This is a genomic window from Brevundimonas sp. GW821-FHT12C05 (assembly GCF_058807475.1).
In genome coordinates this window covers 1167477-1222440 of record NZ_JBXAQS010000001.1, presented here as the reverse complement: position 1 = coordinate 1222440, position 54964 = coordinate 1167477, and the positions used below count along the sequence as shown (strand labels likewise).

At 69.2% G+C, this 54964-nt stretch carries 55 protein-coding genes (2 of these 55 only partly in view); 28 read left to right on the top strand and 27 right to left on the bottom strand.

The genetic code is table 11. The features are described from left to right. On the top strand, positions 1-1727 hold the 3' portion of the coding sequence (gene uvrA / locus AC1RRF_RS05690) for an excinuclease ABC subunit UvrA (protein WP_492833490.1). The gene continues 1213 nt to the left of window position 1, outside the view; 1727 of the gene's 2940 nt are visible here — the last part of the coding sequence; its start codon lies beyond the left edge, outside the window; it ends in the stop codon at positions 1725-1727. Positions 1728-1749: 22 nt separating this feature from the next. On the opposite strand, the gene AC1RRF_RS05685 is transcribed toward uvrA, so the two are convergent. Further along, positions 1750-2646: a hypothetical protein gene (locus AC1RRF_RS05685; RefSeq protein ID WP_492833489.1), complete on the bottom strand. Its 897-nt coding sequence runs from the start codon at positions 2644-2646 to the stop codon at positions 1750-1752. Positions 2647-2762: 116 nt separating this feature from the next. Here AC1RRF_RS05685 and trmFO point away from each other — a divergent pair, with 116 nt between their 5' ends. The 5 genes from trmFO (at position 2763) to AC1RRF_RS05660 (ending at position 6462) form a co-directional block, all read left to right on the top strand. Beyond that, entirely contained in the window at positions 2763-4154 is a 1392-nt protein-coding gene (gene trmFO / locus AC1RRF_RS05680) for a methylenetetrahydrofolate--tRNA-(uracil(54)-C(5))-methyltransferase (FADH(2)-oxidizing) TrmFO (RefSeq protein ID WP_492833488.1), read from the top strand. Beyond that, the gene (locus AC1RRF_RS05675) at positions 4154-4360 is read left to right on the top strand and encodes a hypothetical protein (protein ID WP_492833487.1); all 207 of its coding nucleotides are present in this window, start codon (positions 4154-4156) and stop codon (positions 4358-4360) included. The genes trmFO and AC1RRF_RS05675 overlap by 1 nt, the downstream gene beginning before the upstream one ends. Before the next feature lie 9 nt (positions 4361-4369). Further along, positions 4370-5254 (top strand): oxygenase MpaB family protein, encoded by an 885-nt coding sequence (locus AC1RRF_RS05670; protein ID WP_492833486.1) that lies wholly within the window; start codon positions 4370-4372, stop codon positions 5252-5254. Positions 5255-5360: 106 nt separating this feature from the next. Further along, a complete protein-coding gene (locus AC1RRF_RS05665) occupies positions 5361-5816 on the top strand; it encodes a carboxymuconolactone decarboxylase family protein (protein ID WP_492833485.1) in 456 nt (151 codons plus the stop codon). 52 nt (positions 5817-5868) lie between these two features. Continuing rightward, positions 5869-6462: a DUF1353 domain-containing protein gene (locus tag AC1RRF_RS05660; protein WP_492833484.1), complete on the top strand. Its 594-nt coding sequence runs from the start codon at positions 5869-5871 to the stop codon at positions 6460-6462. Here AC1RRF_RS05660 and AC1RRF_RS05655 read toward each other — a convergent pair. From AC1RRF_RS05655 to AC1RRF_RS05600, 12 genes are all read right to left on the bottom strand, one after another. Next, positions 6459-7082 (bottom strand): squalene/phytoene synthase family protein, encoded by a 624-nt coding sequence (locus AC1RRF_RS05655; protein WP_492833483.1) that lies wholly within the window; start codon positions 7080-7082, stop codon positions 6459-6461. The genes AC1RRF_RS05660 and AC1RRF_RS05655 overlap by 4 nt on opposite strands. A 70-nt stretch (positions 7083-7152) precedes the next feature. Further along, positions 7153-7773, bottom strand: a complete 621-nt coding sequence (locus tag AC1RRF_RS05650) for a hypothetical protein (protein WP_492833482.1) — start codon at positions 7771-7773, stop codon at positions 7153-7155. 108 nt (positions 7774-7881) lie between these two features. Next, a complete protein-coding gene (gene secF / locus AC1RRF_RS05645) occupies positions 7882-8871 on the bottom strand; it encodes a protein translocase subunit SecF (RefSeq protein ID WP_492833481.1) in 990 nt (329 codons plus the stop codon). After that, a complete protein-coding gene (secD, locus tag AC1RRF_RS05640) occupies positions 8871-10457 on the bottom strand; it encodes a protein translocase subunit SecD (RefSeq protein WP_492833480.1) in 1587 nt (528 codons plus the stop codon). The genes secF and secD overlap by 1 nt, the downstream gene beginning before the upstream one ends. 31 nt (positions 10458-10488) lie before the next feature. Continuing rightward, on the bottom strand, positions 10489-10794 hold the full coding sequence (yajC, locus tag AC1RRF_RS05635; protein WP_492833479.1) for a preprotein translocase subunit YajC: 306 nt from the start codon (positions 10792-10794) through the stop codon (positions 10489-10491). A gap of 119 nt (positions 10795-10913) precedes the next feature. Next, the gene (locus AC1RRF_RS05630) at positions 10914-12047 is read right to left on the bottom strand and encodes a peptidoglycan DD-metalloendopeptidase family protein (protein WP_492833478.1); all 1134 of its coding nucleotides are present in this window, start codon (positions 12045-12047) and stop codon (positions 10914-10916) included. A 101-nt stretch (positions 12048-12148) separates the two neighbouring features. Beyond that, positions 12149-12793, bottom strand: coding sequence for a protein-L-isoaspartate(D-aspartate) O-methyltransferase (locus AC1RRF_RS05625; RefSeq protein ID WP_492833477.1), 645 nt, complete (start codon positions 12791-12793; stop codon positions 12149-12151). Further along, a complete protein-coding gene (surE, locus tag AC1RRF_RS05620; protein ID WP_492833476.1) occupies positions 12790-13584 on the bottom strand; it encodes a 5'/3'-nucleotidase SurE in 795 nt (264 codons plus the stop codon). Before surE ends, AC1RRF_RS05625 begins: the two co-directional genes overlap by 4 nt. A gap of 61 nt (positions 13585-13645) precedes the next feature. Further along, the gene (locus tag AC1RRF_RS05615; protein WP_492833475.1) at positions 13646-14059 is read right to left on the bottom strand and encodes a hypothetical protein; all 414 of its coding nucleotides are present in this window, start codon (positions 14057-14059) and stop codon (positions 13646-13648) included. Positions 14060-14205: 146 nt separating this feature from the next. Then, positions 14206-15726, bottom strand: a complete 1521-nt coding sequence (gene serS / locus AC1RRF_RS05610) for a serine--tRNA ligase (RefSeq protein WP_492833474.1) — start codon at positions 15724-15726, stop codon at positions 14206-14208. Between the two features lie 65 nt (positions 15727-15791). Next, positions 15792-16595 (bottom strand): thiazole synthase, encoded by an 804-nt coding sequence (locus AC1RRF_RS05605; protein ID WP_492833473.1) that lies wholly within the window; start codon positions 16593-16595, stop codon positions 15792-15794. Positions 16596-16634: 39 nt separating this feature from the next. Next, positions 16635-19052 carry a membrane-bound PQQ-dependent dehydrogenase, glucose/quinate/shikimate family gene (locus tag AC1RRF_RS05600; protein ID WP_492833472.1) on the bottom strand — a complete coding sequence of 806 codons (2418 nt, stop codon included), beginning with the start codon at positions 19050-19052 and terminating at the stop codon, positions 16635-16637. 199 nt (positions 19053-19251) lie between these two features. Between AC1RRF_RS05600 and AC1RRF_RS05595 the strand changes: the two genes are divergently transcribed. Beyond that, positions 19252-20664, top strand: coding sequence for a vWA domain-containing protein (locus AC1RRF_RS05595; RefSeq protein ID WP_492833471.1), 1413 nt, complete (start codon positions 19252-19254; stop codon positions 20662-20664). A gap of 7 nt (positions 20665-20671) precedes the next feature. On the opposite strand, the gene thiS is transcribed toward AC1RRF_RS05595, so the two are convergent. Next, positions 20672-20869: a sulfur carrier protein ThiS gene (gene thiS / locus AC1RRF_RS05590; RefSeq protein ID WP_492833470.1), complete on the bottom strand. Its 198-nt coding sequence runs from the start codon at positions 20867-20869 to the stop codon at positions 20672-20674. Between the two features lie 99 nt (positions 20870-20968). Here thiS and AC1RRF_RS05585 point away from each other — a divergent pair, with 99 nt between their 5' ends. The 4 genes from AC1RRF_RS05585 to aat are packed head-to-tail and all read left to right on the top strand — an operon-like array spanning position 20969 to position 24022. After that, entirely contained in the window at positions 20969-21436 is a 468-nt protein-coding gene (locus AC1RRF_RS05585) for a type II 3-dehydroquinate dehydratase (RefSeq protein WP_492313195.1), read from the top strand. Positions 21437-21455: 19 nt separating this feature from the next. Beyond that, positions 21456-21965 (top strand): acetyl-CoA carboxylase biotin carboxyl carrier protein, encoded by a 510-nt coding sequence (gene accB / locus AC1RRF_RS05580; protein ID WP_492833469.1) that lies wholly within the window; start codon positions 21456-21458, stop codon positions 21963-21965. A 3-nt stretch (positions 21966-21968) separates the two neighbouring features. Continuing rightward, positions 21969-23321, top strand: a complete 1353-nt coding sequence (gene accC / locus AC1RRF_RS05575; RefSeq protein WP_492833468.1) for an acetyl-CoA carboxylase biotin carboxylase subunit — start codon at positions 21969-21971, stop codon at positions 23319-23321. 5 nt (positions 23322-23326) lie between these two features. Then, complete coding sequence (aat, locus tag AC1RRF_RS05570) at positions 23327-24022, top strand: leucyl/phenylalanyl-tRNA--protein transferase (protein WP_492833467.1); 696 nt, start codon at positions 23327-23329, stop codon at positions 24020-24022. Here aat and AC1RRF_RS05565 read toward each other — a convergent pair. Together AC1RRF_RS05565 and AC1RRF_RS05560 are read right to left on the bottom strand one after the other, a co-directional pair. Continuing rightward, positions 23989-24648 (bottom strand): DUF2155 domain-containing protein, encoded by a 660-nt coding sequence (locus AC1RRF_RS05565; RefSeq protein ID WP_492833466.1) that lies wholly within the window; start codon positions 24646-24648, stop codon positions 23989-23991. The two genes, aat and AC1RRF_RS05565, sit on opposite strands and share 34 nt — an antisense overlap. After that, positions 24645-25037, bottom strand: coding sequence for an NADH:ubiquinone oxidoreductase subunit NDUFA12 (locus tag AC1RRF_RS05560; RefSeq protein WP_492313200.1), 393 nt, complete (start codon positions 25035-25037; stop codon positions 24645-24647). The genes AC1RRF_RS05565 and AC1RRF_RS05560 overlap by 4 nt, the downstream gene beginning before the upstream one ends. A gap of 205 nt (positions 25038-25242) precedes the next feature. Here AC1RRF_RS05560 and AC1RRF_RS05555 point away from each other — a divergent pair, with 205 nt between their 5' ends. The 3 genes from AC1RRF_RS05555 (at position 25243) to AC1RRF_RS05545 (ending at position 29171) form a co-directional block, all read left to right on the top strand. Next, the gene (locus tag AC1RRF_RS05555) at positions 25243-27651 is read left to right on the top strand and encodes a TSCPD domain-containing protein (protein WP_492833465.1); all 2409 of its coding nucleotides are present in this window, start codon (positions 25243-25245) and stop codon (positions 27649-27651) included. Between the two features lie 53 nt (positions 27652-27704). Beyond that, complete coding sequence (locus AC1RRF_RS05550; protein WP_492833464.1) at positions 27705-28190, top strand: pentapeptide repeat-containing protein; 486 nt, start codon at positions 27705-27707, stop codon at positions 28188-28190. Between the two features lie 63 nt (positions 28191-28253). Then, positions 28254-29171 carry a pentapeptide repeat-containing protein gene (locus AC1RRF_RS05545; RefSeq protein ID WP_492833463.1) on the top strand — a complete coding sequence of 306 codons (918 nt, stop codon included), beginning with the start codon at positions 28254-28256 and terminating at the stop codon, positions 29169-29171. A 51-nt stretch (positions 29172-29222) separates the two neighbouring features. On the opposite strand, the gene aspS is transcribed toward AC1RRF_RS05545, so the two are convergent. Beyond that, positions 29223-31055 carry an aspartate--tRNA ligase gene (gene aspS / locus AC1RRF_RS05540; RefSeq protein WP_492833462.1) on the bottom strand — a complete coding sequence of 611 codons (1833 nt, stop codon included), beginning with the start codon at positions 31053-31055 and terminating at the stop codon, positions 29223-29225. 361 nt (positions 31056-31416) lie between these two features. Between aspS and AC1RRF_RS05535 the strand changes: the two genes are divergently transcribed. Further along, the gene (locus AC1RRF_RS05535) at positions 31417-32106 is read left to right on the top strand and encodes a P-loop NTPase family protein (protein WP_492833461.1); all 690 of its coding nucleotides are present in this window, start codon (positions 31417-31419) and stop codon (positions 32104-32106) included. Positions 32107-32144: 38 nt separating this feature from the next. Here the strand turns inward: AC1RRF_RS05535 and AC1RRF_RS05530 are convergent, their stop codons facing one another. Beyond that, positions 32145-33818 carry a response regulator gene (locus AC1RRF_RS05530; protein ID WP_492833460.1) on the bottom strand — a complete coding sequence of 558 codons (1674 nt, stop codon included), beginning with the start codon at positions 33816-33818 and terminating at the stop codon, positions 32145-32147. After that, positions 33815-35305, bottom strand: a complete 1491-nt coding sequence (locus AC1RRF_RS05525) for an ATPase domain-containing protein (protein WP_492833459.1) — start codon at positions 35303-35305, stop codon at positions 33815-33817. The genes AC1RRF_RS05530 and AC1RRF_RS05525 overlap by 4 nt, the downstream gene beginning before the upstream one ends. A gap of 284 nt (positions 35306-35589) precedes the next feature. Here AC1RRF_RS05525 and AC1RRF_RS05520 point away from each other — a divergent pair, with 284 nt between their 5' ends. Further along, a complete protein-coding gene (locus AC1RRF_RS05520; RefSeq protein WP_492833458.1) occupies positions 35590-35982 on the top strand; it encodes an RcnB family protein in 393 nt (130 codons plus the stop codon). A gap of 83 nt (positions 35983-36065) precedes the next feature. On the opposite strand, the gene gatB is transcribed toward AC1RRF_RS05520, so the two are convergent. Next, the gene (gene gatB, locus AC1RRF_RS05515; protein WP_492833457.1) at positions 36066-37568 is read right to left on the bottom strand and encodes an Asp-tRNA(Asn)/Glu-tRNA(Gln) amidotransferase subunit GatB; all 1503 of its coding nucleotides are present in this window, start codon (positions 37566-37568) and stop codon (positions 36066-36068) included. Positions 37569-37699: 131 nt separating this feature from the next. On the opposite strand from gatB, the gene AC1RRF_RS05510 reads away from it, so the two are divergent. The 4 genes from AC1RRF_RS05510 (at position 37700) to AC1RRF_RS05495 (ending at position 42058) form a co-directional block, all read left to right on the top strand. After that, positions 37700-39163, top strand: a complete 1464-nt coding sequence (locus tag AC1RRF_RS05510; protein ID WP_492833456.1) for a DUF1800 domain-containing protein — start codon at positions 37700-37702, stop codon at positions 39161-39163. Then, positions 39160-40323: a DUF1501 domain-containing protein gene (locus AC1RRF_RS05505; protein ID WP_492833455.1), complete on the top strand. Its 1164-nt coding sequence runs from the start codon at positions 39160-39162 to the stop codon at positions 40321-40323. The genes AC1RRF_RS05510 and AC1RRF_RS05505 overlap by 4 nt, the downstream gene beginning before the upstream one ends. 72 nt (positions 40324-40395) lie before the next feature. Next, positions 40396-41229 (top strand): LytR/AlgR family response regulator transcription factor, encoded by an 834-nt coding sequence (locus AC1RRF_RS05500; protein WP_492833454.1) that lies wholly within the window; start codon positions 40396-40398, stop codon positions 41227-41229. A 55-nt stretch (positions 41230-41284) separates the two neighbouring features. Then, positions 41285-42058: a hypothetical protein gene (locus tag AC1RRF_RS05495; RefSeq protein ID WP_492833453.1), complete on the top strand. Its 774-nt coding sequence runs from the start codon at positions 41285-41287 to the stop codon at positions 42056-42058. A 4-nt stretch (positions 42059-42062) separates the two neighbouring features. Here AC1RRF_RS05495 and gatA read toward each other — a convergent pair whose 3' ends face one another. From gatA to AC1RRF_RS05470, 5 genes are all read right to left on the bottom strand, one after another. Further along, the gene (gene gatA / locus AC1RRF_RS05490) at positions 42063-43541 is read right to left on the bottom strand and encodes an Asp-tRNA(Asn)/Glu-tRNA(Gln) amidotransferase subunit GatA (RefSeq protein WP_492833452.1); all 1479 of its coding nucleotides are present in this window, start codon (positions 43539-43541) and stop codon (positions 42063-42065) included. Positions 43542-43543: 2 nt separating this feature from the next. After that, positions 43544-43831 carry an Asp-tRNA(Asn)/Glu-tRNA(Gln) amidotransferase subunit GatC gene (gatC, locus tag AC1RRF_RS05485; protein ID WP_492833451.1) on the bottom strand — a complete coding sequence of 96 codons (288 nt, stop codon included), beginning with the start codon at positions 43829-43831 and terminating at the stop codon, positions 43544-43546. A gap of 79 nt (positions 43832-43910) precedes the next feature. Continuing rightward, positions 43911-44741, bottom strand: coding sequence for a flagellin (locus AC1RRF_RS05480; RefSeq protein WP_492833450.1), 831 nt, complete (start codon positions 44739-44741; stop codon positions 43911-43913). A 95-nt stretch (positions 44742-44836) separates the two neighbouring features. After that, positions 44837-45478: a class I SAM-dependent methyltransferase gene (locus tag AC1RRF_RS05475; protein ID WP_492833449.1), complete on the bottom strand. Its 642-nt coding sequence runs from the start codon at positions 45476-45478 to the stop codon at positions 44837-44839. Beyond that, positions 45475-46011: a hypothetical protein gene (locus AC1RRF_RS05470; protein ID WP_492833448.1), complete on the bottom strand. Its 537-nt coding sequence runs from the start codon at positions 46009-46011 to the stop codon at positions 45475-45477. Before AC1RRF_RS05470 ends, AC1RRF_RS05475 begins: the two co-directional genes overlap by 4 nt. Positions 46012-46084: 73 nt before the next feature. Between AC1RRF_RS05470 and ruvX the strand changes: the two genes are divergently transcribed. Genes ruvX through pyrC form a run of 4 tightly spaced genes read left to right on the top strand, consistent with a single transcriptional unit; the run spans position 46085 to position 49759 of the window. Then, complete coding sequence (gene ruvX, locus AC1RRF_RS05465; protein WP_492833447.1) at positions 46085-46549, top strand: Holliday junction resolvase RuvX; 465 nt, start codon at positions 46085-46087, stop codon at positions 46547-46549. Further along, positions 46549-47472 carry an AEC family transporter gene (locus AC1RRF_RS05460; RefSeq protein ID WP_492833446.1) on the top strand — a complete coding sequence of 308 codons (924 nt, stop codon included), beginning with the start codon at positions 46549-46551 and terminating at the stop codon, positions 47470-47472. Before ruvX ends, AC1RRF_RS05460 begins: the two co-directional genes overlap by 1 nt. 23 nt (positions 47473-47495) lie before the next feature. Continuing rightward, complete coding sequence (locus AC1RRF_RS05455) at positions 47496-48476, top strand: aspartate carbamoyltransferase catalytic subunit (RefSeq protein ID WP_492833445.1); 981 nt, start codon at positions 47496-47498, stop codon at positions 48474-48476. Next, positions 48473-49759, top strand: a complete 1287-nt coding sequence (gene pyrC, locus AC1RRF_RS05450) for a dihydroorotase (protein WP_492833444.1) — start codon at positions 48473-48475, stop codon at positions 49757-49759. Before AC1RRF_RS05455 ends, pyrC begins: the two co-directional genes overlap by 4 nt. A 4-nt stretch (positions 49760-49763) precedes the next feature. Here the strand turns inward: pyrC and AC1RRF_RS05445 are convergent, their stop codons facing one another. Both AC1RRF_RS05445 and AC1RRF_RS05440 read right to left on the bottom strand, forming a co-directional pair. After that, entirely contained in the window at positions 49764-50132 is a 369-nt protein-coding gene (locus AC1RRF_RS05445) for a c-type cytochrome (protein ID WP_492833443.1), read from the bottom strand. Continuing rightward, on the bottom strand, positions 50129-50644 hold the full coding sequence (locus AC1RRF_RS05440) for an anthrone oxygenase family protein (RefSeq protein WP_492833442.1): 516 nt from the start codon (positions 50642-50644) through the stop codon (positions 50129-50131). The genes AC1RRF_RS05445 and AC1RRF_RS05440 overlap by 4 nt, the downstream gene beginning before the upstream one ends. 94 nt (positions 50645-50738) lie before the next feature. Between AC1RRF_RS05440 and AC1RRF_RS05435 the strand changes: the two genes are divergently transcribed. The 4 genes from AC1RRF_RS05435 to topA form a co-directional block, all read left to right on the top strand. Continuing rightward, positions 50739-51059, top strand: a complete 321-nt coding sequence (locus tag AC1RRF_RS05435; protein WP_492833441.1) for a winged helix-turn-helix transcriptional regulator — start codon at positions 50739-50741, stop codon at positions 51057-51059. A gap of 94 nt (positions 51060-51153) precedes the next feature. Continuing rightward, complete coding sequence (gene plsY, locus AC1RRF_RS05430) at positions 51154-51792, top strand: glycerol-3-phosphate 1-O-acyltransferase PlsY (RefSeq protein ID WP_492833440.1); 639 nt, start codon at positions 51154-51156, stop codon at positions 51790-51792. After that, a complete protein-coding gene (dprA, locus tag AC1RRF_RS05425; protein ID WP_492833439.1) occupies positions 51789-52868 on the top strand; it encodes a DNA-processing protein DprA in 1080 nt (359 codons plus the stop codon). The genes plsY and dprA overlap by 4 nt, the downstream gene beginning before the upstream one ends. 78 nt (positions 52869-52946) lie before the next feature. After that, positions 52947-54964: the 5' portion of a type I DNA topoisomerase gene (gene topA / locus AC1RRF_RS05420; RefSeq protein WP_492833438.1), read on the top strand. The gene runs 610 nt beyond the window's last position; only the first 2018 of its 2628 coding nucleotides appear in the window; its start codon is at positions 52947-52949; the stop codon falls past the right edge of the window.

Genomic DNA, 54964 nt, shown 5'->3' with positions numbered 1-54964 from the left:
TGGGCCGCTTCCAGTCCGAGACCCTGTGCGAGAGCTGTGGCGGCAAGCGGCTGAAGCCCGAGGCCCTGGCGGTCAAGGTCGGCGGCCAGGACATCGCCGAGGTGTCGTGGCTGTCGATCAAGAGAGCCTACGACTGGGTCAGCGCCCTGCCCGACCACCTGACCGAAAAGCAGATGGAGATCGGCCGCCGCATCCTGAAGGAAATCTCGGACCGCCTGCGGTTCCTGAACAACGTCGGCCTGGACTACCTCAGCCTGTCCCGCTCCTCGGGCACCCTGTCCGGCGGCGAGAGCCAGCGCATCCGTCTGGCGTCGCAGATTGGCTCGGGCCTGACGGGCGTGCTCTACGTCCTCGATGAGCCGTCGATCGGCCTGCACCAGCGCGACAACACCCGGCTGCTGGAAAGCCTGATGGGCCTGCGCGACCTCGGCAACTCCGTGCTCGTGGTCGAGCATGACGAGGAAGCGATCCTGAGCGCCGACTATGTCATCGACATGGGCCCCGCCGCCGGCGTCCACGGCGGCCAGGTCTGCGCCGAAGGCACGCCCGCCGAGGTGATGGCCAATCCGAACTCCCTGACCGGCAAATACCTGACCGGCGAGCGCGAGATCGAACTGCCGCCCGAGGGCCGCCGCCCCGTCAACCGCAAGAAGATGCTGAAGATCAGCGGCGCGACCGGCAACAATCTGAAGAACGTCACCGGCGAGATCCCCGGCGGCCTGTTCACCTGCGTCACCGGCGTGTCCGGCGGCGGCAAGTCCACCTTCACAATCGAGACCCTGTACAAGGCCGCCGCGCGCCGTCTGCACAACGCGTCCGACGCCCCCGCCCCTTTCGACCGCATCGAGGGGCTGGAGATGTTCGACAAGGTCATCGACATCGACCAGTCGCCCATCGGCCGCACGCCGCGCTCGAACCCGGCCACCTACACCGGCGCCTTCGGGCCCATCCGCGACTGGTACGCCGGGCTGCCGGAATCCAAGGCGCGCGGTTACGGGCCCGGGCGGTTCTCGTTCAACGTCAAGGGCGGGCGCTGCGAGGCCTGTCAGGGCGACGGCCTGATCAAGATCGAGATGCACTTCCTGCCGGACGTCTACGTCACCTGCGACGTCTGCCACGGCAAACGGTACAACCGCGAGACGCTGGAGATCGTGTTCAAGGGCAAGTCCATCTCGGACGTGCTGGACATGACGGTCGAGGAAGCCGCGCGCTTCTTCACCGCCGTGCCGTCGATCCGGGACAAGATGCTGACGCTGGAGCGGGTCGGCCTGGGCTACGTCAAGGTCGGCCAGTCGGCCACCACCCTGTCGGGCGGCGAGGCCCAGCGGGTCAAGCTGTCCAAGGAGCTGTCGAAGCGGGCCACCGGCAAGACCCTCTACATCCTCGACGAGCCCACCACGGGCCTGCATTTCGAGGACACCCGCAAGCTGCTGGAAGTGCTTCAGGAACTGGTCGAGAACGGCAACACCATCGTCGTGATCGAGCACAACCTGGATGTCATCAAGGTCGCCGACTACCTGCTGGACTTCGGTCCCGAGGGCGGCGACGGCGGCGGTGAGATCGTCGCGGTCGGCACCCCGGAAGAGGTCGCGGCCAATCCCGCCAGCTGGACCGGCAAATACCTCAAGGAGGTGCTGGACCGCCATGAGCAACGCCGCAAGGCGCGCGTGGCGGGCTTGTCAGCGTCGGCAGAGAAGAAGCCGGCCCGGGTGACGGCGCGGGCCTGACGGTCCGCGCCCGCGCTCCCGGCTAGCCGCGCTTCAGGTCCTGCCAGGCCGCCGCGAAGGGGGCGTAGGTGACGCCGACGCACAGCGCGTAGACGATGGCGTTGGCCAAGGCGACGAGCAGCAGGCCGGGATTGGCCAGCGACATCTGCTCGATGACAGCAGCCGACGTGCCGCCCAGGCCCATCGGCGACATGCCCGACAGCAGGCTGAGCGGCGTCACAACGATCATCGACAGGAACCAGATCACGATCCCCATCGCGATTGCGATCACAGCCATGCCCAGCAGCGGCCAGAAATGCCCGCGGGTGGCGCGGAACGAGGCGAAGACGTCGATCTTCTTCTCCGTCAGGGTGATGGGTACGGCCAGGCACCATCTGACGGCCAGCCAGATGACAAGGGCGATGGTGGCGAGAACGCCCGCGCCGACTCCGAGCCACAAGATCGGCGCGACCGTGGCGGCGATGGCCGCCAGAACCGAAACCGCGGTGAAGGCCAGCCCCACGGCCGCCCCGCTCAGCAAGGCGATCGCCAGGGCGACGACGAAGACCCGAACCTCATCCATGCCGAGCCGAAGGTAACCGAACTTCTGCTCTTCCGGGAACAGGACGCCGCGCGCCACTCCGGCGCTCAGTACGGATCCGACCACGATCGAGAGAGGCAGGATCCAGAAGCTGTAGCGGGTCATCTGTCCATAGGCCTCGACCATCAACTCCATTTCCGCCTGGGATTGCGGCCCCCGGGCGCCCATGCCTTCAAGGGTCTTGAGGCCCTCGGCGATTTCGGAACGGTTCAACACCATGGCGACGAGTTGGCCCACCGTGACCAGCAGATAGAGCAGGGTCCACGCCAGGAGCACGCGCGGTTCACGACGGACCAGGCGGAAGCCTTCGAAGGCGGCGTCTGTGGCGGCGAGCGGCATGGTGTCCTCCGTGAATCGTGTCGTTCTAGAGGACGGCTGCTTCCGGGTCAGCGGAATTCCACCCGGCGACCGATCGGAGGCTGACGCGGGCGCCCGCTATGGCTAGAACCCCGCCCATGAGCTCCACCTCCCCTTCCCCCATCCACGTCATTGGCGGCGGCCTCGCCGGTTCCGAAGCCGCCTGGCAGATCGCCAACGCGGGCGTGCCCGTCATCCTGCATGAGATGCGCGGCGTTCCCGGCGTGAAGACCGACGCCCACCACACTGACGGCCTGGCCGAGCTGGTCTGCTCCAACTCCTTCCGCTCTGACGACTGGGAGTACAACGCGGTCGGCCTGCTGCACGCCGAGATGCGGGCGCTGGATTCGATCATCATGAGCTGCGGCGACGCCCATCAGGTGCCCGCCGGCGGCGCCCTGGCCGTCGACCGTGACGGCTTTTCTCAGGCCGTGACCGCGAAGCTGGAGGCCCATCCGCTGGTCACCATCGTGCGCGAGGAGATCGCCGGCCTGCCGCCGGAAGACTGGGACAATGTCATCGTCGCCACCGGCCCCCTGACCTCGCCCGCCTTGGCAGAGGCCATCTTGAAGGCGACGGGCGAAGAATCCTTGAGCTTCTTCGACGCCATCGCGCCGATCATCCACGCCGACAGCATCGACTTCGACATCGCCTGGCGCCAATCGCGCTATGACAAGGAAGGCCCGGGCGGCGACGCCGCCGCCTACGTCAACTGCCCGATGGACAAGGCTCAGTACGACGCCTTCATCGACGCTCTGCTGGACGGGCCCAAGGCCGAGTTCAAGGAGTGGGAGAACGTCCCCTATTTCGACGGCTGCCTGCCCATCGAGGTCATGGCCGAGCGCGGCCGCGAGACCCTGCGCCACGGTCCGATGAAACCCGTCGGCCTGACTAATCCGCGTAACCCGACGGTCAAGGCTCACGCCATCGTCCAGCTGCGCCAGGACAATGCGCTCGGCACCCTGTTCAACATGGTCGGCTTCCAGACCAAGCTGAAGCACGGCGCGCAGGCCGAGACCTTCCGCATGATTCCGGGCCTGCAGAACGCCCAGTTCGCGCGTCTGGGCGGGCTGCATCGCAACACCTATCTCAACAGCCCGCAACTGCTGGACAAGCAACTGCGCCTGAAATCCATGCCGCGCCTGCGCTTCGCCGGTCAGGTGACCGGGGTCGAGGGCTATGTCGAAAGCGCCGCCATGGGTCTGCTGACCGGCCGTCTGGCCGCCGCCCAGGCGCTGGGCCGTGACCTGTCGGCCCCGCCGCCGGAAACCGCCATGGGCGCACTGGTCGAGCACATCACCGGCGGCCATCTCGAGGGATCGAAGTTCCAGCCGATGAATATCAACTACGGCCTGCTGCCGCCGCTCGAGGCGCCCAAGGTCGACGGGGACGGCAAGCGCATCCATCCCAAGGAGCGCGGCCGGGCCAAGAAGCGGCTGATGAGCATCCGCGGACTGGAGGCGCTCAAGGCCTGGCGGGACGCGGGCTGATGGCGGACCCGACCGAGCTCGAACGCCTGACCGACCGCCGGGTGACCCTGATCTATCGCCTCGACCTGATCGCCCAGGGCGCCACGCTGAAATACGAGGACGGCACGCCCGTCGACATGGCGTCCGAACAGGCCCGGCTGGAGGACGAGGTCGCCCGCCTCGACAAGAAGATCGCCCTGCTGGGACCGGCCGCCGGTCAGGCCTGACGGTTCGCCATGCCCTCTGTCTCTCCCTTCGATTCCGCCCGGCGCGCCATCCGCCAGAAGATCACCGACGTCTTCAATGACGCCGACAAGGGCGAGCGGCCGGTGTTGCGCCGGGCCGACGCCCTGTTCCCGCCGGACTGCGTCGCCGCCCGGGTCAACGGCGACGTGGTCACCATGATGATCGGCGGGGTGTCGGGCCTGCTCCTGCAGATGCTGCATCCGGCCGTGCTGGCGGGCGTCTGGGACCATTCCGATTTCCGCGCCGACATGCACGGCCGGCTCAGGCGGACGGCCAAATTTATCGCCACCACCACCTATGACCATGCCGACAGGGGCCAGGCCGCCATCGACAAGGTCAACCGCATCCACGCCAAGCTGGCGGGCGTCCTGCCCGACGGCACGCCCTATCGCGTCTCGGATCCGGCCCTGCTGGCCTGGGTCCATGTCACCGAGACCATCAGCTTCCTGGACGCCTGGATCCGCTACGCCGAGCCGGACATGCCGATGTCGGACCAGGACGCCTATTTCGCGGAGACCGCGCGGATCGCCGAGGCCCTGCACGCCGACCCTATTCCTCGCAGCCGGGCGGAGGCGGAAAGTCTGATCCGCAGCTATCGACCCCAGCTACGCGCCGACGCTCGCACCCGGGAGGTGGCCCGGATGGTGATGCGCCAGCGGGTCGGCTCCCTGGCCGTCGACGCCGCCGCGGGCGTGATCATGCAGGCGGGCCTGGACCTGCTGCCCGACTGGGCCCAGGCCATGCACGAGCGGCCGTTCGGCCCGCCCCGGATCCTGACCCGTGCAAGCGCCCTGTCCACCGCCCGCTTCATCCGCTGGGCCTTCCGCGGCTCGCCCAACACCCGGGTTCACCCGGCCGAAGTGACCGCCTACTGAAATTCGCGGGGCCGATGTCACATACGGCCGACCTGTCTCGTCCTCTCCATGACGGACGGATCTGACGCCATGAGGGCGCCGGGCGGCCGTCCTCATGGAGCCTGACATGCGCCTTTCCCGTACCCTGCTCGCCATGCTGCCCGACACCCAGAAGGCCGTGCAGACCCTCTACGCCTCGGCCCACCAGTCGGGCGCACCGGTTACCGTCCTGCACCTGGTCCATCTGCGCGCCAGCCAGATCAATGGTTGCTCGGCCTGCGTCGCCTCCGGGGCGAAGGAGATGCGCAAGGCCGGCGAGACCGACGAGCGGCTCGATACCGTCTCGGCCTGGCGCGAAACCCCCTATTTCACCGACGCCGAGCGCGCGGCCCTGGCCCTGGCCGAAGCCGCCACCCGTCTGGCCGACGATTCCGTCGGCGTGCCGGACGACATCTGGGACGCGGCGAAGGCCCATTTCGACGAGCCGGCGCTGGCGGGCATCGTCCTGTGGATCGCCACGACCAACTTCTTCAACCGCCTGAACGCCACCCTGCATCACCCGGCGGGCGCGCCCTGGTTCTGATCCCGGCCCGGGCGCGGAACCCGGGCGACGGCTCCCGCGTAGAAGCGTAGCCATGGCCTTCTGTTCCGCGCCCACCGAATCCGACGCCGCATCCCAGGTCCTCTCCGCCAACGGCGTCCAGGGCGCCGAGCGACCGCTGGTCTGCGCCATCAACCACGGCAAGGATCGCGAGCGCGACGGCCGCACCACGGTCGTCGTCATCCAGCCGTTCGGCTATCGCCGGCCGGGATCGGAACGGGTCATCTGGGTGCCGGCCACCTACGTCACCGACTTCGCATCCATTCCGCTGGTCGGTCGCTGGCTGATCCCGCCGTTCGGCCGGCACGCCATCGCAGCGGTCGTCCACGACTGGCTCTATTCGATCGGCGAGCCGGGCCGCCGGGGCGAGGCGGACGACGTCTTCCGCGAGGCGCTGGACGAGCTGGGAGTGGATGTGGTCCGGCGCAATGTCATGCACCGGGCGGTCAGTTCCTTCGGCGCCGGCGGCTACGATCGCGCCGCCTCGACCTGGCCGACGCAGTTCATGGACTGGCGGACCGGCGATGTCCTGCCACCGCCGGCGCCGCGCGAGGCCTTCTTCGGCGAGGGAGACCCCGAGGTGATCGCCCGGATCCGGGGGCAGGCCCCCGCCAACTGCGCGCCCTAGATCCTGCCTCTCAGGGCGGCCCAGACCAGCCGCAGCCGCTTCACCGCCTCGGGCACCTCGGGGTCGGCCAGGGCGGCGGAAGCGACCGCCGGAAAGGCGGCCACAGGCAGGCCCTTCAGCGCCCGATTGGCGGCTCCCGTCAGCGCCCGGGCCTCATCGCGGCGCCCGGTCTGGTTCAGGCCGCGCACGCGGCCGGCGTCCGCCACGGCGTCGTCCAGACCCGGCCCCGCCAGGATCCGCGCCGCCAGCTGCATCGGGCCGAGGTAGAAGGCGTCCAGATCGTGGGGTTCGCCGTGCACCCGGCCGATGTGCGCCTCGATCAGACCGTCGAACGGCGCGCGGGGCAGGTCGTGGCGGGCGACGATCTCGGTCAGGGCCTCCAGCACCGGATGGCCCTTGCGGGCGGTCCCGGCGAAGACCCCGTCCATCTGCTCGCGCCACCAGGCGTAGCGCATCTCGGCCAGCAGGGGCTGGGTGACCCGGGTGGGGATGGCCATCAGCTCCGCTTCGAAGGCGTACAGCGCGATCAGGTCCGCGCGGGCCTGCGCATCGGCCACGAACCGGCTGGACAGCCAGCGGTCGGTGTCGGCGTCGCGGACCTGGGTTTCGAGGACAGTCATCGGCTCCCCATAACGCGGAAGGCCGGGAAGGTCGCCCTCCCCGGCCCCGCATCGCGATCGGTTCGGCGGATCAGCCGAACAGGGTCTGGTACATGGCCATCGCCGTCAGCATCGGCAGCGACAGAAGCAGGTTGGTGCGGCTGCCCAGCATGGCGATGCGGGCGGCCTTGGCCTTGGCGGCGTCGTCGACCACGACGATGCCCAGGGCGCGCTTCTGGTTCGGCCAGATCACGCCCCAGACGTTCAGGAACATCACGATCGCCAGCCACACGCCGACCCCCATCAGGGTGAAGCCCTTCTGGTCTTCCGTCAGGCCGCCGGCGAAGCCGAAGCTCAGCACTTCCATGGCGTAGGCGTGGCCGCGGGTGAACATCACCGCCAGGCCGAAGACGACCGTCGACAGCGCCGCCCAGCGGAACCAGAACAGGGCTTCGGGCGCGATATGCTTGCCGATGGCCGGCTTCAGTTCGGCCGGGATCGACGGCATGACCCGGATCTGGACGAAGTTGAAATAGTACAGCAGGCCGATCCACAGGATGCCCGAGGCCAGGTGCGCCCAGCGGAACGTGGCCTGCCAGAAGCCCAGATCGAAACCGCCCGGCGCGGTGCGGCCGAAGGCGAAGATCATGACCGCCGCGAGCGCGAGGCTCAGCAGGATGGTGGTGCGGAAGTTGGAAAGCAGCTTGCCCATGTCGTCGCCCCTCCCCGGGCGAGAATCGTTGAAGCGCGACCATACAGCCGCGCCTCTCCGACACGAAACAAAGACGTTCGGCCTGGAGGGGCAAGCCCCTCCATCCGCCTACGGACGCGAGGCCATGCCCAACTTGATCGGCTTGGCGTCGTCGGCCGCGCCGCCGCGCTTCACGCCCCAGAGCAGGATGATCGGCGCGCCGACGTAGATCGACGAATAGGTGCCGACGATGATCCCGAACATCAGGGCGATGGAGAAGCCGAACAGGGCTTCGCCGCCGTAGACGGCCAGGGCCGCCAGCACCATGACCGCGGTCACGCCGGTGATGATCGTCCGCGACAGGGTCTCGTTCAGCGACAGGTCGATCACGTCGCGCAGCGGCATGGTCTTGTACTTGCGCAGGTTCTCGCGAAGGCGGTCGAACACGACGACGGTGTCGTTCATCGAATAGCCGATGACGGTCAGGATCGCGGCCACCATGGTCAGGCTGAACTCCAGCTTGAACACCACGATCAGGCCGAAGGTCAGGATCACGTCGTGCAGCAGGCCGGCGACCGCGCCGAAGCCGAACTGGGGCTCGAAGCGGAACCAGATGTACAGGAACATCAGCAGGATGGCCGAGCCCAGCGCCAGCAGGCCGGACTGGAACAGTTCGCCCGACACCTTGGAGCCGACGACGCTGACGCCCGAATAGGTGACCTCGCCGGTCGCCTGGGTGATGGCCGACTCGACCTGGTTCACCACGGCGGTCTGGTCACGGCCATCCGGCACCTGGAAGCGCACGATGGCGGTGGAGCCGTCGTCGATGTTGGTGTCGCGGCGGGCGATGCCCTGCACGCCGACGTCACCGAGGTCCAGGCCGCTGACCGCGCCGCGCACTTCTTCCAGATTGACCACCTGGCCGGCCGGCTTGGACACTTCCAGCGAGGCGCCGCCCCGGAAGTCGATGCCCATGTTCAGGCCGGGAACGAAGCAGGCGATGATCGAGGCGACGCACAGGATCACGGAGACGAACGCCGCATAGCGGGCGTACTTCACGAAATGGAAGTTCGTCTTCTGCGGCAGCAGTTTGATGAGGGGCCATCCACGCATCGCCATCACTCCGCGATCGGCAGTTTTTTGGGCTTGGCCGTCTTCAGCCAGAACGCCAGCAGCACCTGGGCCACCAGCACGGACGACAGGACCGAGGTGAACACCCCGATGCCCAGCGTCCAGGCGAAGCCGCGAACGGGGCCGGCGCCGAAGACGAACATGATCGCCGCCGCCACCAGGGTGGTCACGTTGGCGTCGATGATGGTGGCCATGGCCTTGGAGAAGCCGGCGTCCATCGAGGCGATCACGCTGCGGCCCGCCCGGGCCTCGTCGCGCATCCGCTCATAGATCAGCACGTTGGCGTCGACCGCGACCGCGAAGGTCAGGATCAGGCCGGCGATGCCCGGCAGGGTCAGGGCGGCGCCGACAAGGCTCATACAGGCCACGATCAGCAGGCCGTTCAGCACCAGGCCGATGACCGAGATGCCGCCGAACAGCAGGCCGTAGGCCAGGATCATGAACAGGACGATGATGCCGAAGCCGATGGCCGTCGACAGGGCGCCCGCCGACACGGCGTCCTCGCCCAGCTCGGCCGACACGGTCCGGCGCTCCTCGACCTTCAACGGGGCCGGCAGGGCGCCGCCGTTCAGCAGGTTGACCATCTCGGAGGCTTCCTGGATCGAGAACTGACCCTCGATGATGCCCGAGCCGCCGGTGATGGCGCCGTTGATGCGCGGCGCCGAGATGACCTTGCCGTCCAGGATGATGGCAAAGGGCTTGCCGATGTTGGCGGCGGTCGCCTCGCCGAAGCGGCGGGCGCCGGCGCCGTCGAAGCGGAAGCCGATGGCGGTGCGCTGGTTCTGGTCCTGGGTGACTTCGGCCTTGGTCAGGTTCTCGCCCGACACCAGGATGCGGCGCTTGACCAGATAGGGGTTGCCGGCCTCATCGATCAGCAGTTCGGAATCTGGCGGCACGGAGCCGTTCAGCGCCTCCTGGATCGAGTTCTCGACGTCGACCATCTGGAAGGTCAGCTGGGCCGTCTGGCCGATCAGGCGTTCCAGCTCGGCCGGATCGCTCTGACCAGGAGCCTGGACCACGATGCGGTCCGCGCCCTGGCGGGTGATGGAGATTTCCTTGGTGCCGGTGTTGTCCAGACGGCGGCGGACGACTTCGATGGACTGGCTCACGGCGTCGGACGCCATGGAGTTCATCGTGGTCTCGGTGAAGGCGTAGCGAAGACGGTCGGAGCCCTGCCGCTGGACCAGGCGATCCGCGCCGGTCGGGCTGTTCACGACCAGGGCGCGCATGGCCGTCTGCGCCTGCTCCATCTGCGACGGGTCCGCCAGGGTGACGATGACGCCGTCGCTCTGGCGGGAAATGGTGCTGACGCCGACGCTGGCCTCGGCCAGCACGGTGCGGGCGTCTTCGGCCAGGTTGGTCAAACGCTTCTCGCGCATGGCCGGCACGTCGACTTCCAGCAGCAGGTAGGACCCGCCCTGCAGGTCGAGACCCAGGTTCAGGATGCTCTTCGGCAGCCAGCCCGGCAGCGCATCACGCTGGGCGGGGCTCAGCATGTTGGGCGCCGCGAACAGCAGGCCGAAGGCGACGGACAGGGCGAGAAGGATGACCTTCCAGCGCGACAGATGGATCATGCGGGCTGTCCCGAACCTTTCAGGAGACCGATCAGGCCTTGGCGTCGTTGGCGGCGACCGCGGTGCGGTTGCGGACGTCGGCGATCATCGACTTGACCACGCGGACGTTCACGCCCTGGGCGATCTCGACCATGGCTTCGTCGTTCTCGACGCGGGTGACCTTGCCGATCATGCCGTTCGACAAGGTGACGGTGTCGCCGCGCTTGACCGCCTCGATCATCGCCTTGTGCCGCTTCATCTGCTGCTGCTGCGGGCGGATCATCAGGAAGTAGAACAGCACGATCATCGGAACGATGAAGACGAACGTTCCGGCGGGGCCGGCCAGGAATTCCTGCACTTTGATCTCCGAAAAGCGCGGAGCACGCCCTCGGCGCCGCCCCTGAAAATGAGGCGCGGAACCTAGGGCGCGTCGTCACACTTTGCAACGCGGCGTTCAGGCGCGCCGCGCGTGATGCGTTATCGCGGCAACACGGTCAGCGGGTCGACCGCCGTGGGCTGGTCGCCGCGCACCCGCCAGGTCTCGAAATGGATGGAGGGACGGCCGTCGCCGGCGGTCGTGCCGACCGTGCCGATCTGCTGACCGGCGGTGACCTCGTCGCCGTCTCGGACCACGGCCGAGCCCAGGTGGCCATAGACCGTGCGCCAGCCGTCGCGGTGGACGATCAGCACCGTCAGCCCCTGCCCGACCAGATCGTCGCCGACATAGCCGACCCGTCCGGCGGCCGAAGCGCGGACCTCGGCGCCCGCCGCGGCGCCGATGTTCACTCCGTTATTGCGCTCGCCCATGCCCACCGGGCCGAAACGACGCAGCACGTCGCCGCGCACCGGCCAGTCGAGGCCCGCTGCGCCGCCCGCCGGCGCAGCGGTCGGGGGCGCGGTCGCCGCGGGCTGGCGCGGCGGCGGCAGGGTCGAGGACGGGGGCGGCGGGGGCGGTGGAGGCGCGCGTTCGTCCGGAACGGTCACGCCGTAAGGGGACGGCCCCGTGGCGTAGGGATCGCCGCCGATGTCCACGGCTCCGGCGGGCAGGATGACCCGCTGGCCCGGCGTGATGGCGGCGCGCGGCCCCAAGCCGTTCAGGTCGATCAGCGACTGCACCGGCGTCTGGAAGCGGCGGCCGATGCCGGAAATCGTGTCGCCGGGCTGGATTTCGTAGGCGGCGCCGGCGGTCGGCGCCCCCCTCGCGGGCGGCGGCGGGCTGGCGAAGCCCTCCGAAGCCGGTCCGGCCGCGGGGCGCGAGCCGTTGCCGGGCGTCGATGCCGGGACCTCGGTATAGGGCCGGGTGGGCGCATCGGAGGGACGCGGGCCGGTCGCCGTCGGCGCGTCCAGGGCGCCGCCCTCGATGATCTCGATGGGCGCGCCGCGCGGCGGCGGGGCCTCACGGGCCGGATCGGTCGGGCCGCGCACCCCTTCCCCGGTCGGCGCCGGCCGGGTCGGATAGACGGGCCCCGCCGCCGTCGGCGGGGGTGGGCCGTTCGGCTGGTCGGCGTAGATCGAATAGCGCGGTTCGGCGGGATAGCTGGAACAGGCCGCCAGCAGGCTCATCGCCCCCAGCGCCATCAGGATGCGGAATCCGCCGCCCATTCGATTCATTCGCCCGCTCCGCTTCTGCGCCCAGCCTGTCATCTGACCAGACCCGGAAAACCGCGCCAAAGTTGGGCGGGAAGGTTAACCAAAGCTTGCCGAGGCCGCGATTACCCCTCCTTGGCCGTCCCCTCGACCAGGGGCACGAAGCGCACTTCGGTCAGGCTTTCGCGACGGAAGCTGCCGTCGGGCTGGCCGACATAGCGGTGCAGCATCTGCACCGAACTGCGGCCCACGGGGCAGACCAGGATGCCGCCCGGCTTCAGCTGCTTGAGCAGTTCGGTCGGCTCGCCGGGAGCCGCGGCGGTGACCATGATCCGGTCGAAGGGCGCCTGTTCGGGCCAGCCCAGGCCGCCGTCGCCGTGACGGGTGATGACGTTGTCGATGTCCAGCGTCCGCAGTCGCGTCTCGGCCTCGGTCAGCAGGCTGCGGTAGCGCTCGACGGAATAGACGTAGCGCGCCAGCCGGCTCAGCACCGCGGCCTGGTAGCCGCTGCCGGTGCCGATCTCCAGCACCCGGTGCCGCAGCTGCACGTCCAGCGCCTGGGTCATCAGGCCGACGATGAAGGGCTGGCTGATGGTCTGGGCGCAGTCGATCGGCAGGGCCTGGTCCTCCCAGGCCTGATCGAGGAATTTCTCGTGCACGAAGACGGCGCGGTCGATGGATTCCATCGCCTGCAGCACGCGCGGCTCCGTCACCCCCTGCTGCCGCAGACCGAGGATCAGGCGTCCGGCGCGGTCGTCCCGCAGGTTCATTCGGCCGCCACGACCGTCTTGGGCGGAACGCCGCCCAGGATGCCCTTCAGGTCATTCACGCTGGCCATGTGGGTCAGGTCGATGTGCAGCGGGGTGACCGAGATCTTGCCCTCGTCCATCGCCTTCAGGTCGGTGCCGTCGGCGTGCTCCTGCTTCGCGCCGCGGAAGCTCATCCAGTAGTAGTCGCGGCCGCGCAGGTCGGTGCGCCGCACCGCATGCATCTCGCCGATGTCGCGGAAGCCCTGGCGGGTGACCTCGATCTCGGTCACCGCCTCGGGCGCGCGCGCCGGGAAGTTCAGATTCATCACCACCCCGGCCTGCCAGGGCTGGGCCAGCAGGCGGCTGATAATGGCGGGGGCGTAGGCCTCGGCCGTCTCCCAATGGGCGGTGACCGCGTCGTGGAAGCGCTCCAGCGACTGCGACAAGGCGATGGAGCGGATGCCGAAGGCCATGCCCTGCAGCGCCCCGGCGACCGTGCCCGAATAAGAGCAGTCCTCGCCGACGTTGTGGCCGCGATTGACGCCGGACAGCACCAGGTCGGGCTTCTCGGGCATCAGGTCGTTGACCGCCAGCACGACGCAATCGGTCGGGGTGCCGGTGACGGCGAAGCGCTTGCCGCCCAGCCGGTTGACCCGCAGCGGCTCGGTCAGGGTGATTCCCCGCCCCTTGCCCGACTGCTCGACGGCAGGCGCGCAGACCCAGATGTCGTCGGACAGGGTCCGCGCGATCCGTTCCAGGCATTCCAGGCCCTCGGCCTCGATCCCGTCGTCGTTGGTCAGCAGGATTCTCATGATCGGTCTGACCTAATGCGAAGACCCGACCGGCGCACTCGAAAAATCCGGCGGCGTCCCGCTACTGGATGACTTCCACCCGGTCGGCCTGGATGACCGTGTCGCGGCGGCAGTTGTTGACGATGCGCGAGCCCTGCCAGTCCAGCGCCTGGGCGCCGGCGCGGTCGGCCCAGGGCGTGGCGCGGCCGAACAGCCGGACCCGGGAGCCGCTCAGATCCCCGGCGGCGCGCTGCAGGTCGCGCGGCAGGGCGGCGCTGACGCAGTCCGTCGGGAAGCCATGCGTCAGGTCGCGTTCCTTGGCGTAGAGCCGGATTTCACCGTCGGAGACGCGGGCCCAGCCCTCGAACTGGGTGGCCGAGGCGTCGAAACCGGCGGGCGGCGGGGTGACGCCGGCGGGGATCGAGGCGCAGGCGCCCAAAGCCAGGATCGGGGCCAGGACCAGGGCGGCGGGGGCCAGAAGGGAGAAGGTTCGCATCGGTTCGTTCCTGTGGCGCGTCTCCAGGGCCGGAGACCGGACAATGGACCGGAGCCGCACGACACCCTGATGACGCCGCCGCTCCGTTCCCTGCGCAATGCCTGACGCCGCCGGGGGCTCCCCGCCTTACCGGAGCGTCCGGATAATCAGGCGCCGCCGACCTGCGTCAGCCCGCCCATGTATCCAACCAGGACCTCGGGCACCCGGATCGAGCCGTCGGCCTGCTGGTAGTTCTCCATGATCGCCACCAGGGTGCGGCCGACCGCCAGGCCCGAGCCGTTCAGGGTGTGTACGAACTCGGTCTTCTTCTCGCCGTCGCGCTTGAAGCGGGCGTCCATCCGTCGGGCCTGGAAGTCGCCGCAGTTCGAGCAGGAGCTGATCTCGCGATAGGTGTCCTGCGACGGCAGCCAGACCTCGAGGTCGTAGGTCTTGCGGGCCGAGAAGCCCATGTCGCCCTTGCACAGCAGCATCTTGCGGTACGGCAGCTCCAGCGCCTGCAGGATGGCCTCGGCGCAGCCCACCATCCGCTCGTGCTCGGCGTCGGAGTCCTCGGGCCGGGTGATGGAGACCAGCTCGACCTTGTGGAACTGGTGCTGGCGGATCAGGCCGCGGGTGTCGCGTCCGGCCGAGCCCGCCTCGGCCCGGAAGCAGGGCGTCAGGGCGGTCATGCGGATGGGAGTGGCCAGCTCGGCCTCGGGCAGGATCTGCTCGCGGACGAGGTTGGTCAGGGAGACCTCGGCGGTGGGGATGAGGTAACGCTTTTCGGAGAAGGCCCCGCCCTTCAAACGAGCCAAGAATTCTGGGAATTCCTGGTCGTTTGCCGCTCGCGCCATCTCGGCCGCAGTACCTTCCAGCGCGATACGAAACTCGTCCTCGTCCGTGAGGAACGCCTTGAGTTCCAGCGCCGCTTCGCGGAATGCCGCCGTGTCGGCATCGCGGCGTCGAGCAGCAGTCGCGACCGCATCATCACTGACGGCATCCCAGTCGGTCGAGATCGCCGTAAACAGGTCTTCCTCGAACTTCGGCAGTTGACCGGTGCCGAACATCGCATCGTCCTTGACAAGATACGGCGGGTTCACTTCCAGATAGCCGTTTTTGTCCGTCTGGGTGTCCAGCATGAACTGGCCCACGGCCCGTTCCAGCCTCGCCAGCTGCCCCTTCAGCACGGCGAAGCGCGAGCCGCTCATCTTGGCGGCGGCCTCGAAGTCCAGCAGGCCCAGGGCCTCGCCGAGGTCGGCGTGATCCTTGGCGGGGCCGCCTTCGCGGGGCGTGCCCCAGCGCGAGACCTCGACATTGCCGGCCTCATCTTCGCCCGCAGGGACGTCATCGGCGGCCAGGTTCTTCTGGGCCGCCAACAGGTCGCGCAGTTGCTTGCCGACCTCGGCTTCGACCACCTCGGCGGCGGCGATGTCGCCCTTCAGGGCTTCAACCTCGGCCTTCAGCCGATCGGCCTCGGCCATGTCCTTCTTCGCCATGGCGGCGCCGATCAGCTTGGAGGCGGCGTTGCGCTTGGTCAGCCCCTCCTGCGCGGTCGTCTGGGCCGCGCGCAGTTCGCCGTCGAGGCGCAACAGGTCGGCCACCAGCCCGTCGGCCTCCTCGACCCCGCGCGACGACCAGCCGCTCACGAAGGCGGCGGGATTGTCACGGATGGCGCGGATGTCGTGCATGGCTCTAGCTCTCGAGAGAAGAGCGATGCTCTAGCGGGCGGCGGGGATTCCGCCAACCCGTCCGGCTAGATCAGTCCCGACAGAGGCGAACTGGCGCTGGCGTACATCCGCCGGGGCATGCGTCCGGCCAGATAGCCCTGCCGCCCCGCGATGACCGCGTGCTTCATGGCCGACGCCATCAGGATCGGATCGTTGGCCCCGGCGATGGCCGTGTTCATCAGCACGGCGTCGCAGCCCAGCTCCATGGCCAGGACGGCGTCCGAGGGCGTGCCGACGCCCGCGTCGACCAGCACAGGCACCTTGGCCTGCTCCACGATCAGGCGGACATTGACCCGGTTCTGGATGCCCAGGCCCGAGCCGATCGGGGCGGCGGCGGGCATGATGGCGGCGGCGCCCGCCTCCTCCAGCCGCCTGGCCATGACCACGTCGTCGGTGCAGTAGACCATGACCTGGAAGCCGTCCTTCACCAGCAGGTCCAGCGCCCGCAGGGTCTCGATCATGTCCGGATACAGGTGGGCGGTGTCCGACAGGACCTCCAGCTTGACCAGGTCCCAGCCGCCCGCCTCGCGCGCCAGACGCAGGGTCCGCACCGCGTCCTCGCCGGTAAAGCAGCCGGCGGTGTTGGGCAGGAAGGTGAAGCGGTCGGGCTTCACATAGTCGACCAGCATCGGCTGGTTCGGATCGGTCAGGTTCACCCGGCGCACCGCCACGGTGACGATCTCGGCGCCCGCGGCCTCGGCCGCGTCGGCGTTCTCCTGATAGGTCTTGTACTTGCCGGTGCCGACGATCAGGCGACTGTTGAAGGTCCGGCCGGCGACGGTCCAGCTGTCGGCGGTTTCGGAGACGGAAACGGGGACATGAGCGTTCATGTCCCCGTCCCTACGCCCTCGGGCGCGTCGTTTGAACCCTTACGCGCCCCTCGGCAGCGCGTAGGCGATCACTTCGTCTGACACCGGCGTCTCCATGAAGTGGTGCCCGCCCGGCGCGATGACCAGGAACTGGCGGCCGCCGACCTCATAGACCATCGGCCCGGCCTGGCCGCCGCCCGGCAGCTTGTCCGACCACAGGGTCTTGCCCGTCTTCAGGTCGATGGCGCGGATCAGGTCGTCCGTCGCCGCCGCCACGAAGATCACGCCGCCCGCCGTCACGACCGCGCCGCCGTTGTTGGGCGTGCCGATCTCGATGGGCAGCATGGACGGGATGCCGAACGGCCCGTTCTTGGTCGCCTGGCCCAGCGGACGGTCCCAGATGGTCCGGCCCGTGCGCAGGTCGATGGCGCGGATGCCGCCGTACGGGGGCTCCTTGCACAGCAGGCCGGTGAAGGGCATCCGCCAGCCGGCGTTGACGCTGATCGCATAGGGCGCGCCCGCCTGCGGGTCGCCCGCGCCCTCGGCCCCGCCCTTGCGGGCGTTGGGTTCGCCGCGCGGGACCCAGCCGCGCCGGTCCGCCTCGGCGCGGGGCACCAGCCGGTTATAGTTGGGCATGTCGTTGTAGTTGGCCACGATCACGCCGCGGGCCGGATCGATGGCGATGCCACCCCAGTCCGAACCGCCGTTGTAGCCCGGATACTGGATGTAGCGCCGGTCGGCCGTCGGCGGGGTGTAGAAGCCCTCATAAGCGGCGCTGCGGAACTGGATGCGGCAGATCATCTGGTCGATCGGCGACATGCCCCACATCTGCCGCTCGTTCAGGTCGTGCTCACGGCGCAGGGTGTGATAGCGGCTGACCGGCTGGGTGGGGGTGCGCATCTGCGGCTCGACGCCGCCCCGCGGCGCGGTGAGCTGGCCCACGGGCGTGATGGGCTGGCCGGTGGCCCGGTTCAGCACATAGATGTCGCCCTGCTTGGACGGCAGCACGACCGCCGGGACCGCGCCCGCCGCCGTGGGGAAGTCCACCAGCGTCGCCTGCGATCCGAGGTCATAGTCCCAGACGTCGTGGTGCACGGTCTGGAAATGCCAGCGCGGCTTGCCGGTCGTCACGTCCAGCGCCACCAGCGAAGTGGCGTAGTCCAGCTGGGGCCCGGTGCGGTCGGCGCTGACATAGTCGGCGGCGGTCGAGCCCAGCGGCAGATAGACCAGCCCCAACCGCTCGTCGCCCGAGGCCGTGGTCCACATGTTGGGCGTGCCCAGGGTGTAGATCTGGCCTTCCGGCGGGGTGGTGTTGATGTCGGGACGCATCATGTCCCAGGCCCAGCGCAGCTGGCCGGTGACGGCGTCGAAGCCCTTGATCACGCCCGAGGGCGCCTGCCGGTACTGACCGTCCAGGATCTGGTGCCCGGTCACGACGACGCCGCGCACGATGGTCGGGGCCGAGGTGATCGAGACCATGCCGGGGATCAGCTTGCCCATGTGCTCGGACGTATCGACCTGGCCGTTCTGGCCGAAGCCGGCGCAGCGTTGGCCGGTGCGGGCGTCCACGGCGATCAGGCGGGCGTCCAGCGTGCCCCAGATGATCCGCGCAGCGCAGGGATCGGCCGGAGCCGCGTTCGGCACGACATAATAGCTCACGCCCCGGCAGGCCGCCGTATAGGGGATGTTGTCGTCGCTGACCTGCGGGTCATGCTTCCAGATGTTGCGCCCGGTCGCGGCGTCCACCGCCAACACCATGTTCTTGCCGGTGCAGATATAGAGGGTGTTCCCGACCTTCAGCGGCGTGTTCTCGGAGGCGTATTTGTTCTGCGCGCCGGGCCGGTCGCCGGGCAGGTCGCCGGTGTGCAGGCTCCACACCCGCTCCAGCCGCCCCACGTTCTCGGGCGTGATCTGGGTCAGGGCCGAGTAGCGCTGGGCGTGGTAGCTGCCGCCGAAGGCCGGCCAGTCGGCGCCGACCGGGATGGCGTCCGGATCGCTGGAGGCGACGGCCTGCGCGGCGGGAAGCTCAGACTGCACATGGATCTTGGCCGCATTGGCCGAGGCGACGCCGCCGATCATCAGCAGGGCCAGCAGCCCGACCGCGCCGCCGGCGGCCCAGACCTTGCCGCGCCCTGGCCACAGGGCCGGAAGCGCCGCCAGCACGAGGGCCAGCAGCACGGCGGGCGCGATCACCCGCGGCACCAGGCCCCAGCCGTCGATTCCGACCTCCCACAGCGCCCAGAGCACCGTCAGCACGAAGACGCCGATGTAGATCCACGCTCCCAGCAGACTGCGCCGGATCAGCAGGACCCCGCTGGCCAGCAACCCCAGTCCCGCCAGCAGGTAGTACCAGGAGCCGCCCAGTCCGATCAGCCAGCCGCCGCCGATGGTCAGGGTCAGGCCGATGAGGGCGAAAATGACCCCGAGGGCCGTGATCAGGCCTCCGGCGAGGCCTCCCGGTTTGCGCTCGACGGACATGAAAACACTCCAGCGTGGCAAGGGATTCGGGAGCGCAACACCTCGCCCGCCGTACGGTTCCGGACAAAACCGTGCGCGCCGGATGGACGCCGATCACATTCCGTCGCACGCATCAGGTCCCGGCGCCTTTCGTCAGTTTTCATCGCGCCGCCGGCATGTGTGACTGGGATCACGTGTTGTTCTGTGAAGGAGTGTCGTCATGCGCATCAGGTCCCTCGTCGCCAGGAGCGCCGTCGCGATCCTGCTGGCCTCCACGGCGATCACCGTCATCGGCTGCAGCACCGCCGGCGGACCGGACATGGCGCCGCCGCCCGCGATCGCCCCTCCGCCTCCCCCGCCTCCTCCGCCTTCTCCGCCCGCGCCGTCACGCCCCGCCGTGGTCGGCGAGGCGGCCACCTCGGTCGACGACGTCGTGGTGTCCGGCAGCCGCATCCGCCGCGAGGGGGAAGCCGGAGTCGGGTACGTCGACGACGCCCGGATCGCCGCGCCCACGCCGGTCGCCACGCCCGACCGCAGCACCCGTCCCGCTCAGCCGCGTCCGCCGCAGGCCGGCCTTCTGACCGCCGGCGACTATGACGATCTGCTGAACCCCACCTGGTACGCCGACTATGTCGGCCGCTACCTGCAGGACCAAGGCGGCGTGAGCCTGCCATGGGTCGACACTCGCCAGGCCATCACCATCGCGGTCAGCGACGCCGAAGGCCGTCCCGCGCCCTTCGTGGAGGTTTCGGTGTCGCGGCCGCAGGGCGAGCCCCTTCGCCTGCGCACCCTGGCGGACGGGACCGTGGTCCTGTTCCCCGGCCTGGACCAGCTCGGCCGCACGGCGAACGTCACCGTCGACGGCGCGACCCGTCGGCTGACCGTCGGACCGGATCGCCGGCTGGAGATTCGCACCGCCGCCCGCGCCGCCCAGGTGCGCGCCTTCGACCTGCTGCTGGTCATCGACGCCACCGGCAGCATGGGCGATGAGATGGAGTATCTGAAGCGCGAGCTGGCCTCGATCATGGCCTCGCTGGCCGAGCGCCACCCGCGCGTCGACACCCGCATCGGCCTGATCGTCTATCGCGACAACGGCGACCAGTATGTGGTCCGCGACTTCCCCTTCACCGGGAACATCGACGAACTGGTGCGCCAGCTGGAAGCCCAGAGGGCCGACGGCGGCGGCGACTATCCGGAGGCCATGGACCAGGCCCTGACGCGGGCGCTGGACTATCCGTGGCGCGACAACGCCGTACGCTCGGTCGTGCTGGTCGCCGACGCTCCGCCCCACGACGACCGCATCGCCGCCACCTGGGAGCAGGTGCAGGAGGCCCGGGCGCGCCGCATCCAGATCACGCCTGTCGCCGCCAGCGGCGTGGGTCATCGGGCCGAATTCGTCCTGCGCGCCGCCGCCGCCGCGACCCAGAGCCGCTATCTGTTCCTCACCGACGACAGCGGCGTGGGCAATCCGCACGCGACGCCCGAGGTGAAATGCTACGTCGTCAGCCGCCTGGACAGCCTGCTGCGTCGGGTGCTGGACAGCCAGATCTCGGGCCGCCGCATCGAACCGACGGAAAACGAGGTCATCCGCACCGTCGGTCCCTATGACGCCGGGGTCTGCGCGCCGAAATAGGCCCGACTCAGCCGCCGCCGACGAACTGGACGACCTCGATCCGGTCGCCGGCGGCCAGGGCCGTGACGCCGTGCCGCGAGCGGGGCACGATCTCGAGATTGCGCTCCACGGCGACCTTGCGGATATCCAGCCCCAGCTCCTCCACGAGGGTCAGGATGGTGTCCGCTTGGACCTCGCGAAGCTCGCCGTTGACCTGGATTTGCATGACCTTGCGTCACTCTCTTGGGACGCGCGGCTTGCTTGCGGCCACGCCTGAGCTAAAAGGCCGGTCCGATTCCGGTCGGAACGTCACCTTCGCGAGCGAATGCCCGACAGTCCTGTCCTCTACGTCCTGAACGGCCCGAACCTCAACCTGCTTGGGGTCCGAGAGCCTGAAATCTACGGGCGCGAGACGCTCGCGGACGTTCAGGCGCTGTGCGAACGGACCGCCCAGGGCGCGACCGTGGTGTTCCGCCAGACCAATCACGAGGGCGAACTGATCGACTGGGTCCAAGAGGCCCGCGAGAAGGCTGACGCCCTTGTGATCAATCCCGCCGGCTACGGGCACACCTCGGTGGCCCTGCTGGACGCCCTGAAAACGCTGACGGTTCCGATCGTCGAATGTCATCTGTCGAATCCGGCCGCGCGCGAGCGCTTCCGGCATCGCACCTATGTGTCGGCGATCGCCGCCGGCGTGGTTTCGGGTTTCGGCCCGATGAGTTACGAACTGGCGGTCAAGGCCGCCCTCGGACTGGCGCAGGAACGCCGCCGGTCCGCTGACCGTTCGGTTTAAAGGACAACAAGAGGCTCCCATGGCCGATCCGAAGACGACCGCCCCCAAGCTCAAGAACGAAGCCGAGATCGACACCACCCTGGTGCGGCAGCTGGCCGACATCCTGAATGACACCTCGCTGACCGAGATCGAGGTCGAGCGTGGCGAGCTGCGCATCCGCGTGGCGCGCGAAGCCGCCCCGGTGATGCAATACGCCGCCGCTCCGGCCCAGGCCGCCCCGGTCGCCGCCGCGCCCGCCGCCGTTGCTCCGGCCGCCATGCCGTCCGATCCGGCCACCATCGTCGCCCGGTCGGGCGAAGAGGTGAAGTCGCCGATGGTCGGCACCGCCTACCTCCAGGCCTCGCCGGAAGCCCCGCCCTTCGTCCAGCCGGGCGACAAGGTGAAGAAGGGCCAGACCCTGCTCATCGTCGAGGCCATGAAGACGATGAATCCGATCCAGGCTCCCCGCGACGGCGTCGTGAGGGAAGTGCTGGTCGGCGACGCCCAGCCCGTCGAGTTCGGCGAACCCCTCGTCCTGCTCGAGGCGTAAGCCATGTTCACGAAGGTCCTGATCGCGAACCGCGGTGAAATCGCCCTGCGGATCCACCGCGCGTGCAAGGAGATGGGTATCTCCACCGTCGCCGTGCACTCCGAGGCCGACCGCGGCGCCATGTGGGTGCGGCTGGCCGACGAGAGCGTCTGCATCGGCCCGGCCCCGGCGGCCAAGTCGTACCTGAACATCCCGTCGATCATCGCGGCGGCTGAAATCACCGGCGCCCAGGCGATCCACCCCGGCTACGGCTTCCTGTCCGAGAACGCCCGCTTCGCCGAGATCGTCGAAGCCCACGGCATGACCTTCATCGGTCCCAAGCCCGAGCATATTCGGGTCATGGGCGACAAGATCACCGCCAAGCAGACCGTGATGGACGCGGGCATTCCCGTCGTTCCGGGCTCCAAGGGCGAGGTCGAGACCGTCGAGGCCGCCATCGAGGCGTCCAAGACCATCGGCTTCCCCCTGATCGTCAAGGCCTCGGCCGGCGGCGGCGGACGCGGCATGAAGGTGGCCCTGACCGCCGATGACCTGGTCGAAGCGGTCCAGACCGCCCAGTCCGAGGCCCTGGCCGCCTTCGGCAACGGCGCCGTCTACATGGAGCGCTATCTCCAGAAGCCGCGCCACATCGAGCTGCAGGTCATCGCCGACAGCCACGGCAACGTCGTCCACCTGGGCGAGCGCGACTGCTCGCTGCAACGGCGCCACCAGAAGATCCTGGAAGAGGCCCCCTCGCCCGCCCTGTCGTCGGCCGAACGCACCGCCATCGGCGAGACGGTCAACAAGGCCATCGCCGCCATCGGCTACCTGGGCGTCGGCACCATCGAGTTCCTGTGGGAGGACGGCGAGTTCTTCTTCATCGAGATGAACACCCGCCTGCAAGTCGAGCATCCGGTTACGGAAATGATCACCGGGGTCGACCTGGTGCGCGAGCAGATCCGCATCGCCGCCGGTCTGCCGCTCAGCTTCAAGCAGTCGGATGTGACCTTCAACGGCCACGCCATCGAATGCCGCATCAACGCCGAGAACTCGGAGACCTTCACCCCCTCGCCGGGCACGGTCACCGACTTTCACGCCCCCGGCGGCCTGGGCGTGCGGCTGGATAGCGCCATCTACGCCGGCTATTCGATCCCACCCTATTACGACAGCCTGATCGGCAAGCTGATCGTCCACGGCCGCGACCGCGAGGAGTGCATCGCGCGCCTGAAGCGTTCGCTGGGCGAGATGGTCGTGGGCGGCATCGACACCACCATTCCCCTGTTCCAGAAGCTGCTGCAGGAGCCCGACATCCTGTCCGGCGACTACGACATCCACTGGCTGGAGAACTGGGCCAAGCGCCAGAAGGGCGAAGCCTAGCCCCGGTGGAGGAACCGGGCTTCAGCGCCTCATCCCCCTTCGGCGGCTTCGGGCCGGACGAACTGCTGAACTGCTACGCCACCGGCGTCTTCCCCATGGGCGAGGCGCGCGACGACCCGCGCGTCTTCCTGGTCGAACCTGACCAGCGCGGCGTCATCCCGCTGGACGGCTTCCACATTCCCACCCGGCTGCGAAAGACCGTGCGCTCCACCCCGGTCCAGGTGCGGGTCGACACCGCCTTCAGCGCCGTGCTGGACGCCTGCGCCGCCTCCATGCCCGGCCGTGAGGACACCTGGATCAACGCGCCCATCCGGCGGCTCTACATCGCGCTTCAGGCCCGCGGGCACGCCCATTCGGTCGAGGTCTGGCGCGACGAGCGGCTGGTCGGCGGCCTGTACGGCGTGACCCTGGGCGGTGCCTTCTTCGGCGAGAGCATGTTCAGCCGCGAGCGCGACGCCTCAAAGGTGGCGCTGGTGCATCTGGTGGGGCGGCTGAAGCGCGGCGGCTGGCGGCTGCTGGACGCCCAGTTCCTGACCGAGCACCTCAGCCAGTTCGGAGCGGTCGAGACGCCGCAGGCGGCCTATCTGCGGCAGTTGAAGGCGGCGCTGCGCGTGCAGCCCGAGGTCCGTTCGCTGTTCGAGCCGATGACGGGGGCGGAAGCGGTCTTCTACGCCCTGCAGCCGACGACCCAGGCGTCGTAGATCGGGTGCTGCAGGCCGTTCACGGCCGGCGCGGACGCGAACATCCACCCGCGGAAGATTTGGCGCGGCGCGGCGGTCTGAACGACGCCTCGCGGCTGGAGGCTGACTTCCAGATAGGCGATGGAGTCGCCGACCTGTTCATCCGAGGCCGAGACCTCGCAGGCGCGGGCGGTGAAGATCAGCGTGCGCTGGAAGCGGACGGGACGCCCTCCCACCTCGACCTCGAAGCGCATGCGTTCGGCGGTGATCTTGTCGACGGCCTCGACGATGGCGACGCGGCGGCGCTGGCGGCGGCCCGGCGTGGTCGAGGGCTCGCCCCGGACTTCGGCCTTCTCGTCCGCCTTTTCCTCGTCCGCCTTCTCGGCGTCGGTCTCTTCGGCGACGGGGGCGACGACGACCGGTCCGGGCGGGGTGATGGCGATCGGTGCGGCGGGCGCCGGCGCGGCCTCGGGGGCCGGCTCGGCGGGCGGGGTCGTCTGCGGCGTCGGCTGACGATTCAACTCGGCCGTGGGATCCACGGGACGGGCGTCCTGGGGCAGGTCGTTCAACGCGGACGCCACGACGACGCCGGCGACGAGGATCGCCGCGGCGGTCACGCCCGCGAGGATGAGCCCGCGACGCTTCATTCCGGACGCCAGGCCTCATAGTCGCCGGTCGCGGCCGGGCGTTGGCCCTCGGCGGCCAGCGAGCCCTGCGGGCGCCACGCCATCGGCGTGCCGGTCAGGTTGGGCAGGTGATCCTTTTCCCACGACCGGCGCGGCAGCGGCTCCACGGTCGGCGGCTCGTCGTAGGTGTAGTGCATCCAGCCGTGCCACTCGGGCGGCACCTTGGAGGCGTCGGCATAGCCGTTGTAGATCACCCAGCGGCGCTTGCGGCCGTCATAGCTGACGTTGTCGCGCGACTGGTAATAGGTGTTCCCGAATTCGTCGGTCCCGATCTTCTCGCCACGCTTGGCGATGGTGAAGAAGGTGCCGATGGTGGCGCCGCTGGTCCAACCGAAGATTCTGCCTAGCACGTCGGGAATTCCACTCGTCTCGTGCCGCCCGGAACACCCCGGCGACAGCGACGCTGATCATAGAAACCGCGAAGGCTTCCGTCCAGCGGAACGCGGCGGCGGCGAAACTCAACATCTTGGGGGTAACCTTGATGCGACACGCCAGATTTATTGCGAGGAACCGGTTTCAACCGCTAGCATCGGTAAAAGCCGCCTCGAGACCTTCATGCGTCCCCAGCCTCGCTTCGCCGTCCTCGCCTCCGCCGTTCGCCGCTCCGTGCGCGAGATCGAGCGTGGCGGGCGGCTGATCGATGTCCTGGCCCCCGAGGACTGGTCCGACGCCCGGGCCGAGGCCTGGCTGGACTGGGCCGCGGCGGAAGGCCTGCCGCTGGACGGCGAGGACCTGATCGTCGAGGCCGCGAACGCCTTCGCCGCCCGTCAGGCGCCCGACGAGACCCTCGCCGCCGAGCTGGCCGCCACCCTGCGCCTCGGCCTGGCCACGCCCGCCCGGCCGCAGGCGGTGGCCGCCGGGGACGCCCTGACCCTGTCCGATCCCGCCGCCGCGCGCCTGCTGACCGCTGAAACCGCGCGGCGCCGCGCCCTGCGTCTCGCGGCCGGAGCCGTCGACGCCGTGGCCGCCGCCCTGGCCGCCGTCAGCGAGGCCGTCAGCCGCTGCGAGGGACCGCGCGGCGACTGCGCCGATCCGGCCATCAACCCGGCGTTGGCCCGGGCCGCGATGACCGCACGCCGGGCCGGGGCCTCGGACGCCGACATCCTGCGGGCCGTCGCGGGCGAATCATTCGAGGCCGCGCCCCTGCCCGCCCGCCCTGTGGCGCCATGGACCGCCGTCGCGGATCGCGGCCTGATCGCCTCGGGCGCGCCGGAGGCCGTTCTGGCCGCCGAAGGGGCGCTGGACGGCGATCTGATCCTGACCTTCGACCCCGAGACGGCGGAGTTGGCCGCGGAGGCCGCCCGCGGCGCCGGGGCGCTGATCTCCCTGACCGCCCTGCGCGGCCTCGCCGGCGACGGCTTCGAGGCGGCGCTGGCCGACCTGTCCGGACTGTGGACCACGGCTCTGTCGGACGGCGGTTCGGTTCCGGTGAGCGTCGGACTGGCGGACCTGGCGGACCTGGTGCTGGTCGAGGGCGTGGCGGATCCGCTGGCCCGCGCCGCGGAGCTGGCCGCCATCGTCGCCGAAGCCGGCGCCTCCGGCCTGTTCATCGACGACCGCGAGGCGATGTTGCGTCTGGGCGCCTCGCCCCTGACCGCGCTGGACCGGTTCGAGACCGCCGACGGCGAGACCGTCGCCCGCCTGAGGCCCGCCCTCGCCCGGCGGATCGAGGCCGACGGCGGCGAGGTCGAGGACGCCGAACGACATCTGCTCGGCCGCCGCTCGCTGGCCGGCGCGTCGGGCGTCGATCACGCGGCCCTGCGCGCCCACGGCTTCACCGATGTGGAGCTGGAGGGCGTCGAACTGGCCCTGGCCCAGGTCGAGCGGCTCCAGGACGCCTTCCGGGCCCCGGTGCTGGACGCCGGCTTCCTGCGCGACGTGCTGGGGATCGAGGACGCCGCCGAGGACGATCTGCTGGCCCGCCTCGGCTTCACCGACGAAGACATCGCCGCCGCCGGGGCCTGGGCCTTCGGTCACGGCGACCTGGAGGGCTGGACGGGCGCGCCCGAGGCCCTGTCGTCGGTTCTGACCGATCCCGCCGGCTTCGAGACCGGCCTGCGGGCCGCGCTGGAGCCGTTCAGCGGCGCGCCGGACCTGGCGCCGGTCGCGCTGGACTGGAACGCCACTCCGGCCCAGGCGGCCCGTGTCCTGGCCGACGCCGCCCGCGACGGCCGCCGCGCCGTCCGCCTGCGCCGCGTCGCGCCGCCCGCCGGACCGCTGCTGGACCTGCCCGACAGCGCCGGTCAGGACCGCGAGCGCCGCCGCGAGCCCGAGGTCCGCAACGTCGAGCGCGTGGTCGAGAAGGTCATCGAGCGCGACCGCACCCGCCGCAAGCTGCCCGACCGCCGCAAGGGCTATATCCAGAAGGCGGCGGTGGGCGGCCACAAGGTCTACATCCACACCGGCGAGTACGAGGACGGCGAGCTCGGCGAGATCTTCATCGACATGCACAAGGAAGGCGCCGCCTTTCGCTCGCTGATGAACAATTTCGCCATCGCGATCTCGATTGGCCTGCAATACGGCGTGCCGCTGGACGAATTCGTGGACGCCTTCGTCTTCACCCGGTTCGAGCCGGCCGGCCGCGTCACGGGCAACGACTCGATCAAGTCGGCGACCTCGATCCTGGACTACATCTTCCGCGAGCTGGGCGTGTCCTATCTGGACCGGCAGGCGCTGGCCAATGCGGACGCCGGGCCGGGCGACGGCCTGGGGGGCGGCGACGGCGAGGTCGCTGAAGCGGTGCCGGCGGCCCGCTTCATCTCCAAGGGCTTCGCCCGCGGCGCGGCGCCTGACAACCTGGTGGTCCTGCCTTTCGGCCAGAAGAAGGAGGTCGCGCCCACGCCCGCCGCCCCTGTCCCGGGCGAAGCGACGGCCTGCCCCGCCTGCGGCGACCTGGCCCTTCAGGAACGCGGCGCGGGCTGGATCTGCGACACGTGCGGGGCCGCGCCCTCGATGCAGGGTTAAATCAACGATTTCATGCGAGGCTGCCCAGGCTCAACAGAGCGCCGGAGCCTGAGATGAAGCTGTTCCTGACCGCCGCGGTCCTCGTCGCCGCCCTCGCCTCGCCCGCCGTAGCCCAGAACGCCGGCCAGATCGCCAGCGTGCGCGGCGGCGCCAGCTGTTCCGGCTGCAACCTGTTCCAGGCGCCCCTGTCGGGGCTGGAGCGCAACGGCCTGAACCTGTCCGGCGCGCGCCTGCGCCAGGCGGATCTCAGCCTGTCGGTGATGAACCGCACCCGCTTCTCCAACGCCGACCTGCGCGATGTGGAGGCCTACGGCGGGGTCTTCTCCAGCTCGAACTTCTCGGGGGCCAACCTGACCAACGCCAGCTTCGTGGGCGCCTATCTGGAAGGCGCCAACTTCACCGGGGCGACCCTGACGGGAGCCAATTTCTCCGGCGCCTCGCTGGTCCGGGCGACGGGGTTGAGCCAGTCCCGGCTCAATCAGGCGTGCGGAGACGAGGCCACGCGGCTGCCGGCCGGCCTGTCCATTTCGCGCTGCTGAACCGCCACTGACGTTACGGCGATTTAAGTAGGGTTCTTCGAGGTTTGGCGGCATGAAGGTGGCGTGAAACAGATTGCCGACTCCTTCCTCCGTCGCGTCATGGTCACCGGTGTCTCCGGCGCGGCCTTCTCCGCCGCCCTGTGCGCCGCGGCTCCGGCGACGGCTGAGATCCAGCTGCAGTTCCAGGATCGCGATGTGGCCCGGATGGTCTCGCTGGGCGGGTCCTGCAATCGGTGCGAGCTGTCGGGCCGGGACCTGGCGGGCGCGGCCTTCACCGGCGCCAGCTTCACCAACGCCACCCTCGTGGGCGCCGATCTGCGCGGCGCCGAGCTGGTCGGCTCCAACTTCTCGGGCAGCGACTTCAGCCGCGCCAACCTGTCCGGCGCCGAACTGGTCGGGGCCAACTTCACGGGCGCCAGCTTCTCCAACGCCAACATGACCGGCGTCTCGGCCATGGGCGCGACCATGGTTCGGGTCCGCATGGACCGGGCCGACGCCACCGGCGCCGAGCTGAACGGCGCCAATATGAACGGCGCGGTCATGACCAACGCCAACTTCACCGGCGCCGAGATCAACGCCGCGACCCTGGCCAATGTCAGCGCTCGCAACGCCAACTTCACCGGCGCCGAGATCGGCATGTCGAACCTGTCGAACGGCGACTTCCGCAGCGTTTCCTTCCAGGGCGCCGAGCTGAACGGCGCGCGGCTGACGGGCGGCCAGTTCGCCGGCGCCAACTTCAACGACGCCGAGATGAACCGGGCCGACATCCGCGGCGCGGACCTGTCGGGGGCTCACGGCCTGACGCAGGAGCAGGTCGGCCGGGCCTGCGGCGACGCCAACACCCGCCTGCCGGGCCGGCTGACCGCCCGGACCTGCCGCGGCATCTCCGGCGTCCGCATCGCGCCGCCCGCGCCTCCGGCCCCGCCGGCGCCCCCAACCCCGCCCCGGGTCAGGAATTTCGTGGTCGCGAGCGGCCGCTGACAAAAAAGGCCCCCGTCTTGGACGAGGGCCTTTTCCTTTATCTCAGGCCCGTCAGACCTTGATCGGCACGGCCGTGCGGATGTGCACGTCCTTGAGCTGACGCTCGCCCGCCTCGGTCGGGGCGTTCATCAGCAGATCCTCGCCCTGCTGGTTCAGCGGGAAGGCGATGACCTCGCGGATGGCGGTCTCGCCGGCCAGCAGCATGACGATCCGGTCGATGCCGGGGGCCAGGCCGCCGTGCGGCGGCGCGCCGTAGCGGAAGGCGTTCAGCATGCCGCCGAACTGGTCCTCGACGACCGAGGCGTCATAGCCGGCGATGCCGAAGGCCTTGAGCATGATCTCGGCCTTGTGGTTCCGGATCGCGCCCGAGCACAGCTCATAGCCGTTGCAGACGATGTCGTACTGGTAGGCGCGGATGGTCAGCGGGTCCTGGGTCTCAAGCGCTTCCAGACCGCCCTGCGGCATCGAGAACGGGTTGTGCGAGAAGTCGACCTTCTTCTCTTCTTCCGACCATTCGAACATCGGGAAGTCGACGATCCAGCAGAATTTGAACTGGGCCTCATCGATCAGTTTCAGTTCAGTGCCCACGCGGGTGCGGGCCAGGCCGGCGAATTTGGCGAAGACGCCCGGGTTTCCGGCGACGAAGAAGGCGGCGTCGCCCTTGCCGAGGCCGAGCGCGGTCATCAGGGCCTCGGTCGGCTCCTGACCCAGGTTCTTGGCGATCGGGCCGCCCCAGGCGTTCTGGTCGTCCGACCAGAAGATGTAGCCGAGGCCCGGCTGGCCCTCGCCCTGGGCCCAGGAGTTCATGCGGTCGCAGAAGGCGCGCGAGCCGCCGGTCGGGGCCGGGACGGCCCAGACGGCGTTCTTGTCGTCGGCGCCGAGGATCTTGTTGAACAGGCCGAAACCGCCATCGCGGAAGTGGTCCGAGACGTCCTGCATCTTGATCGGGTTGCGGGTGTCCGGCTTGTCGGTGCCGTACCAGGCGATCGACTGGGCGTAGGTCAGGCGCTGGAAGCCGCCGTGCTCGAACTGCTCGCCGAAGTCGTTGGTGAAGGTGTGGGTCCCGTTGATCGGCGAAACCGGCAGGCCCTCCGAGAACTCCTCGAACACGCCGTGCATGACGGGCTCGATGGCGGCGAAGACGTCCTCTTGCGTGACGAAGCTCATCTCGACGTCGAGCTGGTAGAACTCCAGCGAGCGGTCGGCGCGCAGGTCTTCGTCGCGGAAGCAGGGCGCGATCTGGAAGTAGCGGTCGAAGCCCGAGACCATGAGCAGTTGCTTGAACTGCTGCGGGGCCTGCGGCAGGGCGTAGAACTTGCCCGGGTGCAGGCGCGACGGCACCAGGAAGTCGCGCGCGCCTTCCGGCGAGGACGCCGTCAGGATCGGGGTCTGGTACTCGAGGAAGCCCTGACCGACCATGCGCTGGCGGATCGAGGAGATGACCTTGGAGCGCAGGACGATGTTCTTGTGCAGACGCTCGCGACGCAGATCCAGGAAGCGGTTAGCGAGGCGGATTTCCTCCGGGTACTCCTGATCGCCGAAGACCGGCATCGGCAGTTCGGCGGCTTCCGACAGGACCTCGAGCCCCTGGACCCGGACCTCGACCTCGCCGGTCGGCAGGACGGGGTTCACGGTGCTCTGGTCACGCATGACCGCTTCGCCGTCGATGCGGATGACGCTTTCGGCGCGCAGGCGCTCGACGATGTCGAAGCCCGGCGTCGACGGGTGCAGCACCAGCTGGGTGATGCCGTAGTGGTCGCGCAGATCGACGAACAGCAGGCCGCCGAGGTCGCGCTTGCGGTGCACCCAGCCCGACAGGCGGACATTGGCGCCGGCATCGGTCGAACGGAGGGCGCCGCAGGTGTGGGAGCGGTAGGCGTGCATGGTCGGTTCGTCTTGGATTCGGGCCCGCGAGGGGCGGAATTCGGGAGGCCGGAAGGGCGCATCATCCCCTACGAAAGTCAAGGCCGACGGCGATTTCGGGCCGCGTCGCACCAGGCGAAAAACAGGGTGCGAACAGTGCGAACAGTGCGAACCGTCCGGACGGTGGAAAACACCGTCCGATGCGTCCGATGCGTCCGGATCGTCCGACCCTCGCCCTGTTCGCTCGATCCGCGCCATGCCCCAGTCTACCGGTCCGCTACGTCAGGATCGGACGCAGGCGGTCCACAGGCGGCGGCGTTCCGTCCACGGACGAAGCGCCCCTGTGGATGGCGAAGGCGGCGCATCTGCTATGGTGAACGCGATGACCGCCCGCCCCGCCCCGCCCGACCAGATGCGCCTGCCCCTGCAGAGCGACCTGCCCGAGGGAGCTGACGGCTTCGTGGTCTCGGACTGTAATCGCGCGGCGGTCGAGGCGCTGGCGGACTGGCCCAGCCTGATCGGCGGTGTCATGGCCATCTGCGGCCCGTCGGGCAGCGGCAAGAGCCGTCTGGGCCAGATCTGGGCCGAACGGGTCGGCGCGGTCGCCTTCCATGGCGCCGAGGCGGCCCTGATCGACCCGCTGGAGATCGAGGGGCGTCCCGTCCTGCTGGACCGGGCCATGGACGCCGACGACGAGACCCTGTTCCACCTGATCAACCTGGCCCAGGCCCCCGGCGGGGCCATGCTGATGATCTCGCGCCCCGCCCCGTCGGCCTGGGTTGTCGCATTGCCGGACCTGCGCTCCCGGCTGGACGCGGTCATCAGCGTGCCGGTCGACGCCCCCGACGACGCGGTGCTGGCCGCCATGCTGGAGGCTCGTTTCGCCGAGCGCGGCATCCGCCCGGCACGGGACGTGATCCCCTATCTGCTGCGCCGCATCGACCGCTCGGCGGCGGCGGCGGAAGCCGTCGTGGAGCGCCTGGACGCCCTGCACCGGCCGGTGACCCGGGCGCTGGCGCGCGAGGCGCTGGAGGGGGCGGAGGAGAGCGAGAGCGAAGATCCTTCCGACTGAGACGGGACGGGCACAGGCGTCCCGCAGGCGCGCAAGGTCTAGGCGACCGCCAAGGCCAGCTTCTCCCCGAGTTCGCCTACCTTGAAGGGCTTGTGCACCACACGGTCGTCCGAGGCCGCCGCCAAGGCCTCTGCATCCGCATAACCGGTCGCGAAAAGGATCGGGACCGCGGGCCGGCTGCGCTGCATGGCGCGCGCGACCTCGGCGCCGTTCATGCCCGGCATGGCGAAGTCGAGGATGACCGCGCAGATGTCTTTCCGTTTCTCGAACACGTCCAGGGCAGCGCCGCCGCTGCCGGCCTCGATGATCAGATAGCCGAGATCGGTCAGGATGCCGGCGGTGACTTCCCGCACCGCGTCGTCATCGTCCACGATCAGCACGACCATATTGGCCGACGGCGCGGTCTGCGAGGAATGGCCCGCTTCCTGTTCGGCAACCGGATGGGCGCTGGCCCGGGGCAGGTAAACATGGATGGTCGTCCCCTCGCCCACCACGGTGTCGATGGTGACCCCACCGCCCGATTGCTTGGCCAGGCCGAACACTTGGCTGAGGCCGAGACCGGAGCCCTTGCCCACCGCCTTGGTGGTGAAGAACGGTTCGAACGCACGCGCCAGAACGGCGTCGGTCATGCCCGATCCATTGTCGCGCACGGAAACGACGATGTGCTCGCCGGCTGGCGGCTGCTCGGGGCGTTCGGGTTCGAGCGCAATCACGTTAGCGGTGCTGATCTTGAGCGTGCCGCCCACGTCCATGGCGTCGCGCGAATTGATCGCCAGGTTCAGGATCACCAGTTCGATCTGGGTGGGATCGATCATGGCGGGCCAGAGGTCGTCGGCCAGATCCGGCTCCAGAATGTGGACGCTGCCGCCGATCGTGCTCTGCAGCAGATCCCGCATGCTGCGGACCGTGTCGTTGAGGTCCACGGCGCGGGGTTCGAGCTTCTGCCGACGTGAGAAGGCCAGCATCTGGGCGGTCAGTTGGGCGCCGCGCCGGGAGGCCTCGCCCATCATCGACAGCCGGCGTTTGACGCCCGGGTCCTCGGTCCGCTTCTGCAACTGCTCGACGTTGCCGAGGATGACCGTCAGAAGATTGTTGAAGTCGTGGGCGACGCCGGAGGTCAGCTGACCCACGGCCTCCAGCCTCTGGGCCTGGCGCAGGGCTGTCTCGGCCTTTTCGCGCTCCGCGATCTGGGTCGCCAGTTGCCGATTGGCGGCCTCAAGTTCCTCGGTACGTTCGAACACGCGACGTTCGAGTTGGGCTTCGGCCTTTCGAATCTCCTCGATCCGTTCCCGCGCCTCATACTGTCGACTGCGGCCGCGCAGGGCGGTGCGAACCGCGCTGACCAAGGTGGTGGGATGGAAGGGGCGTTCCAGAAAGCCGACATTTCCCAAGGCAGACGACAGCCGCTGCGCCAGCGGGTTTCGCTCCACGCTGCCGCCGCGCTGGGTCAAGATCAGGAAGGGAAAATCCGACCAGGACGGCTGATCGGCGATCCAGTCTGAGAGTTCGCCCAAGTCGGCGGAGCGCAGGACGTCGTCAACGATAACGGCCAGGCCGGCGCCCTCGCGCATGTGTTCGACGAGGTCGGCGATATCCCGGCAAAGCACAGCCGCGACACCCGCTTCGCCGAGAATTGCCCTAGCGATCGCACCGTCACGGCCGGAGGGTGTAAGGACAAGGGCGCGCTCAGAAAGGGACCCGCCACCGGTCATGCGGTCGGATCGCCCATGAGCCCCGAGCCGGGACCGACAAAGTTGGGCACCCCGCGCAGGACGCCCTGGAACTGGCTGAGCGGTTCGCCCAGAGAGAGGCCGCCGTCGCCGATATTGAACTCGCGAATGGTGGTCTCGTGCACACCGGACCGCTTCTTGATCACCGAGACTGCGCGACGAACATTGCCCACCGCCTCGAAATAGCGGAGCAGGATGACGGTGTCGGCCAGATAGGTGACATCAACCGGCGCCTTCATCTCTCCCACCAGACCATGCTGGGCCACTGTCAGGAAGGTCGAGGCGCCTTGACGATTCAGGAACTGCAGCAGTTCGTGGATGTGCAGGATCAGGAACTGTTCCTGGGGCATGGCGGCCTGATAGCCATTCAAGCTGTCTATCACGACGGTTTGAATCTTCTGGGTGGTGACGCAGGTCCGGACCCTGGAGGCGAACTCGCCGGGCGACAGCTCTGCGGCGTCAACCTGTTCGATGATCAGCGACCCCGTCTCTTCCATGGAGCGCAGGTCGATGCCGAGGTTCATCATGCGGTCGTAGAGGAGACCCAACTCCTCATCGAAGATGAACAGGGCCGCCTTCTCGCCGCGCTGCACAGCCGCCACGGCGAAATTAATGGCGAAGAGGGATTTGCCAGTCCCCGCCGGGCCCAAGATAAGGGCGCTAGAGCCTCTCTCCAGGCCGCCGCCCAGCAGCGCGTCGAGTTCGATGACACCGCTTGAGATCGGGGTGCGGGCGAAGGCAGTGTGGTGCTCCGAGGCGACGATGCGCGGATAGACCTCAAGCCCGCCGGTCTTGATGGTGAAGTCGTGGTAGCCGCCGCGGAACCGTCGGCCGCGATATTTGATAACCCGTATGCGCCGGCGTTCGGCGCCGTACTCGGGCGCGAGTTCCTGAAGCTGAATGACGCCGTGGGCAACACTATGGACCGTCTTGTCATTCACGTCCGTAGTGAGGTCGTCGAGCAGCAGGACGGTCGCTCCGTGCTTGGAGAAGTAGTGCTTCAGCGCCAGGACCTGACGGCGGTAGCGCAGTGAGCTTTGGGCCAGCAACCGGATTTCGGACAGGCTGTCGATGACCACGCGGCGCGGCGTGTGGGCCTCGACCGCCTCAAAGATCATCCGGGTCGTTTCGCCCAGTTCCAGATCAGAAGAATACAACAGGCTTTGCTGCTGCTGCTCATCGAGCAGGCTTTCCGGGGGAACCAGTTCGAAAATGCTGACGCCGTCGAGAGACCATTCGTGCGATTTCGCCGTCCCGCGCAATTCCTCCTCGGTCTCGGAGAGGGTGATGTAGAGGCCGGCCTCGCCGGCGCGGACACCCTCGAGCAGAAACCGCATCGCGGCCGTGGTCTTGCCCGTGCCGGGCGCGCCCTCGAGCAAATAGACCCGCTCCCGCTCAAGCCCTCCGGCAAGGATGTCGTCCATCCCGACAACGCCAAAGCCGGCGTCCCTAGTCTCGGTCTGCTTCATCAATTGTCGCCCTTGAGTCCGTGTCAGCTGTGCCATAACGCGTTTAAGGTCCGTTGGTTACACAACAAAAGCGCAGGTCACCCGCCGGTAACCGACATAGGTGGTCAGCCCTGCCCGCCGGAGCGCCGAGTTTGAACGCGGGCATTCTCTCGCCCGCCATCGTCCCATCTTAACCCTGTCACCCCCGTTCAGCCCGGGTTCATGGCGCGGGGCCGAAACTTCTCCTCAGTCGAGTTATTCGCTGTCGTCCTTTGGGCCGGCGGCGACCTGCAAGGAGACGCATGATGAAAACGAAGACAGCCCTGATCGCCGGGTTCGCGGCCCTTTCCATGGTCGCCACCCCGATGGCCGCCGCCGCCCAGTCGTGGCGCGACCACGATCGTCACGACCGCTATGAGCGCCGCTACGACCGCCATGACCGGTACGATCGCCGTGATCACCGCTACGACCGCCGCGACGATCGTCGTTGGGAGCGGGAACAGCGCCGCGAGTACCGCCGCTGGGCGCGCGGCCAGTCCATTCCGCGCGAATATCGCAGCCGCTGGTACGTGAGCGACTACAGCCGCTACGGCTACCGTCAGCCCCCGCGCGGCTACGGCTACTACCGCACCGACACCGGCGACGTGGTGCTGGCCGCCATCGCCACCGGCGTGATCATCTCGCTGCTGTCGAACTAGAACGGCGGATAGAACGAAAGAGCCCGCCCGGAGCGATCCGGGCGGGCTTTCTGTTGAGCATCTGACTTTTGATCAGAGGGGCGTCAGAGCCCCAGCTTGGCTTTCAGGATATCGTTGACCGCGGCCGGGTTGGCCTTGCCGCCGGTGGCCTTCATGACCTGGCCGACGAACCAGCCGAGGGCCTGGGGCTTCTCGGCGACGGCGGCGGCCTTGTCGGGGTTGGCGGCGATGATGTCGTCGACGGCCTTTTCGATGGCGCCGGTGTCGGTGACCTGCTTCAGGCCATGTTTCTCGACGACCTCAGCGGGGCTGCCCTCGCCGTTCCAGACGTGGTCGAAGACCTCCTTGGCGATCTTGGAGGAGATGACGTTCGTCTCGATCAGCTCCACCAGCTGGGCGACATGGGCGGCCGGCAGGGTGTTCTCGCTGAAGTCCTTGCCGTCGGCGGCCAGGCGGGCCGAGACCTCGTTGGTGACCCAGTTGGACACCAGCTTGGCGTCGCGGCCTTTCGCGGCTTCCTCGAAATAGTCGGCCTTGGCCTGATCCGAGATCAGGACCACGGCGTCGTACTGCGACAGGCCGTACTGGCTCATCAGGCGGCGGCGCTTCTCGTCCGGCAATTCGGGCAGGTCGGCCTTGATCTCGTCGATCCACGCCTGCTCCAGCTCGAGCGGCAGCAGGTCGGGGTCGGGGAAGTAGCGATAGTCCATCGCCTCTTCCTTGGACCGCATGGAGCGGGTCTCGCCGGCGGTCGGATCGTAGAGACGGGTCTCCTGATCGATCTTGCCGCCGTCCTCGAGGATCTCGATCTGGCGGCGGGCCTCGTACTGGATGGCCTGGGAGATGAAGCGGAACGAGTTGACGTTCTTGATCTCGCAGCGCGTGCCCAGGTGGCTGAAATCGCCGGTGGCCTTGAACTTCTCGTACTGGCCGGGGCGGCAGACCGAGACGTTGACGTCGGCGCGCAGGTTGCCCTTCTCCATGTCGCCGTCGCAGGTGCCCAGGTACATCAGGATGGTGCGGATCTTCTTGACGTAGGCGACCGCCTCGTCCGGCGAGCGGATGTCCGGGCGCGAGACGATCTCCATCAGGGCCGTGCCCGCCCGGTTCAGATCGACGAAGCTTTCGGTCGGCGACAGGTCATGGATCAGCTTGCCCGCGTCCTGTTCCAGGTGCAGGCGCTCGATGCCGACGTTGAAGAAGGAGCCGTCCTCGGCCTCGACCTCGACCACGCCCTCGCCGACGATCGGATAGAAGAGCTGGCTGATCTGATAGCCGGTGGGCAGGTCGGGATAGAAGTAGTTCTTGCGGTCGAACTGGCTGCGCAGATTGATCTGGGCCTTCAGGCCGAGGCCCGATTTCACCGCCTGTTCGACGCAGTGCCGGTTCAGGGTCGGCAGCATGCCGGGGAAGCCCGCGTCGACCAGCGACACCTGCTCGTTCGGACCCGCGCCGAAGCCGACGGCGGCGCCCGAGAAGAGCTTGGCCTTCGACGCCACCTGGGCGTGGATTTCCAGCCCCATGACGAGTTCCCACGGGCCGGTGCGGCCCTGGATGGTCTTGGTGTTCGAAACGGTGTCGGTCATGGGGTCCAGATGGCCTACCGGCCCGGCGGGGTCAAGAAATCGGAAGGCGGAAATCGGCTTCCCATCGCCGCGGCGACGGATCACGGTTCGCGGGACGTTCATTGCCTATCGCGCACCGACCCGAGGCCTTGATGACCCGCACCGGACCGCTGGACGCCGTCGTCGCCCTGACCCGCTTCGGGATGGGGGCGCGCCCCGGCGAGATCGCGACGGTCGCGGCGGATCCTAGGGGCTGGCTGGAGGCGCAGGCGCGGCCCGGCGGCGCGCCGGTTCCGGCGGGCGCGTTCGAGACCTCGGAACGGCGGCTGGAGGTCTATCAAGACTATCTGGCGGATGCGGCGCAGGCCCGGCGGGCGCGGGAAGCCCCGGCCGGGGCGATGGCGGCTGAGGCTTCGCCCTCCGCGGCGCAGACGGCCGACGACGCCCGCCGAGACAGCCGCCGCAACCTGGTGCAGGACACGGCGCGGGAGTTCCTGGCCCGGGCCCAACTGGGGGCCGAGACCGAGGCCGGATTCGCCGAGCGCTGGGCCCTGTTCTGGGCCAACGCCTTCACCGCCTCGGCGAGCAAATTCCAGTCCGCCGTCTTCGTGGGCCAGTATGAGCGCGAGGCCATCCGCCCGCACGTCTTCGGCAAGTTCGAAGACCTGGCGCTGGCGGCCGAGAGCCATCCGGCCATGCTGCTGTATCTGGATCAGGCCCAGTCGGTCGGGCCGAACAGCCCGGCCGGCGAGCGGCGGCGGGCGGGGCTGAACGAGAACCTGGCGCGGGAAATCCTGGAGCTGCACACGGTCGGGGCCGACGGCGGCTATAGCCAGGCGGACGTGACCGAGTTCGCCCGCGCCCTGACCGGATGGTCGACGGCGGCGCGGCGGAGGCAGGAGGAAGGTCGGGGCCAGGGTCGGCGCCGGGCGGCGATGCTGGCCGGGGAGCCGGGCGAGAACGGCTTCACCTTCCGCGCCGCGGTGCATGAGCCGGGCGAGCGGACGGTGATGGGGCGCCGCTATCCCGCAGGCGGGGCCGAACAGGGCCGCGCCATCCTGAAGGACCTGTCCAACCGGCCCGAGACGGCGCGGCGGCTGGCGCGCAGGATCGCCGTCCATTTTGTCGCCGACGAACCGCCGCCCGCGCTGGTGAGCGCGCTGGAGCGGGCCTGGACCGGGTCCGCCGGCGATCTGGCGGTCGTGGCCAAGGCGCTGATCGCCGCGCCCGAGAGTTGGGCGCCCGAGACCCGCAAGGTGAAGACGCCCTATGAGTTCGTGGTCTCCTCGCACCGCGCCATGGGCACGCGGCCGCAGCGGATCCCGCAGCTCCAGCAGGCGCTGGTGCAGATGGGGCAGCCGGCCTTCGCCGCGCCCTCGCCCGAAGGCTGGCCGGACACGGCGGCGGACTGGGCCGGGCCGGACGCCCTGGTCAAGCGGCTGAACTGGGCCAAGGCGGCGGGCGATCTGGCCGCCGAGCGCGACGCCGTGGCGATGGCGCAGGCCGCGCTGGGCGCGCGGCTCAGCGACCGCAGCCGCCAGTTCATCGCCCGCGCCGAAAGCCGGGCCGAGGCCGTCACCCTGTTCCTGATGTCGCCGGAGTTCCAGCGCCGATGACCGATCTGACGATGAACCGCCGCCTGCTGCTGGGCGGCTCCATGGCCGGCATCGGCCTCGCCTTCGCCGGACAGGCCGGCGCGCAGACGCGCGGACCGAGGCCGAAGATGGTCGTGGTGATCGCGCGCGGCGCCATGGACGGGCTGTCGGTCACCGTGCCGTACGGCGATCCGAACTATGCGGCCCTGCGCGGCGGGCTGGCGGTGGAAGGCGCGCTGGAGATGCGCGACGGTTTCGGCCTGCATCCCTCCCTGCCCGGCCTGAAGGCGATGTATGACGCGGGCCAGCTGCGCTTCGCCCCGGCGGCGGCGATCCCGGTGCGGGTGCGGTCCCACTTCGACGCCCAGGACGTCCTGGAGAACGGCGGCGAGGGCCTGAGGCAGCAGAACGACGGCTGGCTGAACCGGGCGCTGGCGGCGGTCGGCGGCGGGTCCCTCAAGGGGTTGTCGGTCGGGGCGCAGACGCCGTTGATCCTGAGGGGCGCGGCGGAAACCTCCAGCTGGGCGCCCGGAGGTCAGGTGAAGGGCGAGGACCGGATCGCCGCCCTGTTGCAGGATCTCTATGTCGACGACCCGCTGCTGCAGGGCAATCTGGCGCGCGGATTGGAGACCGAGGCCATGGCGATGGCGGCGGGGGACGGGACCACGCTGCGCCGCAACGACGTGAACGGGCTGGGACAGGCGGTGGCGCGGCTGATGACCGGCGACAACGGAGCCGACGTGATCGCCCTGTCCGTCGACGGCTGGGACACCCATGCGCGCCAGAACGGCCAGCTTCAGACCCGGCTGACCGGACTGGATCAGGTGATCGGCGGGCTGCACGACGGACTGGGCGAACAGTGGGCCAATACGGTCGTGGTGGTGGCCACCGAGTTCGGCCGCACGGCGCGGGCCAACGGGACCCAAGGCACCGACCACGGCACCGGCTCGTCCCTGCTTGTCGCGGGCGGCGCGCTGAAGCCCGGCGGCCTGATCGGCGACTGGCCGACGCTGGCCGACAACCGCCTGTTTGAGGGCCGCGACCTGGCGCCGACCATCGATGTCCGCGCGGTGTTCAAGGGCCTGCTGCGCGACCATCTGGGGGTAAACCGCGCCGCGCTGGACGGCCGGGTCTTCCCCGGCAGCGCGGCGGAGGCGCCGACGCTGGACGGGCTGGTCTAACCTGCCGGGATGATTTTGGCGGCGGGGGTGGTAGTCGTGTCGGGCATGGGCGTGTCCGGGACGAGGAAATAGATGAGCGTGGCCAGTGACCGGGGGAGCTCGCCGGAGCGTTCGGGCGTGGTGGCCCTTCTGTTTTCCAGGCCGTTGCGGACGGCGCTGGTGATCGTCGTCGCCTGGATCGGCGTGGCGGCGGTTCTGGCCCTGCAAGGCTACCTGACCAGTCTCTCCAGCGGATCGCCCCAGCCGTGGGGGGCCTCGTTCCGCTACAGCCTGGCGATCGTGTCCGTCTGGGCGGTTCTGACCCCGTTCATCCTGGACGCCGTCAGAAGCGCCCGCTGGGGTGGAGGCCTCCGACGCCGCTTCGCCATCCTGCTGCTGGGGTTCGCGGCCGCGTGCGTGACGCATGTGGCCCTGTTCAGCCTGGTCTACTGGCCGCTTTACGGTGCGGGACAGCATGAGACGCTGTGGGGCATGGGCCGGCACATGCTGGTGCGGAACATCGGCCTGAACGCGCTGTTCTACGTCGGCCTTGTCGCGGCTGGATGGCAGCGTAAGCCCGCCCCCGCAGAGACCACGCCGCTCACAGTCCTCAAGGTCCGCCGCAAGGGCGTGATCCATTTCCTGCCGCTGGAGACGGTGCGGTGGCTTCGCGCCGCCGGAAACTACGCCGAAGCCATGACCGACAAGGGGCCCCTGCTGGTGGACGAGCCGCTCGCTGACCTGGAAAAGCGCCTGCCCGCGAGCCAGTACGCGCGAGTGCACCGGGCCGCCATCGTCCGGCTGGACCTCATCGGAGAAGTCCGCAGCCGGGGTCACGGCGACGCCGATCTGGTGCTGCGCTCCGGCGATGTCGTCCGGATGAGCCGCCGATACCGCAAGAATCTGGCGACCGTGTCCGTCGCCTGACCCGCCGGCCCGCTCCCGGGTCCCGCTTGTCCCATCGCCGTGGCCGGCGCGCCGGGTGCGGGTGCATTCCGGCGACATGACCAACCCCCTGATCCGCCTCATCCTCGCCCTGGCGCTTTGCGCCACGACCGGCGCCGCCTCCGCACAGACTCCGGACGGGCTCGGCCCCGACGCCGTGGTCATCCTCGCGCCGCTGCACGGCCTGCACGAACGGGAGCCCAGCTTCTCCTATAACGACCTGCGCACGATCCTCGACGCCGCCGATCCGGACGTCCTGCTGGTCGAAACCCGGCCTGACGAGCTGTCCGGCCGTACCGAAACGCCCGGTCGGCCAGAATATCCGGCGGTGATCTGGCCGTGGCTGGAAGGACGGACCCTCGTGGTCGAAGCCATGGAGCCGGGCGGCGAGGTCTTCGCGGCGATGACCGGGGCGGCCGGCGCGAAATACGCCCGCTTCAACACCGAGCAACCGGCCGCCGCCGCGCGAGTGAACGCCCTGCGCCGCTCCCTGACCCTAGCGCTGCTGGAGCACTGGCAAGGCCCCGCCGACGTGCACGATGGGCTGACGCGCGACCTCATGCAGGCGACGGCCCTGAGCGAAAGAGCGCTCGGTGGACCCGGCGACGACGAGGGCCAGGCGGCGTGGGACGGCTATATGATCGCCCGCGCCCGGGAGGCGATCGCGCGCAGCCCGGGCCGACGCGTCGTCATCCTGGCGAGCTATCGCAACCTGCGCGCCTTCCAGGACGGCCTGGCGGACGAGAGCCGGCTCACCGACGCCGAGCCCTGGCTGCGGACCCTGCCCTTCCCGAATGCGGAAGGACGCTAGGTCCTCACCACCACTTGGTCGGCCGGGCCGTGAAGCCGGCGGCCTGTTCCAGCACGTCGGCGACCTGGAAGACGGTCGCCTCGTCCAGGGCCTTGCCGATGACCTGGAGGCCCAGCGGCAGACCGCCGGCATCGACGCCCGCGGGCACCGAGATGCCCGGCAGGCCGGCGAGGTTGGCGGTGACCGTGAAGACGTCGTTCAGGTACATCGTCACCGGGTCGATCTGCTTGTCGCCGAGGGCGAAGGCGGCCGACGGGGTGGACGGCGTCAGGATGGCGTCGACCTGGCCCCAGACGTTGTCGAAGTCCTGAGCGATGCGGCGGCGGACCTTCAAAGCGCGGACATAGTAGGCGTCATAGAAGCCGGCCGAGAGGACGTAGGCCCCGATGGTCAGGCGGCGCTGGACCTCCTTGCCGAAGCCCTCGGCGCGCGAGGTCTCGTAGAGGTCGGTCAGCGACTTCGCCTCGGCGGCGCGGTGGCCGAAGCGCATGCCGTCGTAGCGGGCCAGGTTCGAGGAGGCCTCCGCCGGGGCGACGATATAGTAGGTCGGCAGCGCGTATTTGGTGTGCGGCAGGCTGATCTCGACGATCTCGGCGCCGGCGGCCTTCAGCCACTGGACGCCCTGATCCCACAGCAGTTGCACTTCGGCGGGCATGCCATCGACGACATACTCCTTGGGCACGCCGATGCGCAGACCCTTGACGCCCTTGCCCAGCGAGGCGGTCCAGTCCGGCGTCGCGACGTCCAGGCTGGTGGAGTCCTTGACGTCGAACGAGCACATCGAGCGCAGCAGGATGGCGGCGTCCTCGACCGTCTTGGTGATCGGCCCGGCCTGATCCAGCGACGAGGCGAAGGCGACCATGCCGAAGCGGCTGGCGCGACCGTAGGTGGGCTTGATGCCGACGGTGCCGGTGAAGGCGGCCGGCTGGCGGATCGAGCCGCCGGTGTCGGACGCCGTGGCGGCCAGGCAGAGGTCGCCGGCGACGGCCGAGGCCGAACCACCCGACGAGCCGCCCGGGGTCAGGTCGGCGTTCGAGGCCGAGGACTTCCACGGGTTGACGACCGGACCATAGGCCGAGGTCTCGTTGGACGAGCCCATGGCGAACTCGTCCATGTTCAGCTTGCCGAGCATGACCGCGCCGTCCGCCCACAGGTTGGCGGTGACGGTCGACTCATAGGGCGGCACGAAGCCGCGCAGCATGTTGGAGCCGGCGGTCGTCTGGACGCCGTCGGTGCAGAACAGGTCCTTGATGCCCAGCGGCGCGCCTTCCAGCGCCCCGCCCTCGCCTTTCGCCAGACGGGCGTCCGAGGCGCGAGCCATGTCCAGCGCCTTGTCGGTCGTCTGCACGACGTAGGCGTTCAGCTTCGGATTGGCGGCGTCGATATTGGCGACGAAGGCCTTGGTGATCTCCTCGGACGAGAAGTCGCGGGCCTTGAGGCCGTCGAGCGCGGCCTTGAGGGTCAGTTTGGTCAGGTCGGTCATGGCTATTCGACCACCTTGGGCACGACGAAGAAGCCGTCGGCCGACTTGGGAGCGTTGGACAGGACCGCGTCGACCTTGGCGCCGTCGGTGACGACGTCGTCGCGCAGGCGCAGCGGCTGGGCCACGTTCGAGGTCATGGGTTCGACGCCCTGGACGTCGACCTCGTTCAGCTGTTCGATCCACGCCAGGATGCCGTTCAGCTCCTGGGCCAGCGGCTCCAGCCGCTCTTCGGGGGTCTTGATGCGAGCGAGGTGCGCCACCTTGCGCACGGTCGCGACGTCGACGGCCATGCGGCCCTCCAAATGCGAAACCTGAGCGGGCGGGATTAGCGGTCCGGGCCCGGTTTCACAAGGATTCCGACAGTCGCAATCAGTTGCGGAACAGCTGGAGCAGCAATGACGGCGCCTGGCTGGCGATGGACAGCGCCTTGATCGCCAGTTGCTGCTGCACCTGCAGGCTCTGCAGCCGAGCGCTTTCCTTGGCCATGTCCGCGTCGACCAGGCGGCCGACGGACGCGTCGATGGTGTCCTGCATCTTGCGGACGAAGGTCAGATGGGTGTCCAGCTTCTTCGACCCCGTCCCCAGCCGCCCGAGCGCGGAGCCGACGTCGTCGATGGCCTTGCTCATGGCCGTGAGATCCGCCGCCGTCACCGTCGTCAGGTCGGCCAGGACGCCGCCGACGATCGCCCCGCCGCTCGACAGATCGATGGCGTCGACGTTGATGCTGGCGCCGCCCCTCGTGTCCGACAGAGCTTTGACGCCCCTAGCCGTGGCGGCTGGACCGACGAGGTTCAGTCCGTTGAAGTCCGCGCCGCCGACCACCCGGTCGATCTGGTCCCGAAGCGCCTTGTAGTCCTCGTTCAGCGCGTTCCTGGCCGAGGTCGTCAGCGACTTGTCGGTGACGGCCAGCATCTTCTCGCGCATCTGCGACAGCAGGTCGGAGACGGACTCCCCCGCGGCGAGCCCCACGTCCACGGCGGACTGGCCCCGCTGAAGCGAGGCGATGACGGCGTTGTAGGCTTTGGACTCGGCGCGCTGTCCCTGGGCGATCGCCCAGATGGCGCCGTCGTCCTTGGCGCTGGAGATCTTCAGGCCGGTGGAAATGCGGTTCTGGGTCGTCAGCAGCTCGCGGTTGATCACCGCGAGGCTCTGCAGGGCGATCATGGCGCCCACGTTCGTATTGACGCTGAACAGCGACATCGACGTACGTCCAGTTTTCCGGAGCGGACGCGGGGACGCGGCCGCGGGACGTTTTGTCCCGCCGTTACCTTGGCGGATGAGGCGTTAGCCGGAGCTTAACCGTCGCCGATCGGGCGGACGTCCTCCGTTCGGCGCGCAATCACCGTGATCCACTGCGCTTCCCGGCCCTCGAACACCCAGCGCCGGTCGATGACGAGCCCATGACGCGACAGGAGCGCCGTCATGGTCGCCTCGGCCCACTGGACCACCTGATAGACGCCTTCCGGCGCTTGCGAGAGCCGCTCGCCGTCACCGGCCTGAAATGACATCAGGAGCGTTCCGCCCGGATGGAGCGCCGCCGCGATCCGGGCGACCACGCCGTCGACCAAGTCTCGACCAATGTGCTGGATGACGTAGAGCGCGACGATCCCGTCCCATGGACCGCCAAGGTCGCCGGTGATCAGGTCCAGGGACTCGACGACGCGCCCGCGACCCCGCTGGAAGGCGATAAAGCCGTCCGACAGATCGGTGCGCCGGACCTGTACGCCCATGGCCTCGAGCCGGTCAGCGTCCCAGCCGGGGCCGGACGCGACCTCAAGCACCCGACCGCCCGGCCCGACCCAGGCGACCAGACGCTCGAGGGCCTCGACATGGTCCGATGTCGGCGCATGGTCGGTCTCGGCCGCATATTCCGGCGCCGTGGCGTCATAGCCCGCGACCGTCGCCCGGTTGCGGGCCAGCTCGTCGGATCCGCTCACCGGGCCGGCGTGACGGTGATCGTCGCCGGCGGCGCCTCGTCCGCGCCGGGGGTCCAGGCGACGATCAGACGGCGCTCGCGACGGCCGATCTGACCGGTCGCGTCGTCCATCACGCTCTCCGCGATCTGCAGATCGACGCGGCCCGGCGCCTCGGACAGGACGCGGTAATCGAGGAAGTCGCCGATCCGGAAGACGGCCCAGCCTTCGGACGACGACTGGAAGAAGGCGATGTCGGTGTAGAGGCCGTTCATTGCCGGGTCGCCGCCCGACGCGCCGAACAGCTTGACCGTCGACCCGCCCTGCTTCGCCAGCGTATCCAGTTGCACGACCGAGGCGGCGTACTGGATGTTCACGTCGGTGGACGGCTGGACCGTGGCGGCCGGACCGGCGGCGACCAGCGGCGCGACCGGAGCCTGCTCGGCGGCGGCCGGCGGGGCCTCGACGGTCGGGACGGCGCCCTTGCGGCTTTCAGTACCGGAATCGCAGGCCGCGAGGACGGCCAGGGCGGACAGGAACAGGATCGGATGCTTCATCGGACACTCCCCATATCGACGGTATGCCTGTTTGCACTTTGACTCGGGCGACCGCCAGTCCTACCGCGACCCTGTGACAGTCCTGACCCTTGAACAGCTGGCCGAACAGACCCCGCCGGGCACGCCGTGGCTGGGGTTGGATCTGGGCGAGAAGACCATTGGCGTGGCCGCGTCCGACGCCACCCGGATCATCGCCAGCCCGCTGCAGCTGATCCGCAAGACCAAATTCACCGACGACGCCAACGCCGTGCTGAAGCTGATGGACGGACGCCGGGCGTCGGGGCTGGTGATCGGCCTGCCGCTGAACATGGACGGCAGCGAGGGGCCGCGCGCCCAGTCCTGTCGCGCCTTCGCCCGCAATCTGCAGCGCATCCGAGAGGTGCCCTGCGCCTTCCAGGACGAGCGGCTGTCGACCAGCGCGGTCGAGCGCTTCCTGATCGAGGAGCTGGACCTGAACCGCAAGCGCCGGGCCAATGTGGTGGACCGCACCGCCGCCGCCTGGATCCTGCAGGGCGCGCTGGACCGGCTGCGTCCCTGATGGCGGCGCTGCTGGCAGGGGTCCTGCCCGTCTTCGTGCTGATCGCCATCGGCTACGGGCTGCGCAAGTCCGACTTCCTGCCCGACGCGGCCTGGCGGCCGATCGAGAAGCTGTCGATCCATATCCTGTATCCGGGCTTCCTGATCCCGGCGATCTGGAACGCCGACATCTCGGGCGGCGGCGCGGGAGCGGCGGGCGCGGCCTCGGTGACCAGCGTGCTGATCATCGCGACCCTGACGCTGGCCCTGAAGCCGCTGATGAAGATCGACGGCCCGGCCTACACAAGCGTTTTCCAGGGCGCTATCCGGTGGAACAGCTTCGTCTTCCTGCCGGTCATCCTGTCGGTCTACGGCCCCGACGGGCTGGCGCTGGCGGCGGTGGTGATCGCGGCAATGATCCCGGTGACCAACATCCTGTGCGTGATCGTGCTGGTGAAATGGGGCGCCGACCAGCGGTCGATGTCGCCCTGGGCGCTGACCAAGGCGATCCTGTCCAACCCCATTCTGCTGGCTTGCCTGATCGGGCTGGCGCTGAACCTGGGCGGCGTACCGCGCCTGCCGGGGATTTCCGACACCCTGGAGCTGCTGGGCGGCGCGGCCCTGCCGCTGGGTCTTATCGTAGCCGGAGCGGGCCTGAGCTTCGCCGAGGTGGCGCGGCGCAAGCTGACCATCGGGGGCGTGTCGTTCGTGAAGCTGGTGATCACCCCGCCGCTGATGTGGGGACTGTGCGTCCTGTACGGCGGCGACGAGACGGCCCAGGGCATCGCCCTGCTGTGCGGCGCGGCGCCCGGCGCGGCGGCCAGCTACATCCTGGCGCGGCAGATGGGCGGCGACGCGCCGCTGATGGCCGGGATCGTGGCCTTGACCACAGTCGGCAGTGCGCTGAGCATTCCGATCCTTCTGGCGCTGTTCCATTTGGCCTGATGACCGCCTATAGGCGGGCCTCGATGACCCAGCCTGACGTCACCGACCTGATTCACGAACGGCTGGCGCCGTTTCCCCGCGACCATTTCCTGTCCGCAGGCGATCTGAACGCCGCGACCGTCCCGCCCCTGCTGGACCTGGCCGACGCCTTCGTCGACTTCAACCGCCAATCGGCCAAGTCGCTGGACATCATGCGCGGCCGGACGGTGATGAACCTGTTCTTCGAGAACTCGACGCGGACCAGCGCCTCGTTCGAGATCGCGGCCAAGCGGCTGGGCGCCGATGTGACGGCGCTGAGCCCCCGCACCTCCTCGGTCGCCAAGGGTGAGACCCTGATCGACACGGCGGCGACGCTGAACGCGATGAAGCCCGACGTGCTGGTGGTGCGCCACTCGGCCTCGGGCGCTGCGGCCCTGCTGTCGCAAAAGGTCGAGTGCGCGGTGGTGAACGCCGGCGACGGACGTCATGAGCACCCGACCCAGGCCCTGCTGGACCTGCTGAGCCTACGCCGCGCCTTCGGGGATGTCGGCGGGCTGACGGTCGCCATCTGCGGCGACATCGCCCACAGCCGGGTGGCGCGCTCCAATGTCGCCCTGCTGTCGATGATGGGCGCGCGCGTGCGGCTAATCGGGCCGCCGACCCTGGTGCCCGGCGACGCCGACCGGTGGGGCTGTGAAGTCTTCCACGACATGAAGGACGGCCTGCAAGGCGTTGATGTCGTGATGATGCTACGTCTGCAACTGGAGCGGATGGAGGGCGCGCTGGTGCCCTCGACCCGCGAGTATTTCCGCTTCTGGGGGCTGGACCGCGAGAAGTTGTCCTGGGCCAGGCCGGGCGCGAAGGTGATGCACCCGGGGCCGATGAACCGGGGCGTGGAGATCGACTCGGACGTCGCCGACGACCTGACGGTGTCGCTGATCCAGGATCAGGTCGAGATGGGCGTCGCCGCGCGGATGGCCGTGCTGGCCGCCCTGTCCGTGCGCCGCGAAGGAGCCTCGGCATGACGGCTCTCGCCATTCTGAACGCCCGCCTGCTGGACCCGGCGACCGACTATGACGGCCCCGGCGCGGTGCTGATCGTCGACGGGGTCATCACCGAGGTGATCCACGGCGCCCATGCGCAGGCGCCGGACGGGGTCGAGGTCATCGACGCCGGCGGCCTGTGCCTCGCGCCCGGCCTGATCGACATCCGGGTCAAGACCGGCGAGCCGGGGGCCGAGCCCAAGGAGACGCTGAAGTCCGCAAGCCTCTCGGCGGCGGCGGGCGGGGTGACCACGATCGTGGTCCAACCCGACACCGATCCGGCCATCGACGATCCGGCGATGATCGACCACATCCAGCGGCGCGGCGCGGCGCTGGAGCTGGTCAACGTCCGCGCGGCGGGCGCGGCGACCAAGGGGCGCGACGGTCAGCGCATGGCCGAGATCGGCCTGATGGACGAGGCCGGCGCCCTTTATTTCACCGACGGCGACCATGTGATCGCCAACACCCGCACCCTGCAGCGGGTGATGAGCTACGCCGCCGCCTTCAACGCCCTGATCGCCTGCCGTCCGGCCGACCCGTGGCTGAGCGAAGGCGCGGTAGCGACCAGCGGCGAGCTGGCGACGCGGCTGGGCCTGTCGTCCGTTCCGGCCATCGCCGAACGCATCCAGCTGGAGCGCGACCTGGCGCTGGTGGAGCAGACCGGCGCGCGGTTCCTGGTCGACCAGATCTCGACCGAGGGCGCGCTGGAGACCCTGGCGCGGGCGCGGGGCAAGGGGCTGGAGGTCGCCGCCTCGGTGTCGATCAACCACCTGTGCTTCAACGAGATCGACATCGGCGACTACCGCACCTTCTACCGGCTGGACCCGCCGCTGCGCGCCGAAAGCGACCGGCAGGCGCTGATCGAGGCGGTGCGCGAAGGCCTGATCGACGCCATCACCAGCGCCCACGCCCCGGCTCCGGCCGAGGACAAGCGCCGTCCGTTCGCCGAGGCCGCGCCGGGCGCGATCGGTCTGGAGACCTTGTTGGCCGCCGCCCTGACCCTGCACCATGAGGACGGGCTGGACCTGCTGGACGTGCTGCGGCCGCTGACCTCCGGTCCGGCGGCCTTGCTGGGACTGGACGCGGGCGTGCTGAAGGCCGGCGCCCCGGCCGATCTGGTGCTGTTCGATCCTGGCGCGCCGATCGTCGTCGATGCGGAGCGCCTGCACTCGAAGTCCAAGAACTCGCCGTTCGACGGGCGGCGGCTGCAGGGCAAGGTTCAGCGCACTGTGGTCGGCGGCCGAACCGTCTTCCGCGCCGCCTGAGGCCTCAGCGCGCCGGCGACCGGGCGCGCAGGAAGGCGATGATCTCCGCCCGCTCGCCGGGGTCGGCGACCCGCGCGGTCATCGCGGTTCCGCGCACGACCTGGCCCGGTCCCGCCAGCCACGAATCGAGCGAGGCCGCGTCCCAGGTGAAGCTTCGCGCGCGGAGGGCCGCGCTGTAGCGAAAGCCGGGCGCCGAGGCGACGGGCCGACCTAGGACCCCGCGCAGCGCCGGACCGGTCCGGTTGACGTCCAGGGCATGGCAGCCGCCGCAACGCCGGCGGAACAGGCGCTCGCCGCCGCCCGGTGCGGTCTGGGCCTGGACGGACGGCGCCACGGACAGCGCCAACGCCAGGGCGGAGCCGAGGGCCCTCATGCCTTCAGCCGCATCAGGGCCACGGCGAACAGGGCCGCGGACGCCAGACCGCCCAGCGTGCGGACGTGGTTCCAGACCGTCCAATCCCGCAGGTAGGCGGGCCAGACGACATCGATGTCCTGGCGGGTCGCGTCAAAGGCCGCCAGGGCGTTGTTGAGCGGCACGTTCGCCATCATGGTCACCCCCGGCACGGCCACCACATAAACAAGAGCGGCCGAGATCAGGCACAGGCCCGTCAGGCCGGGCAGCGTCTTCAGGCTCAGCGGGATGACGGCCAGGCAGCCCGCCGCCGTGCCGAACAGCAGCAGCATGAACAGCGGCGTCACCGCCGTGACGTTGATGGCGTTCATCGCCGTCAGCCCTTGCAGGGACGTCAGGCGGGCCAGGGCGGACATCACGAAGGTCGAGAAGGCGAAGAAGACGCCTCCGGCCGCGCCGCAACCGACGACGAGCAGAACGACGAGCGCGTGAAGCGCACGCAGGTGGCCTTCGGACAGGGTTTCAACGGTCATGGCGGCGTCTCTTTCTCCAAGGTTCACCGCCGGGTATCACCGGTCTTCAGAGGTCGTAAGTACGCACTAATTTTATACCGGGAGGAGGTCCGCCATGGCCCTGGACAGCGAGTGGTGCCCCGTCGCGGCGACGGTCGACATCATCGGCGGCAAGTGGAAACCAACGATTCTGTTCTACCTGAAAGGCCGGCAGAGGCGCTTCAATGAGCTGCGTCGCCTGATGCCGCAGATCACCCAACGGATGCTGACGCTCCAACTGCGCGCGCTTGAGGCCGACGACGTGATCCGGCGCGTGGTGCTGGATCAGGTCCCGCCGCATGTCGAATACAGCTTCACCGAACACGGCCGCACCCTGGGCCCGCTGCTGGACGCCATGGTCGCCTGGGGCGAGCGATACGGGTCGCGGAGCCGCTGAAAGAAAAGACGGGGAAGAAGGCCGGGTCTGGTCTTGTGGTCGGCCTCGCAAGGACGCATCGTCCGCCGCGCACGTTTGAGGGGAGCGAATCACCTTGCAGGATCTGGTCGGCCCGGCTTTGGGGACGCTCGCCCTCGTGGCGGTCGGCGGCTACCTGCTGGGCTCCATTCCGTTCGGCGTGATCCTGACCCGCGCCGCGGGCGCCGGCGACGTGCGCCAGATCGGCTCGGGCAATATCGGCGCGACCAATGTGCTGCGGACCGGCCGCAAGGACCTGGCCCTGGCCACCCTGCTGCTTGACGCGGGCAAGGGCGCGGCCGCCCTGTTGATCGCCCGCCACCTGTTCGGCAGCGAGATCGCCGGCGTCGTCGCGGGCGGCGCGGCCTTCCTGGGTCACCTGTTCCCGGTCTGGCTGGGCTTCAAGGGCGGCAAGGGGGTGGCCACCTTCTTCGGCCTGCTGCTGGCCGCCGCCTGGCCGCTGGGCCTGCTGGCTGGCGCGACCTGGATCCTGATCGCAGCGATCTTCCGCATCTCGTCGCTGTCGGCGCTGGTCGCCTCGGCGGCGGCGCCCGTCTACGCCCTGCTGCCGCTGGCGGCGTTCGGCCTGCCGGCGCCGGGCGCCATCCTGCTGCTGGCGGCCTTCACCGCCGTGCTGATCTGGATCCGCCATGCCGAGAACATCGGCCGGCTGCTGAAGGGGGCCGAACCCCGGATCGGCGCGAAGAAGGCGTGAGCCTGTCGCAGGCCGAGCGTTTCGCCCGCCTGCGGCTCGCCCGCACCGAACGCATCGGCCCTGTGACCTTCCGGCAGTTGCTGGACCGCTTCAAGACCGCCGAGCGCGCCGTTGAGGCCCTGCCCGACCTGATCCGCAACAACGGCGCGGGTCACGCCCTGCCCTCCATCGACCGCATCGAGGACGAGATCGCCGCCGGCGACCGGATCGGGGCGCGACTGATCGTGCTGGGCGACGCCGACTATCCGGACATGCTGGCCGCGGTCGACCCGCCACCGCCGGTGCTGTGGACCCTCGGCGACGTCGCGCTGATGGCCCAGCCCTGCATCGCCGTGGTCGGGGCGCGGATCGCCTCGGCGGGCGGGCAGCGGATCGCGCGCGGGCTGGCGCAGCAGTTGGGGCAGGCCGGGCATGTGGTGGTGTCGGGCCTGGCCCGCGGCATCGACGGCGCGGCCCATGCCGGGGCGCTGGCGACCGGGACGGTGGCCGTCCTGGGCGGCGGCGTGGACGACATCTATCCGCCGGACAACGCCGACCTCTATCGCCAGATCGTCGAGCAGGGCTGCATCGTTTCGGAAAGCCCGGTCGGCCATCGGGCCCAGGCCAAGGACTTCCCACGCCGCAACCGCATCATCTCGGGCCTGTCTCGCGGAGTGATCGTGGTGGAGGCGGAGATCAAGTCCGGCTCCCTGATCACCGCCCGGCTGGCCAATGAGCAGGGCCGGGATGTCTTCGCCGTGCCGGGCTCGCCGCTGGACCCGCGCTCGAAGGGGCCGAACGAACTGCTGCGGCAAGGGGCCATCCTGTGCGAAGGGCTGGAGGATGTGGAGCGGGAGTTCGGGCGGCTGAGGGCCGTGCGCGAACCGGCGCCCGACAATCCCTTCGACGGCGCGCCGGACCAGGTGGACAGCGCCCTGATCGAGCGGATCGCCGCCCTGCTCTCGCCCACCCCGACGCCGCGCGACGAACTGGCGCGGGCCGCCGGGGCGCCGATCGGGGCGGTGGCAGCGGCGCTTCTGGAGCTCAGCCTGGCCGGGCGCGCGACGCTTCTTGCGGGCGGAATGGCGTCGCTCTGACACCATAGACTCCTTGGCCGATTGACAGCGAGGCTCCGGCCAACCACGTTCCCGCCCCTTCGAAAGGCCCCTCCCCTTATGAATCTCGTCGTCGTCGAAAGCCCCGCGAAGGCCAAGACCATCAATAAGTACCTCGGCCCGGACTACACCGTCCTGGCCTCCTACGGCCACGTCCGCGACCTGCCGTCCAAGGACGGCTCGGTGCTGCCCGACGACGATTTCGCCATGAGCTGGGAGATCGACGCCAAGGCCTCCAAACGCCTGAGCGAGATCGCCGAGGTCGCCAAGAAATCCGACCGCGTCATCCTGGCCACCGACCCGGATCGCGAGGGTGAGGCGATCAGCTGGCACGTGCTGGAGATCCTGCAGAAGAAGAAGGTGCTGAAGGACACGGTCGTCCAGCGGGTCACCTTCAACGCCATCACCAAGGCCGCCGTGCTGGAGGCCATGGCGGCCCCGCGCGACGTGGACATGGAGTTGGTCGAAGCCTATCTGGCCCGCCGCGCGCTCGACTATCTGGTGGGCTTCACCCTGTCGCCGGTGCTGTGGCGCAAGCTGCCGGGCGCCCGCTCGGCCGGTCGGGTGCAGTCGGTCGCCCTGCGCATCGTCGTCGATCGCGAGATGGAGATCGAGAAGTTCCGGGCCCAGGAATACTGGTCGATCGAGGCCGACCTGGCCGCCGACAGCCCGCCCTTCATCGCCCGCCTGGTCAAGCACGCCGGCAAGCGGGTCCAGCGCCTGGACATCGTCTCGGAAGCCATGGCCAGCGCCGCGCGCGACGCCATCAACGCCGGAACCTTCACGATCAACTCGGTCGAGAAGAAGCCGGTCAAGCGCGCGCCCAGCCCGCCCTTCATGACCTCGACCCTGCAGCAGGAGGCCTCGCGCAAGCTGGGCTTCACGGCGCAGCGGACCATGCAGGCGGCGCAGAAATTGTACGAAGGCGTCGACGATCAGGGCGGCCTGATCACCTATATGCGGACCGACGGCCTGTTCGTCAGCCCCGAGGGCATCGCCCAGGCGCGAGAGGTCATCGCATCCCGGTTCGGCCCCGCCTACGTTCCGGAACAACCCAGATTTTACAAGACGAAAGCCAAGAACGCTCAGGAAGCGCACGAAGCCATTCGTCCGACGAACATGGCCCGCGCGCCCGAGACCCTGCGTCTCGAAAGCGACCTGCAGCGCCTCTACGAACTGATCTGGAAGCGCACCATCGCCAGCCAGATGGAGTCCGCGAAACTGGACCGCACCACGGTCGAGATCGAGGAGCCGACCGGCCAGACGGGCCTGCGCGCCACCGGCCAGGTGGTCGCCTTCGACGGCTTCATGGCCGTCTATGAAGAGGGCCGCGACGAGAAGCAGAAGGGCGCCGAGGACGACGAGGACGACACCACCCGCCTGCCCGCGCTGAAGGAAGGCTCGACCGCCAAGGTCGAGGCGATCCGCACCGAACAGCACTTCACCGAGCCGCCCCCGCGCTTCTCGGAAGCGACGCTGGTCAAGAAGCTGGAAGAGCTGGGCATCGGCCGGCCGTCGACCTATGCCTCGATCCTGACGACCCTGCGCGACCGCGAATACGTCCGCATGGACAAGAACCGCTTCTATCCCGAGGACAAGGGACGGCTGGTCACGGCCTTCCTGGAGCAGTTTTTCCGCAAATGGGTGGAGTACGACTTCACCGCCGCGCTGGAGACGCGCCTGGACGAGGTGTCGGCGGGCGAGTTGAACTGGAAGGTGCTGCTGCGCGACTTCTGGACCGACTTCCACGCCGCCACGAGCGCCGCGGGCGAACTGCGCACCACGGCCATCCTGGACGCGCTGAACGAGTCGCTGGGGCCGCACATCTTCCCGCAGAAGGAAGACGGGTCGGATCCGCGTGAATGCCCGCTGTGCCATCAGGGCCAGCTGAGCCTGAAGACGAGCCGCTTCGGCGCCTTCGTCGGCTGCTCGCGCTACCCCGACTGCAAATACACCCGCCCGGTCGCGGCGCCTGACGCCGAAGGCGGCGGGGCGGACGGCGGCGACCGCACGCTCGGCAATGATCCGGTCACGGGCCAGCCGGTCGAGCTGAAGATCGGCCGCTTCGGCCCCTATGT

Bases quoted from the DNA above. Each gene is read 5' to 3' on its own strand.
- AC1RRF_RS05685 (WP_492833489.1), bottom strand. From the start codon at position 2,646: ATGCCGCTCGCCGCCACAGACGCCGCCTTCGAAGGCTTCCGCCTGGTC.
- trmFO (WP_492833488.1), top strand. From the start codon at position 2,763: ATGAGCTCCACCTCCCCTTCCCCCATCCACGTCATTGGCGGCGGCCTC.
- AC1RRF_RS05675 (WP_492833487.1), top strand. From the start codon at position 4,154: ATGGCGGACCCGACCGAGCTCGAACGCCTGACCGACCGCCGGGTGACC.
- AC1RRF_RS05670 (WP_492833486.1), top strand. From the start codon at position 4,370: ATGCCCTCTGTCTCTCCCTTCGATTCCGCCCGGCGCGCCATCCGCCAG.
- AC1RRF_RS05665 (WP_492833485.1), top strand. From the start codon at position 5,361: ATGCGCCTTTCCCGTACCCTGCTCGCCATGCTGCCCGACACCCAGAAG.
- AC1RRF_RS05660 (WP_492833484.1), top strand. From the start codon at position 5,869: ATGGCCTTCTGTTCCGCGCCCACCGAATCCGACGCCGCATCCCAGGTC.
- AC1RRF_RS05655 (WP_492833483.1), bottom strand. From the start codon at position 7,082: ATGACTGTCCTCGAAACCCAGGTCCGCGACGCCGACACCGACCGCTGG.
- AC1RRF_RS05650 (WP_492833482.1), bottom strand. From the start codon at position 7,773: ATGGGCAAGCTGCTTTCCAACTTCCGCACCACCATCCTGCTGAGCCTC.
- secF (WP_492833481.1), bottom strand. From the start codon at position 8,871: ATGGCGATGCGTGGATGGCCCCTCATCAAACTGCTGCCGCAGAAGACG.
- secD (WP_492833480.1), bottom strand. From the start codon at position 10,457: ATGATCCATCTGTCGCGCTGGAAGGTCATCCTTCTCGCCCTGTCCGTC.
- AC1RRF_RS05630 (WP_492833478.1), bottom strand. From the start codon at position 12,047: ATGAATCGAATGGGCGGCGGATTCCGCATCCTGATGGCGCTGGGGGCG.
- AC1RRF_RS05625 (WP_492833477.1), bottom strand. From the start codon at position 12,793: ATGAACCTGCGGGACGACCGCGCCGGACGCCTGATCCTCGGTCTGCGG.
- surE (WP_492833476.1), bottom strand. From the start codon at position 13,584: ATGAGAATCCTGCTGACCAACGACGACGGGATCGAGGCCGAGGGCCTG.
- AC1RRF_RS05615 (WP_492833475.1), bottom strand. From the start codon at position 14,059: ATGCGAACCTTCTCCCTTCTGGCCCCCGCCGCCCTGGTCCTGGCCCCG.
- serS (WP_492833474.1), bottom strand. From the start codon at position 15,726: ATGCACGACATCCGCGCCATCCGTGACAATCCCGCCGCCTTCGTGAGC.
- AC1RRF_RS05605 (WP_492833473.1), bottom strand. From the start codon at position 16,595: ATGAACGCTCATGTCCCCGTTTCCGTCTCCGAAACCGCCGACAGCTGG.
- AC1RRF_RS05600 (WP_492833472.1), bottom strand. From the start codon at position 19,052: ATGTCCGTCGAGCGCAAACCGGGAGGCCTCGCCGGAGGCCTGATCACG.
- AC1RRF_RS05595 (WP_492833471.1), top strand. From the start codon at position 19,252: ATGCGCATCAGGTCCCTCGTCGCCAGGAGCGCCGTCGCGATCCTGCTG.
- thiS (WP_492833470.1), bottom strand. From the start codon at position 20,869: ATGCAAATCCAGGTCAACGGCGAGCTTCGCGAGGTCCAAGCGGACACC.
- AC1RRF_RS05585 (WP_492313195.1), top strand. From the start codon at position 20,969: ATGCCCGACAGTCCTGTCCTCTACGTCCTGAACGGCCCGAACCTCAAC.
- accB (WP_492833469.1), top strand. From the start codon at position 21,456: ATGGCCGATCCGAAGACGACCGCCCCCAAGCTCAAGAACGAAGCCGAG.
- accC (WP_492833468.1), top strand. From the start codon at position 21,969: ATGTTCACGAAGGTCCTGATCGCGAACCGCGGTGAAATCGCCCTGCGG.
- AC1RRF_RS05565 (WP_492833466.1), bottom strand. From the start codon at position 24,648: ATGAAGCGTCGCGGGCTCATCCTCGCGGGCGTGACCGCCGCGGCGATC.
- AC1RRF_RS05555 (WP_492833465.1), top strand. From the start codon at position 25,243: ATGCGTCCCCAGCCTCGCTTCGCCGTCCTCGCCTCCGCCGTTCGCCGC.
- AC1RRF_RS05550 (WP_492833464.1), top strand. From the start codon at position 27,705: ATGAAGCTGTTCCTGACCGCCGCGGTCCTCGTCGCCGCCCTCGCCTCG.
- aspS (WP_492833462.1), bottom strand. From the start codon at position 31,055: ATGCACGCCTACCGCTCCCACACCTGCGGCGCCCTCCGTTCGACCGAT.
- AC1RRF_RS05535 (WP_492833461.1), top strand. From the start codon at position 31,417: ATGACCGCCCGCCCCGCCCCGCCCGACCAGATGCGCCTGCCCCTGCAG.
- AC1RRF_RS05530 (WP_492833460.1), bottom strand. From the start codon at position 33,818: ATGACCGGTGGCGGGTCCCTTTCTGAGCGCGCCCTTGTCCTTACACCC.
- AC1RRF_RS05525 (WP_492833459.1), bottom strand. From the start codon at position 35,305: ATGAAGCAGACCGAGACTAGGGACGCCGGCTTTGGCGTTGTCGGGATG.
- AC1RRF_RS05520 (WP_492833458.1), top strand. From the start codon at position 35,590: ATGAAAACGAAGACAGCCCTGATCGCCGGGTTCGCGGCCCTTTCCATG.
- gatB (WP_492833457.1), bottom strand. From the start codon at position 37,568: ATGACCGACACCGTTTCGAACACCAAGACCATCCAGGGCCGCACCGGC.
- AC1RRF_RS05510 (WP_492833456.1), top strand. From the start codon at position 37,700: ATGACCCGCACCGGACCGCTGGACGCCGTCGTCGCCCTGACCCGCTTC.
- AC1RRF_RS05505 (WP_492833455.1), top strand. From the start codon at position 39,160: ATGACCGATCTGACGATGAACCGCCGCCTGCTGCTGGGCGGCTCCATG.
- AC1RRF_RS05500 (WP_492833454.1), top strand. From the start codon at position 40,396: ATGAGCGTGGCCAGTGACCGGGGGAGCTCGCCGGAGCGTTCGGGCGTG.
- gatA (WP_492833452.1), bottom strand. From the start codon at position 43,541: ATGACCGACCTGACCAAACTGACCCTCAAGGCCGCGCTCGACGGCCTC.
- gatC (WP_492833451.1), bottom strand. From the start codon at position 43,831: ATGGCCGTCGACGTCGCGACCGTGCGCAAGGTGGCGCACCTCGCTCGC.
- AC1RRF_RS05480 (WP_492833450.1), bottom strand. From the start codon at position 44,741: ATGTCGCTGTTCAGCGTCAATACGAACGTGGGCGCCATGATCGCCCTG.
- AC1RRF_RS05470 (WP_492833448.1), bottom strand. From the start codon at position 46,011: ATGAAGCATCCGATCCTGTTCCTGTCCGCCCTGGCCGTCCTCGCGGCC.
- AC1RRF_RS05460 (WP_492833446.1), top strand. From the start codon at position 46,549: ATGGCGGCGCTGCTGGCAGGGGTCCTGCCCGTCTTCGTGCTGATCGCC.
- AC1RRF_RS05455 (WP_492833445.1), top strand. From the start codon at position 47,496: ATGACCCAGCCTGACGTCACCGACCTGATTCACGAACGGCTGGCGCCG.
- pyrC (WP_492833444.1), top strand. From the start codon at position 48,473: ATGACGGCTCTCGCCATTCTGAACGCCCGCCTGCTGGACCCGGCGACC.
- AC1RRF_RS05445 (WP_492833443.1), bottom strand. From the start codon at position 50,132: ATGAGGGCCCTCGGCTCCGCCCTGGCGTTGGCGCTGTCCGTGGCGCCG.
- AC1RRF_RS05440 (WP_492833442.1), bottom strand. From the start codon at position 50,644: ATGACCGTTGAAACCCTGTCCGAAGGCCACCTGCGTGCGCTTCACGCG.
- AC1RRF_RS05435 (WP_492833441.1), top strand. From the start codon at position 50,739: ATGGCCCTGGACAGCGAGTGGTGCCCCGTCGCGGCGACGGTCGACATC.